Genomic DNA, 57671 nt, shown 5'->3' with positions numbered 1-57671 from the left:
CGTTGGGCCCCGCGCCGCCTGACCCTCATCGTCACCGGCCTGCTCGGACTGTCCCTGGCCCTCAGCGCGGCCTCCGTGACGGCTTTCCCTTCAGGGGGCTTCTACCTTCTGCCGACCCGGGCCTGGGAGCTTCTGATCGGCACGGTCTTGGCCCTCGGCGTCATTCCGGCAATTCGAAACCCGTTCGTCCGTAATCTCGTCGCCGCGACCGGGCTGGCGCTGATCGCCGGGTCGATGATGCTTTTCACCCAGACCACGCCCTTCCCCTGGATCGCCGCCCTCGCGCCCTGGCTGTGCGCAGCGCTCATCATTCATTCCGGTCAGGCCGGGACCTGGGTTTCACGTCTGCTCTCGCTGCGGCCGCTGGTCTTCATCGGCCTTATCTCCTGTTCGCTCTATCTGTGGCACTGGTCCATCATGGTGTTCCAGCGGTACGACGCGCTTTTGCTCGTCACCGCCGTAGCGGGCCTCGTCGTGCTCGCCCTCGTCCTGATCGGCACGCAAGGCCTTCCCGGCCGGTTTCCCGCCGGGGCGGTCAGGATGGCGATCGCCGGCGATGCGTCCAGCCTCGAGCGACAGTTGTCGGGCCAGCCTTTTGAAGCCGATCGCCTGTTCCAGATCGCGGCCCGCCAACACGGCTTCGGCTATGTTTCGCTAATCGATGCGCTGTGTTCGTCGCGTCGCTGCCAGGCGGTCGCCGGCGACGGAGCCCCGATGCTGTTTGACGGCGACCATGCGACGCCCGCTGGAGCCCGGGTCATCGCCGGTCGCATCTCCGACGGTCTTGTAGCCCAGTCGGGGGTCGCACCGCCCCCGACCGGTTCGCCAAAGCCCCGTTCGGAGCCCGCCCCCTTGAGCCGGATCAACGGTCCAGGCCCCGCCGGATGAGGACGACATCTTCTGACAATCGTGACGCCCCGATGCGGCGTCGGCGGGCGAGCCGCCGGCGTACGGCAAGTTCCACCGCCGCCCTCGGCCCAAAAATCCTCGCCGGGCTGACGCTCTTTCCTGCGGGGCTCTGCGTCTTCCATCTAACCGCCGGCGCCAACTCCGTTGCGGCCGCCCTGTGGCTCACCCTGGCGATGGCCCTGGCCCTGTCGGCGACCCTTCTCGCGCTCTGGCACGGCGCCGCGGGGGCGGACGCGCCCTCGCCCAGAACCCATCCGCTGATTACCGGAGCCTTTGCGACAACCCTGATGATCGCCGGAGCCGGCCTGATCCTTCCCGGCGGACGCTCCGGCGAAATTCTCGGCGACGCCGTGTCGCATTCGCTGTCCGTCGATCAAACCGCCACCCTGGTGGAGATCGTCAAACTCGCAGGCCTCGCCTGCGCGTTCCTGATCGGCTGCCTACAGGGCGGCGCCGTGAAACGGGCCTTGGCGACAAGCCAGGCGGTCGTCTTCAGCGGTGCGGTCTTCGCCCTGATCGGTGTTTTCAACTACCTCTCGGGCGAACAGGTCCGCACGGGCAACCGGCTTGCGGCGGGATTCATGAGCGCCAATAGTGCGGCGACACTGTTCGGGATGCTTCTCGTCATCGCCGTCGCCCTGCTGGTTCAACAAGGCGGCTCGTGGCGTTCGCTTGACCGACACCGCTTGCGCCCGAACTTTTTCCTGCTGACCGCAAGCATCGCCGTCCTCGGTGCAAGCCTGCTTCTCACGGCCTCGCGGATGGGTTTTGTCGCCACCGGCGTCGCCTTGGCCGTGATGGCCTGGCAGTGGGCACGGTCACGAAAAGCGCCGCTTCCAGCCCGATCCGCCCTCTGGATCGGGACGGCGGCCCTCACCTGTCTTGCGCTGCTCGCGGGTGCCGACGTCCTGTGGGAGCGGTTCGGACACATCGACGACGACGCCGTCAATCGCGGCGTGATCTTCGTCAGCCATTGGCGGGCGTTCCTCGCCTCGCCGGCGTTCGGCTACGGCCTGGGCTCGTTTCCCTTGATCAACAATGTGGTGATGACCCCGGAGACCTACTCCGCGCTCTGGTCAATTCGTGCAGCTCACAACGTCTACATCCAGTGGCTTGAGGAGGCCGGCGTCGTCGGCGCCGCGCCTATGTTCGTCTGTATCGGCGCCTGCCTTTGGACGGCCGTGAAATCGGCGCGCCAGCGTTCGCCCGAGCGTCTTTTCCTGGATGGGCTGATCGCCGCCGACATCGTCGTTCTTCTCCACGGACTCACCGACTATTCCCTTCAGGTCCCGTCGATCGCCGCGACCTGGGCGTTCCTTCTGGGGTTGCAGGTGGCGCTTGTCCGCCGGCCGGCATCGGACCGGGCCGCGGCTCGCGGGGGTGCGATCTCGCGCTTCGGCCGCAGGACCGTGACGCGACTGCGGAAGATTGGTTTGCAGCGCACTATGGAAGCGCTAGCAATTCGAGCTCAGGTCGATAAAGATTCGGCGGCGAGAGCGACCGTCTGTGGCGTTCAGAGGGACAGATTGACTGTGCAATCGATGAACGTGTGTCATTGCGCCCGAAATCCACAGGTCGAACCGCCCGTCAGAACCCGTAAGACGTCTTCGGCGCAGGTCCGCCGACGTCGCGAGGTGTCGACGAGCCAATCGGGCTCTCTCCCCGGCGCGCCCGGCCTCTTCCCACAGGCTCGCGACCCAGGTCCGGACGTATGAACGGTCGCCGGAGGCTCCTGGTCGGCGGCGTGCCGACCACCCGCATCACCCGCGCAGAGCTGGCGGGCATGATGGTTGAGGACTGCCTCCAGGCGCGCGCCGGGGTTCTCACCCAGCCTCTGATAATCATTTCCTCGAACGGCGCAGTCATCGCCGACTTCCACGCCAATCGGGCGTTTCGCGAAATGGTCCTGGAAGCCGACGTCATCGACGCCGACGGTATGCCCCTGGTGATGGCGACGCGTCTGTTGTGCCGTGAGCCGCTCAGCGAGCGGGTGGCGACGACGGATTTCATCCTCGACGCCTCCGCCGCAGCGGCGCGCGAAGGCTTGCGGTTCTTCTTCCTTGGCGCCAAGCCGGGCGTGGCCCAGACGGCCGCCGACCACCTCCTGGACCAGTATCCGGGTTTGCAGATCGTCGGCATCCGGCACGGCTATTTCGACCGCGAGGATGAAGCGGCGATCTGCGAAGAGATCCTCGCCGCCCGCGCCGACGTCGTCTGGATCGGCCTGGGCAGTCCCATCCAGGAATCCTTCGCCCTGCGAAACCGCGCGCGGCTGTCGGGCGTCGCCTGGCTTCGCACCTGCGGCGGCATGTTCGATCATTATTCGGGTAAGTTCCACCGCGCGCCCCTGTGGATGCAGCGCAACGGCCTGGAGTGGCTGTACCGGACCTTCAACGAGCCCCTCCGCCTGGGCCGTCGCTACCTCGGCACCAATCTTCCAGCCCTGTTCTACCTTGCGACCCAGACGTCAGACGCCCCGCGCCCGAAACGGGCCTCCCGGGCTGATGCGGATGTCCGGGGCCGCAGATAGCGGCTATGGTCCGGGAACGCGTCGCGGGTGAGGAAGGGTCAGGTTTGGGGCTGAACAGGATAGACACGGGCCTCGCCGCGACCGGACCGGCCGCGCAGCGCCCGGCGACCGCACGACCGCGCAAGATCTGGTTTCTGGTCACCCACTCCAACGCCGGGGGCGCCCAGGAAGTCGCCGCCAACCTGGCCGAGAGCTTCCAGGCGCGCGGCCATGAGGTTCGCCTGGTCGCCTTGTTTCCATCGGCAGGCGCGGTGCGCGCCGTTTCAGCGGAGACGCCCTGGTCCTACGTCGCACTGCGCAGACCCGGCTCCCCCTTCGGGCTGATCGGCCTTTTGCGGAGCCTCACGCGGCTCTTGTCGGACGGCGCGCCCGACGTGGTGTTCACCGCCCTGCCCGCCGCAAACGTGCTCACGCCGATCGCGGTCCGGCTCGCCGGCCTGTCGACCCAAGTGGTGACGACGCACCATTCGCCGGCCGAGACCCACAGTCCGCTGCTGAACCTTCTCGATGGTTTCACCGGTTCGCTGAAGGCGGTCACCGCCGTGGTCAGCGTGTCGCACACGGTCGGGCGATCGCACGACGGCAAACCGGCCGCCTATCTGGCCAAACGCCACACCATCACTAATGCGCTTCCGCCGCAAATCGAGCAGACGGCCGCGCGGCTCCGCGCAGGGCGGGGCAAGGACGGGGCCGGCCGGCGTCTGGTGGTCGCCACAGGCCGTCTGGCGGCGCAAAAAAACTATCCGACGCTGATCCGCGCCCTGTCGCATCTTCCCGCTACGCGCCTGCACATCATCGGCGACGGACCAGATGAGGGGGACCTCAAGGCGCTCGCCCGCACGCTCGGCGTTTCGGCGCGCGTCGACTTCCTGGGATTTCGACCGCGGCCCGAAGCGCTCGCCCTGCTGGCCCAAGGCGACGTCTTCGCCCAGCCCAGCCTGTACGAAGGTCACAGTCTCGGCCTCGTCGAAGCCGCCAGACTCGGCCTCCCCCTGGTGGTCTCGGACGCGCCGGTGCAAATCGAGGGGGTCACCGCGCCGGACGGGGAGGTTTGCGGTCTCGTCGTCGGGGTCCACGATGATGTCGCCCTCGCCGGCGCAATCGCCCGTCTCCTGGACGATCCTGACGTCTACCGGGACTACGTCGCCCGGGCGACGCGACTAGGCGAGACGACGGGCTGGGACACGATGCTTGCGGCCTATGAACGGCTGGCGCTCTGATGGGCTCAGCAGGAACGCCGAAGCTGACCGGCGGCCCGTTCCTTCGCGCCCGCGTGTCACCCGCGATGGCGGGACAATGATGCCGGCCTTGGCCTTGCCACGCCCGGTCCAGACGACCGGACAGCGGTCCGCCCGCTTGTGCGGCCTGGCGCTTGTCGTTCTGATGCTGCTCGTTTTCGTGGGGCTGAGTCCCCTCACGGCGCAGAAGGCCGTCAACTCGACCGGCGACGGAAATCTTCTCCGACAGGGCCTCTACATCCTGGTCTTCGGGTTCGTTCTGCTGGCCTCCCAGGCGCTGCAGTACCCGCAGCGCCTCCTGGCGCCGACGCTTTCGATCTGGCTGGTGCTGGCCTGGAGCTGCCTCAGCCTGAGCTGGTCGCTCGAACCGTCCATCGCGACACGGCGGCTACTGCTGACCTCGATCATCATCTGGACCGTGTTCGCGACCGTCGAGCGCGCCGGGTTCGAGCGCAGCATGAGAGCGTTCCAGATCACGCTGATCGGCGTCCTAGCGCTGAACTACGCCCTCGTCATCGCCTCCCCCGCGACCGCCATCCACCAGATCGCCGATGTGGTCGATCCCGGCCTTGTCGGCGACTGGCGCGGCGTGCTTCCCCAAAAGAATTTCGCCGGCGCCCTGTGCGCCCTCACCGTGATTTCGCTGGCGTTCTACGGCGGCTGGATCAACGTCGCCCTGCGCTGGGGCCTCATCCTGGCGGCCGCCTATTTCCTGTTTCGCTCGGGATCCAAGACCTCGCTGTCAGTTCTGGGCGTGGCTGTCGTCGTCGGCGGCGCCTACCTGGGCTACAATCCTAGATACCGGTCGCTGTTGATCCCTTTGGTGATCGGTCTGCTGAGCCTGCTGGTGCTGATCGGCCAGTTCTACTGGGGCGATCTGGTGCGATCGCTCACGACCGGCGAGGCCTTGACCGGACGCGCCGAAATCTGGTCCGTCGTCCTGCGCTACGCCGAGGATCACTGGCTGCGCGGCGCCGGGTTCGGCTCCTTCTGGAACATCGGCAGTGCGAGTCCCATTTTCACCTACACCCACGGCTGGGTCTCTGGACTGGGCAACGGCCACAACGGCTACCTTGATCTGCTCATCACCATCGGGGCGCCGGGACTGATCCTGGCCGTTATCGCGATGATTCTCGATCCTCTGGTCCGGCTTTTCGCCAGCCGCACTGTCATGATTCAACGCGGGTCGGTCATGATCGCCATGCTGGTGTTCTGCGCGGGCCACAATTTCAGCGAAAGCAGCCTTTTCGACCGGGACATGATCATGCAGCTAGTGTTCGTTTTCACAGTCGCCATGACCGTTTTGGCCACGCGCAAGCCCCTCCCCCCCGGACGGACAGAGCCGTTTTACTGGGCCTGGACGGCGCCCGGGCCCGCCGGTTCGCAATCGCCCGCCCCCGACACCCGCCATCGTCCCGGAATGAACGCCCAATGACCCTCGCCGACTCCAGAGAGCCCAGACAGGCGAGGCGTTTCCTCATTCCTGCGGTCATCTGCATTTTTGTGCTGGTGACGCTCGTCCTGGTGGCGCCGATCATGACCGCAGACGGCCCGGCCGGGGGCGGGGGCAATACGGCACGCCAGCTGGCCTATGCCCTCCTCTTCCTGAGCACGATCTGGATCGTGGGGGGATTCAAGAATCCGAGAAAGCTGCTGGCTCCTCCGCTGAGCATGATCCTGGCGGTCCTGTGGTGCTGGCTCAGCGTCACCTGGGCCATCGAGCCGTCGATCTCGATGAGGCGGCTGATCCTCACCACCCTGGTTTTCTGGACCATCTATCTACTGGTCGAGGAATGCGGCTACGCTCGCACGATAAAAGCCATCATGATCTGCCTGGCGGCCCTGCTGATCGTGAATTTCCTCGCCGTGGCGGTTTCGCCGCACACCGCGATCCACCAGCCGGGCGACGGGATGGACGATGGCCTGATCGGCGACTGGAAGGGCGTGCTGCCGCAGAAAAACTTCACCGGCGCAGTCTGCGCCCTGACGATTTTGATATTCGGATTTGGCCGCCAGAAGTTAAACCTTTTCTTGAGGATCGGCGTCATCGTCGCGTCGGCCGTCTTCCTGTTCAAGACCGAGTCGAAGACATCGATGGGTATGTTGCTGCTGGCCGCCGCCGTCGGTGGCGTCTATCTCGTCTTCAATCCTCGCCTGCGCTTCATCATGATCCCCGTGGTCGCCGCCGCCGGGGTCGCGGGCATGATTTATTCGATCACAGCCTGGGACGAGATGCTCGGGCCGTTCGCGCGCCGAGACGGCCTGACCGGCCGCGTCCAGATCTGGCCCTACCTCATCTCCTACGCCCAGGACCATCCGTTCGGCTCCGGCTACGGCTCCTTCTGGAACATCGGAGAAACCAGTCCGATCTTCGCCTATTCCAAAAACTGGGTGGCCGGGCTCAGCGCCGGCCACAACGGTTATCTCGACGTCCTGGTCCAGGTGGGCTGGGTCGGGCTTGTTCTGGTGGTCCTGGCGACCATTCTGATCCCCTTGTGGAAACTGCTCTCCAACGCCCAGGTCAGCCGACCCACCGGAGCGCTGCTGATTGCGCTTCTCACGTTCTGCATGGGTCACAACATCACCGAGACCAGCCTGTTCGAGCGGGACGTCATCGTCGGGGTGTTCCTGATCCTCGCCGCGGCCCTGACCAATGTCGTCACACGCAAGCCGGCGGCGCCGCGCAGCGGGTCGTCGGGGGCCGGGCGGCGTTCCCGGACGGCGAAATCAGCCCTCCCGGACGGCGAACGCCTGCAGGCTCCCGGCACGGGCCATGGGTGAGGACGGCCTGGCGGCCGACCTTCGCTCCGACGACAGCCTGCCCCGAAAAATGCTTCGCTACGCCCTAGCCGGGGTCGGCCCTATAGGCGTGGCCGGCGCCCAGTTCCTGATGTCCGTGCAGCTTCTGCACAGCCTGCCCCCGCTTGCCTTCGGCGCATTCTCCTTCCTTCTCGTGGCGAGCCAGTTCAGCACGGGCATATGGACCGCCCTGTTTTTCGCCCCGATGCCGATCCTGCTGTCGACAGCGGACACGGACCTGCGCGCGGCGCGTCAGCGCAGCCTCATGGCGGCGAATCTGGCGGGGGCGCTCGCCGCCGGCCCGGTGTTCGCCGCGGTCGCCTTTGTCTTCGACGTGCCGTGGCCCGCGGCCCTGGCCTTCGGCGCCTTCGGCGCCGCCAACCTGATGCGCTGGTTCGGTCGGGCATACGCCTACGCCTACGCCGCTGGCGCGGCCTGGCGCACCATGGCGTCGGACGTCCTGTTCGCCTTGGCGCTGCTCGCGGGGGTAGCGATCGCCCTGCTTCAGCCGTCCGTTTCTCTGGTCACGCCCTACTCGGCCCTGCTCGCGGCCGCGGTCCTCGGTCTCGCGCCCTTCGGCGGCGCCTTTCTGAGACGCCAGTTTCTCGAGATCGCCCCAAGGGACCTGCGGGGCTATGGCACGATCTGGCTCGGCCACGCCCGCTGGTCCTTGAGCGGCGTGCTCACGACCGAGGCGACCGGCAACGCCCACGCCTATATCGTGACCCTGCTGCGGGGCGCCAACGCCTTCGCCCCCCTGGCCGCAAGCGCTCTTCTGATGCGCCCCGTGAGCGTGGCCTCCAACGCGCTCACGGATTTTGAGCGGCCGCAGCTGGCGCGGCTGCTGGCCGCCGGACGTTTTCAAGAGGCCGACCGCGCCATTCTGTTCTTCCGGCTGATGCTGCTCATGGCCTGGGTCGGCACGGTCGGGCTGGCCGCCCTGCTGATGCGGTTTGCGCCGCAGGCGCTCTTTCCTCCTCAGTATGACCGTCCTCAATTGGCGCTGGGCGCCTGGTTGTGGCTGGCCGTCGCCTTCGTGCGGCTTCTGCGCACGCCCGAAAGCGTGCTGCTGCAGGCGAGCGGCCAGTTCCGGGCCCTCGCCCACGCCAGCCTGATTTCCTGCGGCGTGTCCGTCGCCGCCGTGACGGTGTTGCTTGTGACCGCAGGACCGGTCTGGTCGATCGTCGGCGTGCTGGCGGGCGAGATCGTCTTCGCTGTCTGGACCCGCCGCCAGAAGACGCAATGGATGGCGACCCAGCTGGCTCTGGGCTCTGGCCACAGCCTTCCGCCGCCCGCCCCGCGCTAGCCTTGTCAGGCCCCCGGAGGCGTTCCGACTTGGGGCTTTGGACCGTGGAGCGGCGCCAGGGCGGCGGTCATCGGCGTTTCGATAAGGCGATGAACGGTGAGGCCGACGCCGACGCCAGAGGCTGCGGCTACCACGGCGGGCCAGAGCGCAGGCAGGTTCAACCCTTCCGGAACGAATTTCCTGACGAGAACGTAGGTCAGACCGACGGCGAACATGTGGAACAGGTAGATGGCGTAACTGGCGTCTCCGAGGTAGGCCAGAACGGGCGGCGCCGCGCGCGTCCAGGCCTCGGGCGCCCGGGACAGGCAAAGGACAATGAGCGCGCATGTCCCCACCAGCCAGAACTCCGTCATCAGCCGGGTCTCGACGGCGACGTACATCACCGCCATCGCGCCCAGCGAGACCGCCGAGACGCCCAGTCCCGCCATGGCGAGGGGGACCGGAAGGGAGGGCGCGTCGGGACGGGCCAACACGGCGATCCAGACGCCCGCGACAAAGGCGATCATCACGATACGCGTATAGAACTGCGCCGGCGCCCATGGAAAGTCGAACACCAGACCGAGGCCGACCAAGGCGCCGAAAACGACCGTCAGAGCGACGGCCCGGCTCCAGGCCCCAAATGCGGCGAGACAGGCGAAGACGACATAGAAAAATATCTCGTAGTTCAGTGTCCAGCCGAGCTTGAGGAAGGGCGTGATTTGGCCTGACGATCCGGGTTCGTACATCGGCACGAACAACAGCGACGACACGATGTGCCGAAGGTCGATCACCGTGTCCTTGAAAGCCCACGGGATAGCCAGGGCCGCCAGCGCTGCGACGGCCGTGGCGACGTAGTAGAGGGGCGCCACCCGAAGAAGGCGGCGGCGCATGAACCGGACCGGATCGAACCCGCCCTGGCCGGTAGTGACCACCATGATGTAGCCGCTTATGACGAAGAACAGGGTCACGCCGAACCGTCCCCCCAGATGGGCCGCGCCGTGCGCCGCCGGAGAGGGATGAACAATCGCGTGCGTGACCACCACCATGACGGCCGCGATGGCCCGGGCCCATTGAAGGCCGATCAACTTCTTCATTCACGACCGGGGCGCGTGGAGCCCAGATAGGCGCGCAGCCTGTCGGTGAACGCCGGTGAGGCATGGGCGGTGATTCCGCTCGGTCGGCTCAGGTTCCTGAACTGCGACAACCGGTCGGTCAACGCGCCGACATCGGCGGCGACATGGACGCCCGGCGTGTCGGCGAAGCGGCGCGCGGTCGCGGCCTGGTGGCCGTTGCGATGTTCGCCACGGCCGAAATCCCGCGGCATCACGATAATGGGTTTGCCGTATTCCATCGCCGTCAGGATCGACCCCATGCCCGCGTGGCTGATGTGAAGGTCGGCGCGCTTCTGTAAATCCAGAAATGCGCCCTGATCGAGGAAGGCGAAGGCCTTGAGCGTATGCGGTCGATAGGTCGACGGGCCGATCTGGGCGATCACCTCGATCCTGGGATGGACGAGGGCCCAGTCGTCCACCGCCCGGACCAGACGATCAAAGGGCAGTTGGGTGCCGACCGACAGCAGGATCAAAGGACGGCACCGAAATAGTCTATTCCCTTGGCCGCATCGGCGAGATGCGCCCACTGGGTCAGTCGCAGATCGGCTTTGCCCTCCACCAACCGGGCGGAAAGCGAGACCTTCTCGGAGTTGGCGACGCTGTCGATCCAGACCGTGCGCGCGCCCAGAAGAATCTTGCCCAGCCACAAGGCGACGACGCCCGGCGCCGCCCCCGTCGTGACGATGATGTCCGGACGGAATCTGATCAGGACGACCATCATCTGCGCCATCATGGGCGGCAGGCGCCACGGACTGCTTTGGGACGCGTCCCAGACGACGGCCACCGCGCGCCGGCCCATCGGGGCCCTGCCCCCGGCAACCGTGGTCACGAATTTGACGTCCATGCCCTCGAAGGCCGGGACCAGCCTGGCCAGCTGCACCCAGTGTCCGCCGGCGGACGCCACAAGCAAGACGCGATCCGCCATCCCGTCCTTTCCAGTCGCCGCAGGGCGACGCTCCGTGAGGCCGGACCCTGCCGGACTGTGAAGATCATGGTTCATATCTGCCTATGTGTTGCTCACCAAGGCTATAGCGTGCGTGTGTTGAGAATGGATTTCGATGCCAAACGCGATTATTTTCCCGCCAGTCCGAAACATTCGGACGTCCGCCGGAACAGATAGGGCGAAGGCGTGCAATCCGAGGGTTGCCCATAGCGCCAACCGGAGCCCTTGAATCCCAGGTAGACCCGCCCGAAGACGTCCTTGTCGGCGTCCATGGACACCACCTGATCCAGGGTCCCGACGGGAAATTGTCCGATCCGGGTCCAGCTCCTGGCGTCATCAACGGATCTCCAGACGCCGTAGACCCCTTGCAGGCGTCCCGCGATATAGAGGGCCGGATAGGCCGCTCCCGGCGCCGCCTTGCCGAACGCCACGTCCTGGACCCCCGAGACGCCCGTCAAGACGGTCCAGTTCCGCCCGCCGTCCACGCTGCGCCGCAGACCGGTATCGACGCCGACGCCGTCCAGGCCCGTGGTGAAAAACAAATGACCGGCCTGACCCGGAACCGCGCGCAGCTTGGCGCTCCCGCGACTGTGGGGGGCGATTTCGCCCGTCCAGGCCCGGGTCCAGGTCGCTGCGCCGTCGCGCGTGACCCACAGACCGGCCAGGGCCGCGTTGGCCCCATCCCCCGAGTGATAAAGGTAGAACACCCCCGGGAGAACCCGGTCGGCGGCCACGGTTCTCCGGTTATCGTAGTAGTGGGCGTAGGAGCCTGTGAACGGCAGAACCTCTCCCGTCAGCGCCACCCGCGTCCAGCTCGCCCCGCGGTCGCGGGTGAAAAAGGGCGAACGGTTGTTAGCCGGCACCCAGACGATGTTGTTGACGTCGTTGGCCGAGACGGCGATCGCGCCATAGGACATGCGCCAGGGATCAGAAGCCTCGGTGCCGGGCGGTTGGGGAAGCCGCGCGAATTTCGACCAGGTTCTCCCGGCGTCGGTGCTGAAGCCCGCCAGCACCGAATCGCCGTCCTGCGCGCAGCATTTCAGCGTGTCGGAGGCGTTGGTGACGAGAAAGGACGGGTCGATCGCGCTCCAGTCGACCTGCTGGACGGCGATGAGCACCCGGGGTCGGGGGCCGTATCCGGTCGAGTATCGCCGCAGATCCTCCCTGCGGTGGACGCCGAAGTCCCAGGCGGCGAACAGCGGGGCCTGGCCGGGCGGCGCGACGACGTCATTGGCGACCAGTTCTTCGATGCCGCGGACCTGACTCGTCCAGACGGCCGTCCCACCAGCGTCCCCGACATCGGCGAAATACACGCCGCTGCCGGCGGCGTTCCAGAGCCGGTTCGGCACGACAGGATCGAACACGACGGCGCCGGTGGGGAAGTAGGCCTTGTCCACGACCTTGAGCCAGCCAGGCTCGTTGTCTCCGACGACCGCGCGGCTGGTCACGCGGGACCAATGCGCTCCCGCATCTGCGCTGTGGTAGCCGCGCCCCCCCTCGTCGAAGACATAGACTTCGCCGCTTACGGGATTGATGGCGACCGTCCCGAATCGCCTCGGCCGTATGCCGGGGTTCTGCGTCAGGTCGCTCCACTGACCCCCGGAGAACCGCCAGACCTTCTGGCCCTCCTCGTCGACGCCATAGAAGGCGCCGTTGGCGGAGAACGCGCCCTGGCGCAAGCGCAAGGGGCCCGCGGCCCGACCCCCGCCCGGGTCAGAGAACGACCGGCCCGCATCCAAAGACACCAACATTCGCGATCCCGAGGCCATCGCCCAGACCTGGCCGCCGTCCGGGGTGAACCAGACGATGATCCCGGGCGCCGCGCGGGCCGGCGGCGCGCCGGCCTTGCCGTGGGGGTTCGGGACGGAGGCGACCCGGGACCACCGCGTCCCGCCGTCGTCCGAACGCCAGAGCCCGTCGCCGGGGGTGCCGTAAATCACCAGATCGGGATTGTCGGGGTGCACGGCGACGTGGGGGCCGGAATGACGGAAGGGACTGTTGGCGTCGACCTCGCTGTGCGGCATGGCCGTCTTCACGAAACGGGCGCCGCCATCCTCGGACCGGAACAGGTCTCCGGCCATGGCGAGATAGATCCGGCGCGGGTCGGACGGCGCGACGACGACCTCGTAGACGCCCGTGTTCAAACGCATGGGCTCCCGATCGGCGAGCGGCATGCTGGCGGTGGTGACCAGATCGACCCAGCGGTCTTGGCGGGCGTCCCAGAGGTAGGCGCCGTAGACATCCGAACGGGCGACGCGCGTCGCGCCGGACAAGTCCACGCTGTACCCGGTCACGAACCCCCCGCCCCCGATGGCCACGGGCCGCCATTCGTAGGCGCCGGCGTCCCAAGCGCCGACCGCCGCCGCCCGGTCGGGCACCTTGGCCTCGCCCGCAGGATCCAGACCAATGGCGATGGCGGCACCGACCCCGGCCGACAGGACCGCAGCGCCCAAGCCAAAGGCGACGGCGCCGGACCTGAGCCGTCGCGACGTTAAAGCGGTCGAGCCTGATTGCCCATTATGCTGCGGCGCGGTATGAGATCGGTTAGCCATGATGCTCTTGATACGATCGGCTATTTCAGAACAGGAACTGTTTTCTAATGGTTCTTGGTCAAGCATCCGGCATGACATATGCAACAACACTTCCGAGGTGGGCCGTGCCCGCTGAAAATGACACACGCTGATCCTGCGACCGCCTGTTTCCGACGTGACGCCTTCCCCGCCTTGAGTTTTGCAATCCCGGCCCCGGCCAACGCCCTGATGACGGTTCAATGACAAATACCATCGACACCCAGACCGCAATCGACACCCGGTCCGGCGGCGGCGGCGAGCCGCTCGACATCCAGCGCCTGTTCTCGGTCTTCCGCCGGCGAATGAAGCTTTTCGCCGCCGTTGCGATCGTGGTCGCCCTCTGCGTGATGGTCGTCATGCTGCGTCAAACGCCGGCCTACACAGCCAGCGCTAGCGTCCAGATCAATACGCGCACGGCGCGGGTGGTCGAGTCCCAAGCGGTTCTGTCAAACCTGAACGCCGATACGAGCGTGGTGGACACCGAAGTCGAGGCGCTCAAGTCACCCGAACTCGTCGCCACCGTGGTCGACGCCCTCCATCTTGAACAGGATCCCGAGTTCAACGCCCGCCTGGCTCCGCCTGGAACGGTCCAGACCTTGAAACGGCTGGTGGGTCTCGGTCACGCCGACCCCGTTCCCAGCACGCCAGCCGAACGCGAAGCGGAGCGGCAGGCGGTCATCGATGCGGTCGGTATGGGGCTGAAGGTGCGGCGCGTCGGCCTGACCTATTCCATGAATATCAGCTTCACCTCCCAGAAGCCGGTGAACGCCGCGCGGATCGCCAACGCCTTCGCCGACCATTATCTTTCCGGCCAGCTCCAGCAGAAATTCGACGCAACACGGCAGGCCAACACCTTCCTGAACACCCGCCTCGAAGAACTTCGGCGTCAGGTGCAGGACGCGGACGCGGCGGTGTCGAACTATCGGGTCGCCAACAATCTTCTGAGCTCGCAAGGCACGACCCTGACGGAACAGGAAATTTCCGCCTACAACCAGCAGCTTGCGACAGTCAAGGCGCAGGAGGCCGAGGAACGGGCCCGTCTTCGCACTGCGCGGTCGCAACTGGCGGCGGGGTCCAACGGCGACGACGTCGGCGAGGCGCTCGACTCGACGGTGATCCAGCAGCTTCGGGCCCAGCGGGCCGGCATCAGCGGTCGTGTCGCCGAAATGACCAGCCGGTACGGCCCCCGCCACCCCGATATCATCCGGGCGCAGAGGGAGCTTTCAGACATCGACGGCCAGATTCAGGCCGAGATTCGCCGCATTGTCTCCAATCTGGAAGCGCGCGTGCAGGTCGCCAACGAGCGCACCGCCTCGGTCGCCGCGAGCCTGGGCAGCGCCCGGGGCACCCTGGCGGTTAACAGCACGGCGTCGGTCCGGCTGAAGGAGCTGGAAGGCAACGCCGAGTCCGTTCGGACGATCTATCAAAGTTATCTGGACCGGTTCAAGGAAACCGGCGCCCAGGAAGGCGCCGAACAGGCCGACGCCCGGATCGTCGCCCGCGCGTCCATTCCGACCGAGCCTAGCTCGCCCAATGTCATGCTCAACGTCGCCATCAGCCTCGTGTTGGGCATGGCCGCCGGCCTCGCCGCCGTCATCCTGGCGGAAATGATGGACGCCGGTCTGGCGACCTCGGAAGAGGTCGAACGCAAGCTGGGGCTGCCCGCGATCGGCTCGATCCCCCTGATGACCTCGGTAGCGGAAGGTTCCGACAAGAACGCCAACCCGATCGACTTCGTGCTGATGAAACCCCTGTCGGGCTTCGCCGAGGCGTTTCGATCGCTGCGGACGTCGATCACCTACTCGGTCAGCGGACAGGCCGGCAAAGTCGTGGTTCTGACCTCAGCCCTTCCGGCCGAAGGCAAAACCACGACGTCGATCGGCCTGGCCCGGGTTGCGGCCCAAGCTGGCAGTCGAGTCGTCCTGCTGGACTGCGACCTGCGTCGCCGGTCGGTCACGCGCGCGCTCGGCATCGCCGTCGACGACGGCCTGATCGAGCTTCTCCACGGTTCGACAACGCTTGAGCAGGCCTTGACCCTAGACCAGGCGTCCGGCTGCTATGTTCTGCCGCTAACCCATACGACCTCTTCGACGGAGGATATCTTCGGCTCCCCGGCCATGGACCAGCTGCTCAAACAGCTGCGGACCTCGTTTGACCTCGTTTTGCTCGACACCGCTCCCGTTCTGGCCCTGGCGGACACCCGGATCCTGGCGAACAAGGCCGACATGGTGGTGCTGCTCGCGCGGTGGCGCAAAACGCCGGCGCGGGCGATCAACAATGCCGTCAAGATGCTGCAGCAGTCCGGCGCCCACATCGCCGGGGTGGCGCTGACCCAGGTCGATATGAACGCCCAGTCCAAACACGGCTACGGCGACGCCGGCTACTACTACGAGGACTACAAGAAATATTACGCCACCTGATCCGGCTCCGATCCGTCCTCAGCGGCGGATCGGTCACCTGCGCGCGAGCGGGCCGCGTGTCCGCCGCAGTGGAACAGTGGTTGCCCGTCGCAGGTCCGGGCTGGTCCCTTCTCGCCTTGCTGCACTGCACACAAGTCGGTAATCATGGCGCGTCAGAGGGGTCTTGATATGGTTGGCGTAACACTGTTGCGGCCGAAGAGATTCGGCGACGCCCGGGGCTGGTTCACGGAAACCTATTCCGAAACAGCCGCCGCCGCCGCCGGGATCACGGATCGCTTCGTGCAGGATAACCAGTCCTTCTCGGCGTTCGAGGGCACGCTCCGCGGCATCCACTACCAGAAGCCTCCCCACGCCCAGGCCAAGCTGGTGCGCTGTGTTCGCGGGTCGATCATGGACTACGCCGTCGACCTGAGACGGGGGTCGCCGACCTACGGCCGACATGTCGCGGCCAAATTGACCGCCGAAAGCGGGGAGCAGCTTTACGTCCCAGTCGGCTTCGGCCACGCCTTCGTCACCCTTGGGCCCGATGTCGAGGTGGCCTATAAGGTGACCGATGTCTATGCTCCGGACTGTGACGGCGGGATCCTGTGGTCTTGCCCGACGATCGCCATTGACTGGCCCCTGCCTGCTTCCGGACCGGTCCTGTCGGACAAGGACAACCGTCTGCCCACCCTCGCCCAGTTCGACAGCCCGTTCGACTACGACGGCCGGCCGCTTGAGCCCTTCCCCGCGCTGTGAGGAAAACCAGCATGCGAATTCTTGTCACCGGCGGCGCCGGATTCATCGGCTCGGCCCTTGTTCGTCGCCTGATCGAACACACCGACCACGAAGTCCTGGTCTTCGACAAGCTGACCTACGCTGGCGTGCTGAGCTCGCTCGAACCGGTGGCCGCCAGCAATCGCTACAGCTTCGTCCAGGCCGACATCTGCGACGCCGATGCGGTTTCCAAAGCCTTGCATGCGTTCAAGCCCGACGTCGTCGCCCACCTCGCCGCCGAGAGCCATGTCGACCGTTCGATCGACGGGCCGGGCGAGTTCATCCAGACCAATATGGTGGGCACCTTCGTCATGCTGAACCAGACCCTCGGCTATTGGCGTGATCTGCCGGACGCCGACAAGGCCGCCTTCCGGTTCCACCATATCTCGACCGACGAGGTCTTCGGCTCCCTGGGCGAGGACGGCTTCTTCAGCGAGACAACCCCCTACGATCCGCGCTCGCCCTATTCGGCGTCCAAGGCCGGGTCGGACCATCTGGTTCGCGCCTGGGGCCACACCTACGGCCTGCCTGTTCTGGTGACCAACTGCTCCAACAACTACGGCCCCTATCATTTCCCCGAGAAACTGATCCCGCTGATTATCATCCGGGCGCTGAACGGCGAGCCCCTGCCGGTCTACGGCGACGGCTCCAATGTGCGTGACTGGCTGTTCGTCGACGACCACGCCCGCGCCCTGCAGGCGGTGTTCGAGACCGGCGCGCCCGGCGAGACCTACAACGTCGGCGGCAACGCCGAGAAACAGAACATCGAGGTGGTCACGACCATCTGCGCGATCCTGGATCGCCTGCGGCCCAAGGCCAACGGCCAGTACGCCGACCAGATCACCTATGTGACCGACCGTCCTGGCCACGATCAGCGCTACGCCATCGACGCATCGAAGATTCGCGCCGATCTGGACTGGACCCCGTCCGTGACCTTCGAACAGGGCATTGAACAGACTGTGGCCTGGTATCTGGGCAACCAGTCCTGGTGGCAGGACATCCTCGACGCTCGGTATTCGACCCAACGTCTGGGTGTCGCTGCGAATGGCTGACCCGGTCCACATTCTGATCACCGGCGGCGCCGGCCAAGTGGGGCGTGAGCTTCTGGCCGCCGCCTGGCCCGAAGGCGTGGTCCTCCACGCGCCGGCGCGAGCCGAGTTGGACCTGAGCGACCCCGCCTCGGTTAGGGCCGTCTTCGCCGCCCGGCCCTTCGCGGCCGTGATCAACTCCGGCGCGCACACCGCTGTCGACAAGGCCGAGACTGAGGTCGCCGCCGCCTTCGCCGCCAACGCCATGGGCCCCGCAGTCCTGGCCGACGCCACGCGCGAGGCGGGAATCCCCCTGATCCAGGTCTCGACCGACTATGTGTTCGACGGCTCCAAGGACGGGTTCTACCTCGAGACCGATCCGGTCGGGCCGCTGGGCGTCTACGGCGCCTCCAAGCTCGCCGGCGAACTGGCGGTGCGCAGCGGCAATCCCCGTTCGGTCGTGTTGCGCACGGCCTGGGTGTTGAGCATCCATCGCGCCAACTTCCTCAAGACCATGCTGCGGCTTGCGGTCGACCGACCTGCGCTGCGGGTCGTTGAGGATCAGGTCGGCTGTCCGACCTCGGCGCACGATATCGCCGACGTGCTCAAAACCCTTACCGTGGCGATGATCGCGAACGCCGACGCCCCTAGCGGCGTCTATCACTTCGTCAACGCCGGCGAGACGAGCTGGGCCGGGCTCGCGCGCGAGGTATTCGCGCTGAGCGCCGCAGTCGGCGGGCCATCGGCTTCGGTCGAGGGCATCGCCTCATGCGAATACCCGACCCCGGCGCGACGCCCGTCCAACTCGCGTTTGTCGACCGACAAACTGACGCGCGATTACAAGATTGCGCCCCGCCCCTGGCAGGCCGCGGTCGCCGAGATCGTCGCCGACCTACACGCCGAAAGGGCATCCGCATGAAGGGCATCATCCTGGCCGGAGGATCGGGCACGCGCCTGCATCCCATGACCCTGGTCACGTCCAAACAGCTGATGCCGGTCTACGACAAGCCGATGATCTACTATCCGCTGTCGACCCTGATGCTGGCCGGCATCCGCGAAGTGCTGATCATCTCGACGCCGCGCGACGTTCCCAGCTTCCAGGCCCTGCTGGGCGACGGTTCGCAGTGGGGGATGGAGATCCAGTACGCCGTCCAGCCCAGCCCCGACGGACTGGCCCAGGCCTACATCATTGGCGCGGAGTTCGTCGGCGGCAGCCCCTCGGCCCTGATCCTGGGCGACAACATCTACTACGGCCACGGCATCATCGACCTGTTCACCAGCGCCATGACGCGGACGCAAGGCGCCACCGTCTTCGCCTATCACGTGGCCGACCCCGAACGGTACGGCGTGGTCGAGTTCGACAAGTCAATGCGAGCACTGTCGATCGAGGAGAAGCCGGCCGATCCCAAGTCCAACTGGGCGGTGACGGGCCTTTATTTCTACGACAGCAGCGTGGTCGACATCGCCCGCGATCTGAAGCCCTCCCCGCGCGGCGAGCTCGAGATCACCGACGTCAACCGGATCTATCTGGAACAGGGCACTCTATCGGTTGAGATCATGGGCCGCGGCTACGCTTGGCTGGACACTGGAACACCTGACAGTCTGATCGAGGCCGCCGAGTTCGTGCGCGTACTCGAGAAGCGCCAGGGCTTCAAGATCGCCTGTCCCGAGGAGGTGGCTTTCAACAAGGGATTTATCGACGCCGACCAGCTCGAGGCGCTAGCCGCAAAGCTCGGCAAGTCGGACTATGGAAAATATCTACGCAACAGCGTCCTGGCCCAAGCAAGGACCGATTGATGTCTGCAGAGCGCTCGCTCTACATCCTTGGCACGCGCGGCGTGCCGGCGGCGCACGGCGGGTTCGAAACCTTCGCCCAGCGCTTCGCCCTGCACATGCGCGACAAGGGCTGGGCCGTCACCGTTTACTGTCAGGCCGACTCAGGTCCGGCGGGTGCGACGATCGACGACTGGCAGGGCATCCGGCGGGTCACGTTCGTGGCGGACGCTGGCGCCACCGGGACGATGAAATTCGACTGGGCCTGCACGATGCACGCCATGAAGGAACGAGGCGTGATGCTCGTTCTCGGCTACAACACCGCCCTGTTCAGCGCCCTGCTTCGCCTGACGGGCAATCCCCTTCTGATGAACATGGACGGCATCGAGTGGAAGCGCGCCAAATGGCCGTGGCACGGGCGCATCTGGCTCTATTTCAACGAGTGGATCGGAGCCCTGACCTCCAACACCTTGATAGCCGATCACCCGGAAATCGCTCGGCATCTGAAGCGTCGCCGGCGCGCCGCAGACATCGTGATGATACCCTACGGCGCCGATCTGATCACCGCGGCTCCGACCGAGCCGGTCGTGGCGCGTGGCCTCGAGCCCGGTCGGTACGTGATCTCGATTGGACGGATCGAGCCCGAAAACAACATCCTGCCGATGATCGAAGCCTTTGCCAGCAAGCCGCGCGATCTCAGCTTCATCTGCCTGGGCAAGCTGGAGCCCGGCAAGAATGCCTACCATGACGCGGTAATCGCCGCCGGCGCGGGTCGGGTAATCTTTCCCGGCGCCATCTACGACCCATCCGTGGTTCAGGCCCTGCGGTTCCACGCCGCCGCCTATTGCCACGGTCACAGCGTCGGCGGCACCAATCCCTCGCTCGTCGAGGCGATGGGCGCCGGTAACGCCATCATCGCCCACGACAATCCCTATAATCGATGGGTCGCGGGCGACGGGCAGTGGTACTTTGCCGACGAGACGATGTGTGGCGCCGCCTTCGACGAGGTGGATAAGGGCGGACAACCGCTGATGCTGGCTCGCCAGGCCATTTTGCGTAGATATGAAGAAAACTTCCTCTGGCCGGAAATTCTGGCGGAATACGAAACGGCCTGCGCATCGGCAGCGGACGCTATGCAATGACCCGCGCTCCACCTGTCGTGAACGTCCTCCACGTAACTAACGCCTATCCCTATCCGGAAGTGCCGGAATACGGAATCTTCGTCAAAGAACAGATCGAATCCGTCGCCGCCGCCGGCGTTGCCACCAATCTGGTCTTCATCAACGGCCGTCTTGAGGGCAAGAGCGCTTATCTGAAGGCGATCAAGGCGATCCGCGCCAAAGCGCGCCACGCCGATGTCATCCACTGCCACCACCTGTATTCAGGGCTGGCGACCTATCTGGCCTTTACGGGCAAGCCGATTGTTCTGTCGTTCCTGAATGACTGGCTACACGAGATGGACGGCGTCAACAGCACAGTCGCCAGGAAGGCTCTGTGCAATCTTGGCGTGATCCTCGCTCAGCGCGTTATCTTCAAAAGTCCCATCCCGCCGCAGTTCGTCGGCAACGACAAGTTCGTCAATCTGCCCAACGGTGCGGACGCTAAGCGTTTTTATATCACCGACCAAGCCCCGGCCCGCGTACGTTTGGGACTGGATGATGACGCCTTCTATCTGCTGTTCGTGAGCTCAAAGGACCAATACCGGACGCAGAAACGTTATGACCGTTTCAGGGCCTGTATCGACCGCCTGCAGGCGGCCCACCCGGAGCGCGACGTCCGCGAGCTGATCCTGGTCAACCAACCTCGCGAACGGGTGCTGGACTTCTTCAACGCCGCCGACGTCCACCTGATGACATCCGATTTCGAAGGCTCTCCGAACTCGGTCAAGGAGGCCCTCTGTTGCGGGATTCCCGTCGTGACCACCGATGTGGGCAATGTGCGCGACATGCTGGACGGCGTGCCGTACGCCTTTGTCTCGAACGCCACGGAGGAAGCGGAGCTGGTAGGGCTGGTCGAACGATTGTTCGAAACCCCTGTGGACCGCCCCGCCATCCGGGATGGCTTCCTAAGCAAGGGCATCAGTAAGGAAGTGGTCTTGGCGCGCTTGATCGATATCTACAAAGCGCTGTCCGCGAGAAAAGCATGATCTCGCCAAAGGGGCGCAAATTGTCATTTATAGATATCCTGAAAGCGGATCTGAGGGCGAACCTGAAGCCTCAAAGTCTTGTTGGGTTTCTCAACGGGTTTGTGTTTTCCCCCGGCTTTCGGGTAGTTTTCTTCTATCGTTGCAGTGTCAACCTTGAGAAAGCAGGTCGCATAAGTCACGTCTTGGGCAAGATGATTTGGCGCCTGAATGTTGCGCAAAGCGGTTGCTACCTTTCACCACTTTCCGTGATCAAAGAAGGTCTGTTTTTGCCTCATCCAACGGGAGTAGTCGTTGGCGAAGGCGTGGTGATCGGTTCAGATGTTACGATTTATCAGCACGTTACGCTGGGCCGTTCGCATCGAGACACCCCTTCCTACCCAAAAGTGGGGAATGGAGCGGTCATCTATGCAGGCGCGGTTATCGTAGGCGACATAAGGATCGGTGATGAAGCGGTGATTGGCGCAAATGCCGTCGTGCGGACAAACGTGCCGGAACATGCGCGCGCTGTCGGCAATCCCGCCAGAATTTTGAGCTGAAACGGTCGGTTTATTGACCGTGCGCCGTGAGTTTTCCCCGCCGACCGGCCAGAGACTTTATTTGTTCGTTCAGTCGGCCGGTCACCGGCTTTTCAAATAAAATGTAAACAATAGCTGCGGCGCCAACCGACGCTAATACGCCGGTAGCGCTGCTGACGGCAAACCAACCTGCCCCGGTCTGAGACGGCGGCAGCAGGCGATTCATGACCTCCGGCACGATTGGACCGATCATCGGATGGACGAGGTACAAAGAATAGGACGCGGCGCCAAGGAACAGCACCGGCGTAGGGACGAATTTCCCAAGCCGATCTTCGAGACCCGCCGACGACCAGATGATCAGCGCGCTCAGGATGCCCACTGCCAGGCTTGCCCTGCCCGTATCGACGCCGACTCCTTCCAAGAACCGGGTGACGCCGCCTTGCGGCGCAAAAAGAAGGATCAAGCTGAGAAGCAAGACGCAGATCATAACGGTCGGATCGGCTTTCCGACCAGAAATAACAATTTTAGCGACAACCATGCCAAACACGAAATCCAGCACGATGCCATCGGCAAGAAAGTATGCCAGCACCGGCCACTGATCAGTTTTGAATAGGGAAGCAATCGCAAAACTAAGCATGACTAGAGTTGATACAATAAATGGGTCGCGTCGTATCAAAAGTGCGATCGAGAACACAATATAGAACAACATCTCGTAGACGAGCGTCCAACCTACACCAAGAAGTGGCTTTATTTCTCCATCTAGATTTAAGCTCGGTATGAATAAGTAAGACTTTAATATATATGGAATATCAAGCTCGGCGTGAAGAACATAGTTCGCTGCAACGATAAGGGCGACAACCTTAACCGTGGTTATAACCCAATAGAGCGGCGCTATTCGCGCCATGCGCCTTAAAATGAAGGTCAGCCATTCGTTGTTTTTACTGGATCGTCTCTGGGTGGAGATGATCATTACAAAGCCGCTGATTACAAAAAACAACGCAACGCCCCTCGATCCCTCCGAGTATATGTTAAAATCGTTGTTCAAACGCTCCGATGTATAAAAAGTGCAATGGCAAGCAACGACAGTTATGGCCGCGATCATTCTTTGAAGCTGAATGATGTTGAATTTTGATGGAGAGGAAGCAGTGGCGCTGACGCTCAAAACAATCTCCTTAGCCGAGTTTACAAAAACTACTCGCTCAGGCGCTTTTGTTAGACTTTTAATATGGGTAGAATGTCCTCAAATTGTGTTCCCCCGGTATCAAATCCAGAACTGCTCAAGACGTTAATCCGTCCGTTCCTGCTGATTGTCCAGGTGGCGAATGCGGCGTTTTCTGGCGATGAAAGTGCGTGCGCTATAGCCAAATCCTAGGGCGGCCGCAAATAGAAGCAACTCGTTAGTGAATGGTGCTGACGCGGAAGATATAATCAGTATGGCGACAACTATAGAAAGGGAAAGTCTCCTATAATAGACTGTGGATGAGTTGTGAGAGAATTTGGGCGAGTTCAGCCTCCGGACTAGGACGGCCATGAACGTGACGTAGGCTGCAAAACCAATCCATCCGGCCTCGCCGATGATTTTGGGCCAGAACACGTCCTGAAGAAAATTACTGTATTCGGGACTTCCGCCGTACAATTTGTATATGTTGTACCTGTAATAGACGTCGCTGTAACCGTACTGGTAGGACGGAGCGCTTCCAAATGTGCCGCCGCCAGACCCAAGGGGGAAATTCTCATTGGCTATAGCTGGAGCGACCTCCGTCATTGCGCCGCGTACCGTAGGGATCGCACTTTCACCGACAAACATTCCAGCGTGCCCGAGAATCGCGTCGCCGATGTTGGTGCTGTAGAGAACGACCGCGGCCCCTCCCACGATGCACAGGGCGAGAACCGCTTTCCCCAGACGACCGCCATGGGCGCTGCCTGCGATGATCACCACGCCGATTAGGAAGGCGGCGATCTCCTTCACCGACAAGGTTATGAGCAGGGTGGCGCCAAAGGCGAGCGCCAGCCAAAGGAATAGTTGTTGCCGACGTTCCTGGAACAAGGTGAATGCGCCAAGGCCCGCGAGACAATAGAGCCATGCAGCTTCGGTGTGGTGGTGTAGCAACGCGCGCGGTTGCGGGAAGCCGCCCTTGATGGTCAGGTGCGCGCCGTAAATGTCGGAGCCCCGAGCCAAATCGAGAAATACGAAGGGCAGATTGATCACGGCGAAGACGGCTAGGGTGTAGACGGCGACCCGAATGATCTTTTCGGGTTCGGGGCTTCGGGCAATCAAAAAAGCCAGTGCAAAAGTGAAGATCGCAATCTTTGCGTCGAGCACGGCAGCGACAAGCGCGGCGCGCGGTTGAGGCACGCCGCCATACTGGCTCAGATAGCCCCCGAGGATCAACACGATCAAATAGACGAGGAAGAGAAGGCCAGGGATACGACCGGGCCGCGACACGGCGAACATCAAGGCCAAAGGCAGAATGGCGAGAGCAGTAAGCTCGTCCAGCAGCGTAGACTTGTATGACGTTTGAACCAAAAGAGCGATGTAATGCGCCGCGATATAACCAGCACACAGGATCTGTGCAACTGTCTGCCAGCGAATCGAGAGGCCGGACGGACGCGGGCCCTGTGTCCCGACGTGTCGATCAATCTGCGGGAGATGTTGGTTGTTCGTCGCTGTCATCATCGGTTCTCGGGTCTAAGGGGGCGCCGCAACACACTGGAAGCCAGCGACCGACTTATCGTTTGGAGCCCGCAACCATCCAACAGAAACAGAACCATAAGATAGGAGCCTCCACAAAGGGCCGTTTTTAGCGCTAGGCCCACCAAGGACGACTCTGTTGGCACAAGAGAGACAGCCATCATGACCAAACACCCTGCCACGATGGCAGCGAGATCGCGCAAGGGCCAGACTGGCCGGATGGCTCTGATCAACAGGACGCTCGAAACCACCAAGGCTGCGGCCGCGCTGGCCACATAGATGCCGACCACACCTACGAGGTTGATTTTAAATGCCGTAGTCGCGACCAGAGTCGTTACACCCAGCACTCCGATATTGATCAATGCGCCAGTGAGAACCAATTTGGATCGGCCATGAGCGTAGAAAAAGGGATCTACGACGTAAATTCGCACGCAAATCAGAAATGAAGCTAAGGTCAGCGGCATGACCCAAGCCAGATACTCGATCCGAAATGTCGATGGCACCAAGACGGCCGCCATTTGCTCCTGAACGGCGACAAAGCCTATGAAGGCTGGTGCCAACACCCCGAACGCTGCGGAGATGTGGATGCGTCCTTGGGCAACAAAACTCTCATGCGTCTCGAATTCTACAGCCCTGTTCAACTTCTGAACCAGAATAAGTGACGCCACCATGCCAATGGCCGAGAGCCCTTTTTGTGAGAGGTCGAGCGCCAGCAGAAAGCCACCGACCGACGCCTTTCCCACGCTGACCACGGCGGCGGACCGGACGATGTTCGGAGCCAAAATCGCCACGATGGACGCCGCCGCGCCGGTCAAACCGAAGGCGAGCAGGAACTTTAGTTGATCCGGGGCTATCCGGCCAAAGGGATTGCCCCAAGGCTGTCGTAAGCTGGTGACCACGGTCGCAGCGGCATAAGATCCGGCAAGGGCCAGAGTGGCCAAGATCCCGTCGCGTGTCACCAGGGCCACAGCCGCGAACATGGCCAGGCTGAGGATCGCGCGGCTGAGCAAGGAGACCGTGAATCGGCTATCGTCGCCAGCAGCGCGGGCGAAGGCCTGTCGCGCATCGAATACGCCCTGGGCCGCTGCATAGAGGGCGATGATCGCTCCCAGTTTGAACGGCGTCGAGGCTGCAGGCAGGCACAGGATCAGCGCGCCCCCCGTCGCCAGCACCATGACGGCGACGGCGTAGAAGACGACCAATGTCCGCCGCCGCCGATCGGCTAGATCATTGTCGCGGCCGTAGGCGTATCGGAGGCCGGCCTGACGGCTCCATTCGAATAGAAGGGTCGCCGCCAGCTGTCCGTAGCCGAACAGCAGGCTGAACTCGACATATTCCGAACTCGGCAGGAAGTGGGGAGCCAGCAGGCTGAGGATCAGGCCGGCGGCAGTGGCCAGCAACGCCGCCGCAGGCATGGCGATCTTGATCAGCCGCCCGCCGCGCCGCTGGCCGGCCGTCCCGACCTCGGTCATTTCCCGTGGGACTCGCGCCACGACGCCACGAACGGGTTTATGAAGTATTTTGTTTCTAAATCGCATCAAACATCGCGGCGTCCGCTTCCAAAGGGTTCGTGGAATCCGAAATCATGTTCGGATGAACACGCGGTGTCAGATCTCAGTCTCGATTTATAGGAGAACTATATCGCATAGCTGAATAAGGCCGGGTTTTGCGTAAGCATTTCACCCGCATCGATCACGACTCCAGGCTCGCGTCCTCATGATCAATCTGGATCGTATTGGAAACTGCCCACGCCAACGCGATAAGCGGCGTGTCCGTGATCGTCCGTGTGGCCGTGCTGCCCCCGCGTCGAACCCGGTCACGCTGCGAATCTCCGACGCCCACCCGAGCTCCACTCTCGAAGAGTTACCGTCCGCGCACCACAGCGCCTGACCCTCGCGTCCCTGGGCGGTTCTGATCGGCACGCGGAATACAGGCCCAGCCCGGTCCAAGGCGCCGATCGCCCCGCCCGCCAGCAGCCCGGACAGGTAGGTGAGCGCCGCACCGGGAGGCAAAACCTTGTTATTGCTGTTGAAGTCTAGGAGTCTTATGGCGCTGAACTTCTTGTCCGCCGCGTAGAAATATTGCCGCTGCAGAGCCTGGGCTTGGCACTGGTCCATGACGCGAAACGGCTCGAAAACATTGCTGCCCGATCGCCAGTCCACGAACCCCCCTGCTCTCGGAGCCCCCGGAACTCCCCCCCAGCCAAATTCCGTCGACCACATCGGGAGGTGTCCGAACCCTTCCGCGACAATGATCTCGCGCAAGCCCCGGACGAGTTCATAGATGGCCTCAGGCTGCCGGGGCATGACGTAGGTGTGCACGGAGACCACGTCGATCGATCGAGGATTCGCCTTGAACAGCACGCGAAGATAGGCCCGGAGATAGCTCCCCCGATCACCAAAGGATTGAGGACAGGCGCTCAGAACCTTGACCCCCGGCCGAACAGAGCGCGCTGCGGCTGATTGGGCTAATGTGAGATCAACGAGATCTTGAATACTGCCCGTGTAGAAATGTCTGTTCTCGGGCTCGTTCCAGCATTCGACCGCGGTGATTTGCGGGTATCGCTCAAGCAGCGCGGTCACGAAGTTCGCGGCGTCCGCGATAATACGGGGCGGGGCCGGTCGGGTCCATCCCGAGGTCTCCATCTCCCCCGACGCCCAGTTCGGCGTTTGGCCAAGGCAGTAGATGATGTCGTCATAACCGACGGTCCAAATCCGCATTTCGGCATTGAGACGAGACCAGTCATACCGCCCCCTCGACGACTCAATTCGCCACCAGGGCACGCCGCAGTCCCAGATGCGAAGAGACCGGCAGCCGAAGGTGTGACGCGGCGTGTTCAAGGGCGTCGTACCGTCCTGATCCCACCCCGTGACACCGACCAGATGCATGCCGAATGCATGCGGATCGATCCCCTTATCCGGCGTCGCGTCCGCTTCCTGGGCACCGCCGGAGCGCCCGGATTGCTGCGGCAGAAAGAGCCCCGCCGCCGCTGATCCCGAAGCAATGGCAAACGCCGCCAATCCAGTGGCTCTCCGGGACATGTGTATCAAGGAACGACCCTTAAACGCTGGTTTTTGAATATTATACTTTCGAAACGGCAAGCCGGTCGTCGTCTATACGCGTGGCGCGATCTCGGTCCTCACCACCGGTAAGTATTATCAGTGCCTAATGGAGTTTCTACCCGGTCTTTTCGTTCTCGTCTTGCTCGATCGCACGAATGATTTTTGACGAACGGCAGACGACGGTCGATCGAACCTAAGGCCGTAGCGGCGTTGCATCATGACCGTGCAGGGATTAAGCCTTCCTGGCCGCCGCCTCACTTTTGGATGTGAACGCTGGCGGTCAGGCTCATGCCTTCCTCTCATAACGTACTCTATTTTCCGGAATCACCTGATGACCGTCATCGTCACCGGCGCCGCCGGCTTTATCGGCATGCACGTGGCCGAACGCCTTCTTCAGCGAGGCGAAACCGTCATCGGCGTGGATGTGTTCAACGCCTATTATGACCCCGCGCTGAAGGCGGCCCGGGCCGAGCGGCTGGCCTCCTATCCCGCCTTCCGCATGGAGCGGGCCGACATCGCCGACGAAAAGGCCATGCTGAATCTGGTCAAGGCGACGGGCTCCGAACGCGTCGTCCACTTGGCCGCCCAAGCCGGGGTGCGCTATTCGATCGAACATCCGTTCGCCTATGAGCATTCAAACCTCAAGGGCCACCTGTCGATCCTGGAGGCCTGTCGCCACGCCGGGGTCGAGCATCTCGTCTATGCCTCGTCGAGTTCGGTCTATGGCGACCGGCCGCTGGACGGTCAGGGCTTTCGCGAGGACGATCCGACCGTCTCGCCGGTGTCGCTCTACGCGGCGACCAAGCGATCGTGCGAACTGCTGAGCCAGAGCTATGCCGCGCTGTACGGCTTTCCCCAGTCCGGTCTGCGCTTCTTCACCGTCTATGGACCGATGGGCCGGCCGGACATGGCCTATTTCGGGTTCACCGGGAAGATCATGCGCGGCGAGCCGATCGAGGTCTACGGCGAAGGCCGCATGGCGCGCGACTTCACCTACATCGACGACATCGTTGATGGGGTCGTCGGGGTGCTCGACAACCCTCCGGCCCACGGCGCCCACGAAGTCTTCAACATCGGCGACTCCAAGCCCGTGGGTCTGATGGAGATGATCCGGATTCTCGAGACGGCGCTCGGTCGCGAGGCGGTCAAGATCATGCGGCCCATGCAGCCCGGCGACGTCACCGCCACCTATGCCGACGTCTCCAAACTTCGCGCCCTGACGGGATACGACCCCAAGGTAGCGCTGGACGACGGCCTGCCGCGCTTCGTCGACTGGTGGAGAAGCTGGAACGGCCTCAATTAATTACTCAGTTCTCGGGATAGGGAAGATGAGTTCCAGCTGAGCCTTATAGGTGGTTCGGCAACGGGTCAGGATGATCGTGAGACCAAAAGGCGCCGCCATTTACGATCAGGTTATCAGATAACCAGGCGGGACCGATGTAGAATTGGGTTTTGCCTTGCGTGCCCATCCTCCAGATAGACGTCGCGCAGATCCGAAAGTCTGCATCTTGGCAGCAAATTGATCTGGTCGAAGTCGAGGGCGCGGAACACGTCTTATTTGGTGACGAAAACGACAGCGTCGGTGCCCTCAAGCGTCAAGAGCAGGCGTTAATCGTTGACGTCGATCCAACAAGTTGCTCTAGGCCAGACTCGATGATCAAATCCCGCCCTTTAAAAGACGCTCGATCTTTGACGAACCCTTGTCGATACGGGTGGCGGCGTGGCCAAAATCCGCAAACTGGCTCGTGAAACAGCCTGACGTATCCAGTTCTGGTCATCGCAACGGGCATTTTTGACGTTGGAACCGGCGTCATTGACTAGCGTCATCATCTGACTCCCCGCTCACTTGTTGGGGCCAACAATTCTTAGGCGTTGCTCTCGATACGCTCCTAAGAGACAGCTGTTTGTACTATCAATCCGTTCTCGTTCGACATTGAGCAGTCTGGAAACCGGGATCGATGAATGCCTAAGAAAATTCTGTGGCCCACGGTTTGGGCCGCGCTGGCGCTTGCCGTGGCGACGGCCGTTGGGCTGCTGTATCCGCTTGCGACGGGGCCCGGACGTCCGGCAGCCCGGCCAGCTGCGGGTTTGGCGCAGGCCAGGTTGCCCCTGCCCCGCCTTGCGCCTGAAAGCTTTACGTTATCCCCAGAGGACGTACAGCCCTTGACACCCGAGGAGGCGCGGATGGCGAATGCTGCGATGCCGCCGTCGAAGCTGCCCATTCAGCCCGCGCGGCCGTTCATCGCTCCGGTCGCTGACGTCGAATCCTATGGCCGCGCGCTCGATTGCATGACCGCTGCGGTCTACTACGAAGCGGGATCGGAAACGCCACAAGGCCAGGCGGCTGTCGCTCAGGTCGTCCTGAACCGCATGCGACACCCGGCCTATCCAAAGACGGTTTGTGGTGTGGTGTTCCAAGGGTCGGAGCAGACGACGGGCTGCCAATTCACCTTCACATGCGACGGCTCTTTGGCGCGAACGCCGTCGGCGTTGGGCTGGACCCGGGCCCGGGCCGTCGCCGGTGCGGCCTTGAACGGCGGCGTCGCCACGGGTGTCGGGATGGCGACTCACTATCATGCGGATTTCGTCGTGCCCTACTGGGCTCCACGCCTCGTGAAGATCGGGCAGATCGGAGCCCACATCTTCTATCGCTGGCCGGGCGCCTGGGGCCTGTCGTCCGCCTTTAGTGGCAGGTACGCCTTGATCGAACCGGTAGAGAGCCGGATTGCGGCGCTGAGCAGCTTCGCGCTCCGGGCCGTCGATCTCGAATCCACTTTTGTCTTGCCTGACTTGCCGCCACTGGATTCCGTCGCGCCCGTGCCTGCCGCCGCGCCCCGGGTCGTGCTACAGACCAGCGCAAAAGCTATCGAAATCGACATCAGCCCGGCCGCGCCTCAGGTCCGGGCGGCCGCTGTCACGCCCCGCGCTCCCCAAGCGCTGGCGGATCCGCTCTCCGCCACCCCAGCCACCCCGGCGCGATCCCGACGCATCCCGGCGCCGCAGAACTAATTCGCCTCCTCACGCAAACAAGCGCCGCTGCACGATGCAGTACACAAGGCGTATCCGACAAGGACCCACCAGCCTTTACCGGGTTTCGCGGAGCCTGTAACGCAGAGCTATGGGATGGCTAAACTCCGTACAATGCATGCGAGGCGTCGCCGCTCTGGCGGTGGTCGTCTATCACGCCTTCATTTTCGTGCATGGCGATGTAACCACCGACCAGTGGCCGATACTCGGCATGGGCGGTGTCGACCTGTTCTTCGTCATCAGCGGCTTTGTGATGTGGGTGGCGTCCCGGGCCCCCGGCCAAACTCCGATCGCCTTCTGGAAGCGACGGATCGCCCGGATCGTGCCGCTCTACTATGTCCTGCTGAGCGTCTTCGCCCTGTTGCTGGCGTCGCGGGGCCAGTTCGTTTCGGTTTGGGAATTCATTCAGACCTTGCTGTTCATCCCCTACACCAATAGCCTGACAGGTGAACCCGGACCCTTCTTGCAGGTCGGGTGGTCGCTCAACTACGAAATGCTGTTCTATCTCATCTTCGGAGCGGCCCTGCTGCTTCCACGCTCCTGGAGGCTGCTAGCCGTCGCGGCGGCGCTGGTCGGCCTGATCGGCCTCAAGGTCCTGCATGCCACAGGACCGATCATGGTCGCCCTGACCAGCGTCAAATGGCTGGAGTTCGTCGCCGGCATGCTGCTCGGCCTGTTGGCCGAGCGGGGACTGCCGCGATCGAGCGTGGGCGGGCTGGCGCTGATGACCGCAGGGTTGGCGATGCTGGTCTTGGTGCACCTTATGGCTCCGGGCTTGCCCCCGACCCTCATTTTCGGCCCGCCTGCCGTTCTGATCGTGCTGGGCGCCCTGTTGGCTGAACCCGTCTGGCGCCTCACCGCCGTCGCGCCCCTCGGCAGGCTCGGCGACATCTCCTATTCGCTCTACCTGTCTCATCCCATCTTCATGGAACTGGCCAAGGCTCCGCTGCAGGGCGCTCCCCCGCTCCTCCGCGTGGCCCTGTTCATAGGCGGGGCTATACTGACGGGGATCCTCGTCTATGCCGCGATAGAGAAACCGACGGCGGACTTCTTTAGCCGACGCCGCGCGGCGCAACGCGCGGTCGTGGTGGCCTGACGCTCAGGCGGCCTTGCCGCCGAGTTGGGCTTCGAAATAGCGAATGGTCTCGGTCAGACCCTCGCGCAGCTGTACCTTGGGCTGCCAATCGTCCAGCAAAGCGCGCGCCTGGGAAATGTCGGGCAGCCGTTGTTTCGGATCATCCTGCGGCAGGGGTTCAAACCGGATCTTCGATTTCGATCCGGTGATCGCCAGCACCTCGCTCGCCAGCTCGATCATGGTCATTTCCACCGGATTGCCCAGGTTCAGCGGCCCTGTGACTTCGTCACCCGTGTTCATGAACTTGTAGAATCCGCCGATCAGATCGTCGACATAGCAAAACGAACGTGTCTGGCTGCCATCGCCGAAAATGGTGATGTCGTGTCCCTGCAAAGCCTGAACGATGAAGTTGGAGACCACCCGCCCGTCGTCGGCCCGCATCCGGGGACCGTATGTGTTGAAGATCCGCGCGACCTTGATGCGCAGGCGGTGCTGTCGGTGGTAATCGAAAAACAGGGTCTCGGCACAGCGCTTGCCCTCGTCATAGCAAGAGCGCGGGCCGATGGGATTGACGTGACCCCAATAATCCTCGGTTTGGGGATGCACGCTCGGGTCGCCATACACCTCGGATGTCGACGACTGGAAGACCTTGATCTTGAGGCGCTTGGCCAGTCCCAACATGTTGATCGCCCCGATCACGCTGGTCTTGGTCGTCTGAACCGGATCATGCTGATAGTGCACTGGCGAGGCCGGACAGGCGAGATTGTAGATTTCGTCTACCTCGACAAACAGCGGAAACGTCACGTCGTGGCGGAGCAGTTCGAACCGCGGATGAGACAACAGATGGGCGACGTTGGTCCGCGATCCGGTGAAGAAGTTGTCGACGCAGAGGACCTCGTGTCCCTCCCTGATCAACAGGTCGCAGAGATGAGACCCCAGAAAACCGGCGCCGCCGGTGACCAGTACGCGTTTTCCGGAGGAGGGCTGGTTCAAGGCGTGCATCATTCGGGTCCGGATCGGGAGACGTCGAGCGCCGTCATAGGACAGAGGGATTGACAAGCCGATAATGAAGCTGGGCTCGTCAAGCTTAGGCGGACCTGGGTTGGGCCTGCATGAGCGCTCTCAGCTGGCGCCGGAAGCTCTCCGGAGCAAGGCGGAAGAAGCCAAAGGCGAAGAGCTGTCGAGGGGTCGGGGCACCGTAGGTCCAGGCCGCCCGAAGCAGGGGCCGGAAGGCTTCGTTGGCGCCGTTGCTGGCCGCCATCTGGGCGACGACGGTCAGACAGAAGCCGCTAAAGGCTTTTCGGCTCAAGACCTCGCGCATGCCCATGGCCCACTCAATAGAGTTCCGCCAAGTATAGGTCCGGCTCAGGGAGGCGCGCTTTTCCGGCACGTAATAGGTCACCAGAGGCTCGCGTACGGTGATCAGCCGATAGCCGTGCTGCTTGACCGCACGAATCACAAGCTCCCACTCCTCGTGTTGTTTGGTGTCGGTGAAACGGGCTAGGGCAAACAGGCTGCGTGGCATCATCAGGGAAGAGGTTTGAAGGAAGCTCTCGCCGCCGCGCGTCCAGCTGTGGCGCCCAAACAGCCATTCATCGACGGGCATATCCTCGGCGTAGGGAAGGCTGGGACGCACGAAGGTTCCGTAGGAGCTGACGGCGTCCGAAAGGGTCATGATGATCGCCGGCCCTTCCGGCGCGGCGGCCAGCTGCGCGGCCAGCTTGGTTGGCATCCAGTCGTCGTCGTCATCGAGGAAGGCGACCCAGTCGGCGGTTGCAGCGTCCGCTCCCGTATCGCGCGCCTGGCCGGCGCCGCGCTTGCCCTCATGGCTGATGACCCGCAGCCGCTCGTCGTCGATGGCTGCGAGCGCCGCGCAGGTCGCGGGATCGTCACCGTCAATGACGACGATCACCTCAACCTCGACTCCCACTTGGCCCAAGGCGCCGCGCACCGCCCGGCTGACCAGCTCAGGACGCCCAAAGGTGGGGATGACAACACTCACCTGCGGCATTGATTTCTCCGGCGCATCCTAAGATCGATCGATGGCGGATCGCTGGCCCGGGGTCAATCGACACAATCGAGATGTGTTCTCGCTGTCCCCGTCATCTTTCGTAATCCACGAGCGGTTAAGGAAAGCCGACAACGTTGCGATACCTTTTCGGTATCAAGCCACCGATTTCAGTAAAACCCGTATCGGCATCCGGCGACGTTGTCAGGTTAACGCCCCCGATCGAGAAGCACCCGTCTGGCTCAACCTGCCGGGCTAGGGATCGGCCCGGACATCTCTTTCTGGCCGAGCCATCGAGGAGCTTCGCAGCCGCGCGACAAACATACTCAGAGACATAGTCTGTTTCCATGCTCATCGAAAGCCACAGCTTGCGACGGCGGAAAACTAAAGGAGCCTCCTGCTTAGAGGCTGACCCGAAATGAAGTTGGGTGATTTCAGGCCCTTGTGATTCTGTTGGAGGTGCGAGTGATCAACGGAAAACGACATGTGGACTGAGATCACCTGGGGCAAGCGTGCTTGAAAGGGCCTGCGGTATTCAAGCGATCTGACGGACCAGGAATGGGCGGTTCTGGAGCCGCTGATCCCGGCGCGGTCTCGCCTGGGTCGTCCGGCGAAATGGTCGTTGCGGACGATCACCAACGCGCTGCTCTATGTTTTGCGCGGCGGTCTGCCGTGGCGGATGCTGCCGGGGGACTTCCCGCCGGTGACGACGGTTCAGCGCTATTTCTACGCCTGGCGCGACAAGGGGCTCTGGCAGACCCTCGATCATCTGTTGCTGATGGATTGCCGCGAGACGGTGGGACGCCAGGCCTCGCCCAGCGCCGGGGTGGTCGACAGCCAGAGCGTCAAGACCACCGAAAGCGGCGGGCCTGTTGGGGGAGCCTGTCCTCGGCCAGCCGGAGGCTGGACCGGGGGGACGCGGGCAAGAAGATCAAGGGCCGCAAGCGTCACATCCTCACCGACACCGGCGGCTTGCTCGTCACGGCCCTGGTCCACACAGCCGATATCCGGGACCGTGACGGCGCGCCTGACGTCCTGACCTCGATCCGCGCCAGCTTCCCCTGGCTGCGCCACGTCTTCGCCGACGGCGGCTAGGCTGGCGACAAGCTGCGACACGCCATGGTCGGACGCGGCGACTGGGAGATCGAGATCATCAAGCGATCCGACACCGCCAAACGCACCTTCGTGCTGCTGCCCGCCGCTGGTTGGTGGAGCGCACCTTCGCCTGGCTCGGCCGAAACCGACGCCTGGCTCGGCCGAAACCGACGCCTGGCCAAGGATTTCGAGGCCACTCTCGCAAGCTCAACCGCATGGCTCTTCATGGCTTCGGTCCAACTCATGACCCGAAGGCTCGCAACACTCTGATCACAATCAGAAACATTATGAGTCAGACTCTCAGACCTTTCGACGCTCGAGCTTTCACGCAATGTCGTGATCTCAAATCATGCAGAGATCTGGCATCCGAGATGCCTGGCTCCAACGTCACGCTTGATTCCGAGGCGTATTCGGATGCCGGGTTGGCCGCCGCAGCCTGGACGAATAGCAGCGTTTGCGAAAGACAGAGTGCTGCCTCTTTCGACCAAATGACTTGGCCCTCATTCCTGGCCTCGATCTACGCATTGCAGCGCAACATGCGACTGGCTAGACAGAGGCCATCCAAGGGGAACACCATCATGCGCGTTACGATGATCGGGACAGGCTACGTGGGCCTTGTGAGCGGCGCTTGCTTTGCGGACTTCGGGCACGTGGTGACCTGTGTCGACAAGGATCCGTCCAAGATCGAGCGGCTGGAACGGGGCGAAATACCGATCTTCGAGCCCGGTCTGGACGATCTCGTCGCCAAGAACGTCAAGGCGGGACGCCTGTCGTTTACCTTGGACGGGGCTGAAGCGATCCGAGACGCCGAAGTCGTCTTTATCGCCGTGGGCACCCCCACGCGACGCGGCGACGGCCACGCTGACCTGTCCTACGTCTATGCCGCCGCCGAGGAGATCGCCAGCCTGATCGACGGCTTTACGGTCGTGGTCACCAAATCCACCGTGCCGGTCGGCACGGGTGACGAAGTCGAGGCGATCATGAGGCGGGTGCGGCCCGATGGCGAGTTCGCCGTCGTCTCCAACCCGGAGTTCCTGCGTGAAGGCGCGGCGATCGAAGACTTCAAGCGTCCGGACCGTGTCGTCATCGGCACCGAAGACCCCAGAGCCCGCGCGGTCATGGGCGAACTGTACCGGCCGCTGAGCCTCAGCGACTTTCCGGTCGTCTACACGGCTCGCCGCACGTCCGAACTGATCAAATACGCCGGCAACGCCTTCCTCGCCATGAAGATCACCTTCATCAACGAGATGGCCGACCTGTGCGAGAAGGTCGGTGCGGACGTCCAGCAGGTCGCCAAGGGCATCGGACTGGACGGTCGGATCGGCTCGAAATTCCTGCATGCCGGCCCGGGTTACGGCGGCTCCTGCTTCCCGAAGGACACGATCGCTCTGGTCCGCACAGCCCAGCAGTACGGCGCGCCGGTACGGCTGATCGAGACCACCGTCGAGGTCAACGACGCGCGCAAGAAGGTCATGGCCAAGCGCGTCGAGGCCGTGATCGGCGACTTGGCTGGCAAGACCATCGGCATCCTGGGGCTGACGTTCAAGCCCAACACCGACGACATGCGCGACAGCCCCAGCCTAGATATCATCCCGGCGCTTCAGGCCATGGGCGCCAAGGTCAAGGCCTTCGACCCCGAGGGCATGAGGGAAGCCGCTCACCTGTTCACCGACCTCGAACTCGTCGATGGTCCCTATGAGGTCGCACAGGGCGCCGACGCCCTCGTGCTGCTGACCGAATGGGACCAGTTCCGCGCGCTCGATTTGGCGCAGATCAAAAACCGGATGAACCAACCGGTGTTGATCGACCTCCGCAACATCTACAAACCCGCCGAGGCCCGCGCTGCAGGCTTTCTCTACTCCAGCATCGGTCGCGCGTGACGACTTAGCAGCTCGCGCGAGCTTTAGATTGACTACGACAACGTCTCCCCAGCGCGCGTCCTGAAGAAAAGTGCGGGGCGGGTTCTCCTAACTCCTAGAGCAACTGAGCCTATCGCAGCCTCTAGTTCGGTCGCGCGGTTGCCTTCCCAAAACGCCCGCATCACTTGACCGGGGCGGCGGCCCGTTTGTAACGATTGACAGGGCGAGTTGATGGATTATGGCCATCATCTGAAGGCAAGATCTGCCCAGCCTCAGGATCGCGGATTTTGCCGGATTGTATCGAGAGCGCTCGCAGCGATTGGCCTCCCCTATAGGCTCCAATTCCGTCAGACTCCGGGCTGTGAAAACCGCTCTCGAACATCTTCCGGAAAAGCAGCAGGCCGAGCTCGCGCGTGTTCGGTCGATCCTGCTCGCGGAGTTCGAAGTGGCCAAGGCCGGCAGAGGCGGCGGCGCCCAGCCGTGGCGGCGAGACGGCCATGTCCAGAAGATCATGGTCGGGCGTCGCGAAGGGACGTCGAGGCGTGAGAACCTCGAATGAGCCAAAGCGACCCAGGCGGCGCGATGCGCGGTTTTCCTGTGCGTTGCGGCCCGTGCCCCCTCTTGCCCGCCTCGACCCGTTCTCGGAACCCGGAGCCATCGCCCGGGCGGCCTTTCATCGGAGGCGAAACCTTGGCCTCAGACGGCCGACACGCGAGCCCATCCCCGGCACCCTCGAACGGGGGTGAGCTGGAAGCGATAATCAACACCCATGGCGCGTGGCTACTGCGATCGCTTCGTCGGCGTTACGGGCCGATCTCGCCGAATATCTGGCGCAGGAAACCTATCTGCGCCTCCTGCGCCAGGTCGAGCCTGTGCAGATCCTGAAACCCAAGGCGTTCCTGCTGCAGGTCGCCCGCAACCTTTTCCTGACAGGCAACCGGCAGATCCTGCGACGGGCAGAACTGGACATCTTCAATCTTGGAACCCAGCCCGGAGCGGAAGCCGCAGGCCAGGTCGAGACGCTCGTCCTGAAGAACATCGTCCTCGGGATGCCGCAGAAAGCTTCGGGACGTCTTCGTGCTCAGCCGCTTTAGCGGCCTGAGCAACGATGCGATCGCCGATCATCTGGGCATCCGGCCCAGACCGTCGAAGCGCGCATGGCCGAGGCCCTGGCCCATTGCGCAGCGCAGCTCCGCACCCCACGCGACGCCACTTCGGTCGCCACGCGTCGGGAAAGGCAGGCTTTGACGCCGGTTCCGGGCCCCTGCCCCGCCACCTCGGCCCCGGCCCCCAACTGGTCTGAACGCCGTAACTGCGCGCCCCGGGATCGGGAACGCCAACGAGCCGCCTGGGGCTGACCGGAGCGGCGAGAAGAGCCCAGCCCTTTACAATGACGGTGGGAAGCTCACGACGCCCAGGCGCGAGCTTCAACCGCATGATGATCGGCCTCGCGACAGACCTCGGCCCGACGCGGGTTCGCCTCAGTAGGCGTTGACGCGCTTCCAAAGCATCGGGAAGGTGCGCAGGATCAGCAGCAGATCGCTGCGGAAGGACCAACTGGCGGCATAGTGGACGTCGGCCTCTATCCGGCGGGCCATACAGTCAAGATCGTGGATTTCTCCGCGCAGCCCCTGGACCTGGGCGAAGCCGGTCAGACCGGGGCGAACAGCGAACCGATCGACGTATTTCGGCAGCAGCGCGCCGTAGTGGGTGTCGTGGGCCAGCGCGTGGGGACGTGGCCCCACCACCGACATGTCTCCGAGCAAGATGTTGAACAGTTGCGGCAACTCATCAAGGCTGGTTTCCCTAAGGAAGCCGCCGACGCGGGTGACGCGTTTGTCGTTCTTGCTGGCGTGTTTGATGACGTCGCCGTCCTCGGTCACCGTCATGGTTCGGAATTTCATGATCCGGAACACCTTGCCGCCCTGGCCCGTGCGGCGCTGGAGGAACAGCACCGGACCGGGCGACTCGAAAGCGATGGCGATGGCGATAGCGAACAGAGCCGGAGCCAGAACGATCAGCGCCGCCAGGGCGCAACCCATGTCGAACAGGCGCTTGAGGACAATCGAGCACCAGTTGCTGCGGGCTGTATCCCGCAACTCTGGACGCTTGACCGCAGGCCCGGCGAAGAGCCGCAAATATTCCGCTCCGCTGTCAAACATGCGTCATGTCTCGTCTCAGATGAAGGTCTACTTCTTGGTTACCAGAAATTTAAGCCTAATCCAAGAGCGCTCGGCAAGGGGACTCTCTTCGGGAGGGAAAAACCAACATAATCCGTGCGATGTCGGGCGCGGAGAGACGCCTTGGGATCCGGCCTCGCGCGGCAGCGCACCGGTTCCAGGACGCTCGGGGGCGAGTGACCGCCGAGCGGCAGTGGACCGCCCGGCCATGGCGGCGCGGGCCTTGGCGGCGCCGAAGCGGTCGACGCGACACGCGGGGCGCGACACGGTCGACGCGACACGGGGGGCGCGCTTCCAAAGCCTGGGTCTGACGCTGCGGCTGTCGTACGACGCGCCGATCAGGGCCGGATCATCGGGGCGCAAAGCGATATCGCGGATGGATCCGCGCCGGCGTCGCCCCCGGGCGGCGCCTGCGGTCGTCGGGCCGTTGGATGGCTGGGCCGGCTGTGCGCATGCGTCGCCAGCCTGCACGCCGGCCGGCTCCTTTCGTCGCCAGTCTGAGCCTAGCGTCAGTTTGCGCCCATCGCCGAGGTCGAGCGCTTTGAAGGTTCGGCTGAGCGGATCGAAGGCGGCGATGATATGGTAGAAAGAACTGGCGGGCGCGGGCTCGTCGAGAAAGGTCCCGTTCGGGAACCGCTTGTCACGCCACAGGCCGTCGTCGGTCAGGTATAGCCGTAAGGCGCGCAGGGCGGTCGCAGCGTCCTCCAGATAAAGGTGCCGCTCTCCGCCGGCCGAAATCTTGGCCAGGATCAGCGATGACTTCAGCCATTCGGTCTGTGGCCAGAGACGGGCGCGCGGACTGCGGATGGTCATGTCGTCGTTCATTGCGTCGAGTGCGACGGGCGGGCGCGGGCCGATGCCCTTGCGGCCATTGGCGTAGAGAGCCCGGGCAGCCGCAAGGGCACGATCGTCTTGGCGCAATAGGCCGTAGCGGGCGAGCAACCAGGCCCATTCGAACTGGCGGCCGGGTTCGAACAACGTCCCGTCCTCGCCGGCGGCGGGGGTCCAGTCGTCGTTGAAGAATTCGCGCAGGAATCCGCCTTTCGGGGTCGATGAAGACGTCCATGGCCAGACCGGCGATCCGGTCGGCCGTCGCGCCCCAGACTGGATCGTCGTTCAAGGCTTCCCAAGCCAGCCTGGCCTCGAACAGATGCATGTGCGCGTTCGACTGGAAAGGGTGTTCGCTGGCCTCGCGCATGGCGCCATTCGGCAGGGCGGCGGCCAACAGTTGTTTGCGCAGCTTGACGGCGTCGTTCTCCAGTTTGGCGTCATCTATGTCCGCCTGTCTGGCGGCGGCCAGCGCGAACAAAACGAAGGCCTGATCCTAGAGCATGGCCGTTTCGTCAATCGGCGCCCAGTTGGAGCCGAGCGAAACGCGCGTCGCCCCGTCTGGCCTCAGATAGGCGGCGCGCAAACGGTCGAGCGCGGCGGCGATGATCTTTCTCCACGGCCCCTTCCAGCCCAAGGCTCCGGCCTGGGCGTAGACGAAGATCTGGCGCGTCTGGACCCGGGCGCGCCGCGAGCCGGCGGTGGCCTGTCCGTCCGGCGTTAAGGACTCGTTGAAGCCACCGTCCTCGCCGAAGCCGAGGGTCGACCAGACGGGCAGCGCGCGAAACTTGAGCCAGTCCGCGAAACGTCGGGCGCTCGCGTCCAGGGTTTCCGAGGCGGATTTTTGGAAATCCAGGTGTTGCGGCGAGATCGTGTACATCCGCTCCACCAGCCGTTTTACCTCTTGCGAGCGCGAAAGGCCGCAGACCAGAACGGCGTCGTCCTCGACGATAATGGCCAGGTCGCTGACCCCCAGGGCGGCGATCAGCTTGCCATCGGGCGCCCGAGCCAGGATACGTTCGGCGTCTTCGAAGATGTGCACGCCGACGCCGCCCCCGCCACTGGCGGCGATCGCGTCCCCGGCTCCGAAGTCCGACCAGGCGAAATCGACCTCGAGCACCGACGCCCGTTTCGTCGGTTCCATCACGGCATAGTCGATCGAAATCTTCGGCACGCTGCGGAAGCCCTCACCGAGGATTTGCAAGCTGCTCATGTCAGACGCCGGCGCGACCGCGGATTTCGCCGCTGCCAGAACGGTCGGCGCATGCGCGGCGAGTTCCTCGATCAAAGTCTTGGCCGAAACGATGAAATTGCCGCTGTTCCAGAGATAGCCGGCTTCGATGAAGGCGCGAGCGGCGTCCGGTTGGGGTTTCTCATGGAAGGAGACGACAGCGGTCAAGCCGATCCCTTCCGGCTTGATGTACCCATAGGTGGAAGACGGCTCGGTCGGCTTCACGCCGAGCGTCACGATGCGACCTTGGGCGGCGGCGTTCGCGGCTTCGGTCACAGCTTTCCGGAATGCAGCCGGGTAGGGCACATAGTGATCGGATGCGACGAAAACGATGATCCCATCGGGATCGCGTTGCTGGACCCATAGAGCTGCGGCGGCCATGGCAGCCGCAGATTGACGCGCTTCTGGTTCCAGCAAAAGTCGCGCATCGACGGCGAGTTCTGAAAGCTGGGTCTCGATCGCGTCCTGGTGTGAGACGCCTGCGATGATCACGATCTTGCCGTCGTCCCCGGCCAGGGCCGCGATGCGGGTCACCCGTCGCGCTGAAGCCACGCAGGGCGGATCGTCTTGCAAAGAGCTGCACTGTGGTGAAGTCCGCACACGTCTTTGGGCGGAGATGGTCCTGGGGTCGATTACCGTCGCTGCAGGTCAGGCGCGATATGGCTCCTATCGCCGGTGCTTGAGGCTTCCCACCCACAAAAGTGTTTAGGTTCGACTCCGAAACGCGGATTTTTCCCATCCCCCTGCCGCTCTTCCCATCCAGCTTCCCATCCAGAAGACAAAAACTCGGAGAAACGCGATGAAAGGCGCTGCACGACAAAATGCTTGGCAGCGGTCTGTAAGAGTGGAACTTTCTTGGCCTGTTGGAAAAATCCTGCAAACGCCTGAAATCTCCGGCAGGCTAATACCCGCGGAGCCAGCTCTGGCTTTAGAGCGAAATCCGGCCTAACAGCCGGATTTTTGGCATCTGCGCTAGCGTCCGCTTCCACCGACCGATTAGGGTTAAAAGTCGGACGAAATCCGCCGCCGCAGGGAACGGCGAACGATATTTGGCAGCACGCTGCGGCACAAATTCGAGATTTCTCACACTTCAGACTCCGTGAAGCTGTGAAGCTGTGAAGGTCGCTTTAACTCAGGGCTAGGAGCGGACATTGGCGTCGCTCCAGACTCCGGACGTTCGTCGACGGTGCCAGTGGCGAGACCCGACCCCATCCAAGAACTTCAGAAGCCCTGCTGCCACATACGACCTTGGCTTGCAGTGAACGTCATGTTTCATCTGCAGCACCGCTGGATAGCGCTGGAAAAGCCGAAAGAGCCTGGACTTGCGTTGCATCGTGTTGGTCGCAGTCGCCCTTATGGGCGTCGCCCTGTCTTCGGCCGCTGATGCAACCGTTCAGCCAGCCCGGCAGAAAGCCGCCCCTTTCACGCCCAACACGACCTTCATCACGACCAGCGACGGCGTGCGACTGGAGGTGCTCGACGATGGCGGCCAGGGTCCGCCCATCCTGCTGGTCTCCGGCGGCGGCATGACCGCCCACGCCTTCGATCAATTCGCGCCGCGCCTAGTGCATTTCCCGACCTGACTGCGTAGGGCCGTGAGCTCTAATCTTCTGTTTTGACGCATTTTTCTTCACGCGAATCGAAACCACTTCGCTCGAAAAATGCTCTAGCCGCTCATCACCGGGTCTTCGCCTTCACCCGGCGAGCGCTCGGTCAGTCGGACACGCCGCCCCTGGATCCCGGCAGCTAGCCGCTGGCCCGCCCGACTCGTGACGTCGTCGAGGTCCTAGATGGGCTAAGGATTCAGAAGGCGGCGCTGGCCGGCTGGTCGTTCGGCGGCGCGGAGATCGGCGGCGTCGCTCGGCACTTTCCGGACAGGGTCTCAGCCCTGGCATATCCGACGCGGCCTGCGCCTATGCATTCTACGCGCAGGGCAACGCCACGCCCGACGCCTCCAACATCGAGATCGACCTCGCGGATCTGCGCGACAAGCTGCAGGCGGCGCGGTTCGGGACCAAGGAGGACGCCGCCCGCATCTACGACGAAGTTCTGACCAAGGATCTGGCTGACCTGGCGACGGACGTCCAGGCTGCGGCCGAGCGGCGTCGGCGGCTGTCGAAAGGATTGGCAGCCGCCCCGCCCGCGCCGCTTTCGAAGCCAATGACTCGCCACAACATGGAGAAATTCCCCGCCATCACCGGAATTCCAATCCTCGCCGTCTTCTCCATACCCGGTGCCGCGCCCGCCCCGATACCCGCCGAGCTCGCCGAGCTCGCCGACGAGGCGTCGCAACTGAAGTGGCTCCGCGAGCAGATCGCTCGCTATCGCGCCGCGCATCCGGCCGCTCGCGTCCTGAAGATGGACCGCGCCGACCACGACGTCTTCAATTCCCATCCCTAGATCATCGTGCGGGAAATCGAGGGGCTATTGAACCGGTCCAACGCTTCTCAATAGCAGCGCATCGAAGGCCGTTCGCCACTCGACCTCTCCGATCCTGAGGTCAGATGGCTGGCTGGGCGGCGCCATAACCGGACCCAAGCACCGCGCCAGAAACATGACATGGAGCCGACGCCTCAAAGGCGATGAACGACCTCTTGCGGATCTAAGTTCTAGTTGTGACGCCAGACTTTCACGGCAGAGATCAGCAAGATCGAACTAAGCGCCGGGAGCAGGACTGCTGATGGAATGATGCCCAATAGCATCCCGCCAATGAATGCGCCGACGATCGAACCCATCGCCATGACGACCACGAAACGGCCGTACCGACCGATGACCGCGAAGCTGCTGTCGCGGCCGTAGCGCGTGAAGCCCACGATCATGGTGGGCAGGCTGACCGCCAGAGACAGGCTACCGGCGAGTTTGATGTCCAGCCCAAACACAAGCACCAAGGTCGGTATCAGCAACTCTCCGCCGCCAACACCCAGAAGGGCGGCGACGACGCCAATGCCAAAGCCCGCGACGACCCCAGCCCCCATTTGGATCCAACCGGTCACGATGGGATGGCCGACCGATTTGGTGTCATGGGCCAGGAGCAATACCAACGCGATCCCGACAAGCATTGCCGCGATTACGCGGTAGAGAGTGTGGGACCGCAATTTTGTCGCCCACCCCGCGCCGAGCCAAGCCCCGGCCAGACTTCCGGCCAAGAGGTTCGCGACGATGGTCCAATGGTCCGCGACGATCGCCACCGGAATAATTCGCGTTCTAAATAGGAGCGCTGAGGTCACGACCACCAGACTAAGGGCCTTGTTCAGCACAACGGCCTCCAGAGGGCCAAAGCGGAAAAGGCCGATCAGAAGCGGCAGGCGAAACTCTGCCCCACCCAGTCCGATAAGCCCGCCCAACGCACCGACACCGGCGCCGGTCCCGAAACCCATCAGGCTATTGGGCTTTCGTGTGCTGTCGTGATCGTGAACGTCTATCATTGCCCCACGATCATCGCGAATCCACGGCGCAGCAACCGATGTCGGCCCACCGCCCTCTCAATCTGTCGCTGTGTCCGCTTTCCCGCGCCGATCGCCGCGGGTGAAGCGGTCCAAGTGGCGCCATGAGCGGACATTGGGACCAGCCACACTTCTCGACCTTCAGACGTCGCCTCCAATGCCCGCGACAGTTGTGCAGGCGTCTCCGGTAGCGCTCATCTCCGGCGCGGCATCAAGGTGTATGACGCAGTCCGTCAGGTTCGCTCACGGCCGACGACGGCAGCCTGGCAAGCGCCAAAACTGATCCTTGATCCAGCACCCTTACAGCCAGGGCTGATGCGACGCTCGACCGATCGCGAACGGCTGACGGTTTTTTTTCGCCCCCCCCAGACCCCCTCGAGACGACGTGCATTTCGCAAGGCGCCGGTCTGCCAAATCCCCTACAATACGAGCATTCGCCTCAGCCGTGCAAATTGATAGGCGTGGGTATGGGGAAATCGACTCTTCAGATTGAACGCTTAAGGTTGGTCGAGGTCGTATGCGACAAAACGAGCCAATATTCGGGCAACTCAAACAGGAACGAATAAATTTTTTACCCGTTGCTTATTTTACAGATTGACGCGAGAAATCCGTTCATTCCCCGTTAATGCGGGAAAACACAAAAGTCTTTTTGTCGGTACATTAGAAGTCATTTGATATTTGCAGTCGGGATTTCTCAATTCCATGCTGAATGAACCGAGCTTTTGCCTTCCAACGTGCGTGCTCTCCGCTGCGTGAGGGCCGGGCGCCCTGACATCGCGGCGGCACTACGAGGCGTCTATGTTGCGGTCGAGTCTTATCATGTTCGCGCTGTTAACGACGGGCCAGGGCGCCCAGGCCGAACAACCCCCAGCGCCGGGGCAATTGCAGCAAATTCCGCCTGCTTCCGTTCCCCAGAGGCCCGCCCCGGCCATCCGCATCGAACGGCCGGAACCGTCGGAGAACGCCGCTCCCGAAGGCGCACGGATCCGTGTGGACACGCTGCGCGTCACGGGCGCGACCCTGTTCACCGAAGCGCAGTTGGTGGCGGAGGCGGGCTTGATCCCCGGACGCTATCTTACCCTTCCCGAACTTCGCAATGGGGCCGCCCGGATCACGCGCTTCTACAGCGCTCATGGCTATGCGCTGGCCCAGGCCTATCTCCCGGCGCAGGACGTCGTGGCGGGGACCGTGACCATCGCCGTGGTCGAAGGCCACTACGGGTCGATCACCCTGCGCAATCAGTCCGGCGTGGCCGACGCCGTAGCCGGGAAGGTGCTGAAGGGCCTCAACCGCGGCGACCCGGTCGCGATCGCGCCGCTCGATCGCCGTCTATTGCTACTTTCCGACATCCCCGGCGTCGTCGTTCATTCGACGCTGTCTCCGGGCGCCGAGGTGGGCTCTTCGGATCTCACCGTTGACCTAACCAGGGCGCCCCGAATTTACGGCAGCCTCGAAGCCGACAACGCCGGCAATCGCTACACCGGCGCCTACCGGTTCGGCGGCTCGGTCAATGTCGCCAATCTGACCGGCATGGGCGACCTAATCAGCCTGCGCCTGCTCGCCTCCACCGAGGGCCTGGCCTACGGGCACGCCGCCTGGCAGGCCCCGCTTGGCGACGCCACCGTCGGCGTGGGCTTTACCCACATGCAGTACGATCTGGGGCACGAATTCTCGGCGCTTCACGCCAGCGGCACGAGCGACATCGCCGGCCTGTTCGCCAGCTACCCGCTGATCCGCTCGCGCGCCGCGAACCTCTACGTTCTGGGCGGTCTCGAGGCCAAGTTCCTCACCGACGAGATCGGCCTGCTATCGCAGGTCTCCGACAAGACCATCCACGCGGCGACGATCGGTCTGCGCGGGGATTCTCGCGACGGGTTCGGCGGCGGCGGCTGGAACTCAGCCTCTCTGTCCTGGACCTCGGGCCGCCTGAACATCGAAAGTCCGCTCGAGCGCGCCGCCGACGCGGCGAGCGCCCGTTCCCAGGGCGGTTTCAACAAGCTGCAGTTCGCCGTCTCCCGGCTTCAGACGGTGCGTGGACCGTTGTCGGTCTACGGCGCGGTGCGCGGGCAGATGGCCACCGACAATCTCGACATCTCCGAAAAGATGGAACTGGGCGGCGCCTATGGCGTGCGCGCCTATCCGGAGGGCGAGGCCTACGGTGACCAAGGCTATGTCGCGACATTGGAAGCCCGCTGGACACTTGACGCATGGACGCGGCCCATTCCGGGCCAGTTCCAGCTGATCGCATTCGTGGACGCCAGTGAGGTCGACTACGCCAAGGACCCCTGGTTTCCCGGCCCCAACCGGGCCAGGCGCAGCGGTGGCGGCCTTGGCGTCAATTGGTTTGGCCCGGACAACCTCAGCGTCCGCGTCGCTTACGCCCGCCGCTTCAACGACCAGATTTCGACGTCGGAGCCTGACAAAAAAGGCCGCGTCTGGGTCCAGATCGTCAAGCTGTTCTGATGACCACCATGGCCGTCTCGCCCCTAGCGCATCTTCTGAAAAAGAACGTTCCGATGAACAGTTTCCATCACACGATCGCCGACGCCGGGCTGGATGCGGGACGTCGATCCGACAGCATCGGCCGCCGAGGCGCCCTCGCCGCCTCCAGCTGCTTGGCCGGGATCGCAGCCTCCGCCCTGATCGGCTTGAGCGGCGTGATGGCCCTGGCGACAGCGGCCCAGGCTCAGACCCTGCCGACGGGCGGAGCGGTCACTGCGGGCGGCGCGACCATCACCACAGCTCCTGGCGCGATGACCATCAACCAGTCGACCCAGAACGCCGCGATCAATTGGCAGAGCTTCTCGATCGGCCAGGGCGGCAGCGTGGTCTTCATCCAGCCCAACAGCGGTTCGGTGGCTCTGAATCGCGTGGTGGGCCCGAACGCGTCGGCGATCTTGGGCAGCCTGACCTCCAATGGCCAAGTGTTCCTGATCAACCCCAACGGCGTACTGTTCGGACAAGGGGCTCAGGTCAATGTCGGCGGGCTGGTCGCTTCCACCCTGGCAATGACCGACAGCGATTTCATGGCCGGCAACTACCGGTTTTCTGGGAGCGGTGGGGTCGTCCGCAACCAGGGGAATATCATCGCGACAGGCGGAAATGTCGCGCTGCTGGGCGGCCAGGTCAGCAATGAGGGGCTGATCCGGGCCAATCTCGGGACGACCGCCCTGGCGTCGGGCGAGGCCATCACCCTCGACGTCGCCGGCGACGGGCTGCTCAATGTCGTCGTCGACAAGGGCGCGGCTAACGCGCTGATCCAGAACAGCGGCATGCTTCAGGCCGACGGCGGTCGGGTGGTGATAACCGCACAGGGGGCGGGCGACCTGCTCCGCACGGTGGTCAACAACACCGGCGTCATCCAGGCGCGGACGATCGGTCAGCGTAACGGAACCATCCAACTGCTCGGCGACATGACGAGCGGAACGCTGAACGTGGACGGAACCCTTGACGCCAGCGCGCCGGGCGGCGGCGGCGGCGGGTCCATCAAGACCTCCGCCGCGATCGTCAACATCGCCCCCACGGCGCAGATCACCGCGGCCGCCCCCACGGGGGTCGCCGGGATTTGGCAGATCGAGTCGGCCGACTTCACGATCGGCGCTGGTGGCAATATTTCCGGCGCCACCCTGTCGGCCCGACTCGTGACCACCAATGTCACGATCAGCACGCGGGCGGCCGTCAGTGCGTCGAGTACGGGGGACATACTGGTCAATGACGCGATCGCCTGGACCGCGTCATCCACCCCGACCACCCTGACGCTGAACAGCCGCCGCGACGTCAACATCAACGCCGCGATCAGCGCCACCAAGGGCAACTTCGTCGCCTGTTGCGGGCGCGACGTGAGCGTCAAAGGCGCCATCACCACGGTGAACGGCAGCGTCCTGCTGAACGCCGGCCAGAACGTCACCGTGTTTCACACGATCACCACCACCGACGGCAACATCGCGCTGTGCGCCGGGCATGACGTCCATATCGACGGCGCCGTCACCCTGACCCGCGGCAGCACCATTCCCGCCCAGAGCCTGGGCCTGCCGGTCGGCCTGACGCTCATCGCGGGCGCCGGCGGGACGGGCCCGGGCGTGGGCGCCGGCACGATCATCTTCAGCCCGCTGGCGCCCCGCGTCACGGTCACGGCCACCCCGGTGACGATCAATTACAACCCCGTTGCCTACGCGACGCCTTCGGCCTTCGCGACCCGCTTCACCCTGACCGAGGGCGCCGCGCTGACGCAGCGGATGCTGCTGTTCCCGGACGGAAGCCGAGTGTTCAACGGTGGGACGGCCACGACCCTCTCAGGCTTCAGGACCACGGCGGTTTCGGGGCTGCCCACCGGCGTCACCCTGGTGACGGGTCCCGGCGCGAGCGCCACCTTCGACTCGGCCACTGTGGGCGATGACATCGGGATCACCTACAGCGGCTACAGCCTGGCCGGAGCCAACGCCAGCCAATACGCCCTGGCCGACTTCTGTTGCGTGTCGAACCAGAGAACACAGGGAACGATCTCCGCAGCGCCGGTCACGACGCCACCGGTCACCCCGCCCGTGACACCGCCGGTGGTCCCGCCCATCGTCCCTCCGGTGACGCCACCCGTGACCCCTCCGGTCACGCCGCCCGTAACGCCGCCGGTGGTCCCTCCGGTGACGACACCGCCGGTGACGCCGCCAGTGACGACGCCGCCTGTTACCCCGCCCGTGACGCCGCCCGTGACGCCGCCCGCGGCGACGCCGGCCGTCTTTTATCCGCTCGTCACGCCCACCCCGATCTCGGCGACATCGTCCGATCTGGCCTTCAATGTCGTGGGGGGGGGCGTGCGGATGCCGCCATACGAGATGGCCCGCGTCCCGCCATCGGTGGAGGAGGTTGTTCGGCCGATGGAAAGAGCCGCGCCGGTCGCGCCGGCCGCGCCGCGTCCCATGCAGGTGCCGGTCTATCCCCGAAAACAGGATCGCAACTGACCATGCGATGGTTAGCGCTTGAGGCCGGCCGCCGGCCGCCCGTACCGGGACGATGGATGGCGGCGGCGGGACTGGTCCTGGGGCTGGCCTTCGGTCGGCCGGGCATGACCGCCGAACCCTCCCTCGCAGAAGGCGCCCCTGGCGCCGCCGGGGAAGCGCCCACGTCGTCAGCTGCGAGTGAGGTTGCTACCTGGGTGCACGAGACGGCCGACAATCAGGGGCTGCCCTTTCTGATCATCGACAAGGTCGGTGCGCAGGTTTTGGCCTTTGACCCCCAGGGCCGGCTATTGGGGACAACGCCCGCCCTGATGGGCCTGACGCACGGCGATATCTCGTCCCCCGGCATAGGCCATCGCCCCCTGTCGGCCATTACGCCGGACGAACGCATCACTCCGGCCGGTCGGTTCGTGGCTTCGATCGGCGAGAACCTCGGCGGCAAGAGTATTCTGTGGATCGACTATGACGCCGCCCTGTCCCTGCATCCGGTCATCACGACCCGCGCGGCCGATCGGCGACTGGAGCGCCTCGCCACCGCCGCGCCCGATGACAACCGGATTTCTTATGGGTGCGTGAACGTGCCCACCAGGTTCTATGGCGATATCGTCCAACCGATGTTCAAGGGCACGATGGGCGTAGTCTATATCCTGCCGGAATCTCGATCCCTCGCGCAGGTGTTTTTCGCGCATCCGAGGGTCGCCACGTCGGCGTCAGACGCCCCGGCGAATAGCCCCGGCCTTGAAGCTTTCTAAAACCACGCACCGCGTTTAGCCCTCGACCTGCACGCCGCCAATTAAACGGTGAGTTTGGCGTAGGCGATGACTCCTCACCGCCAAGCACACAACGCGCCTGAGAGTCATGACCGGGGTCTTGGGCCGCGTCAGAAACACGACCTCCAGACCCGCGCTCCGCAGGCAATTATCGAGCCTAGCACCTGGAATCACAGATCGCTGACACGTTGGTCCTTGAGGTGTCTCTGGGAGACCTTGGTCTTGGTCCAGACGAAGGGTTTGGGGTTGGCGCTATAGGCTTCGATGAAGTGATCCATGTCCTCGCGGAGTTTTCGAACCGAGGTGAAGGAAGCCTTGAAAAGCGACTTTTTCTGCAGGATGGGCAACCAGATCTCGACTTTATTGAGCCATGAGGCGCTGGTGGGCGTGAAGTGAAAGGTCACCTTGGGGTGAGCTTCGAGCCAGACGTGGTTGTTCTTGTGGGTGTTGAGATTATCGAGGATGACGTGGAGTTCCTGGTCGGGATAGGCGGCCACGACTCCGTCCATGAACTCGAGAAACTCCAGACGCCGCCTGCGCTTGGTGTGGGCGCGGTGACCTTGCCGGAAGCCACATCGAAGGCGGCGAAAAGGGTGGATGTGCCGTGGCGCTTGTCGTCGTGGCTATGGCCGCTGAGCGCCCGGCCGTTGGGCAGTTTTCGATAGCCCTGCGCCCGCTCCAGGGCCTGGATCGACGGCTTCTCGTCGACACAGATCACCACCGCATTTTCGGGCGGCGCCATCTAGAGCCCGACCACGTCCGCGGCCTTGGCCACGAAATCCGGATCGCGGCTCCCGCACCAGGATTTGCTGGCCACCAGATCGAGCTTTTGCGCGCGCAGCACCCGCCAGACGTGCTGGGCATGCACATCCCCCAACGCGGCGGCGATCCTTGGGAACCATCCCCAACGCTGAATCAGGAATCAGACACTCATGGAAGCCGGTACTGGGCGTCGACAATCGCAATAAGGAGGACTAAAGCGTTTCGTATGCGGCAACTGCTCGCCTTCCTGGCCGTTTTGGCCCTGCTGATCAGCCCGGTGGCTGCCGCTGCTGCGCAGGTCGAGTGCGCCAAGAGCGGGCCCGAGGCGATGATGGACATGTCCATGCCGATGGCCAAGTCCACCGACGGCGCCAAGGCAAGCCACGATCCTTGCTGCGACGAGCACCAGAACGCTCCGCACGACGGCAAGGCCTGCGCCCAGATCTGCGCCGCCCTGTGCGCGACGACCGCCACTCCTCCCACTTCGGAAATCAAGCTCCCGGCCGTCGTGCCGATGCGCCTAACGGCGGCCCCCGACAAGCCGTTGCGCACGTACGCGCCGCCGGGCGACGAACGACCTCCCAAACAGATCGCCTGAGCTTGGCCCGCGTCTAACGCGGGGCCATCCCGTGCTGTGTCGTCGAGGCTGCGCCCTCTTGCGCTTGCCTAACGTCATCCAGCGGATTCGAGCGCCGCCTCGCGCGGTCGCCAACTCTCGCGATCGGAAACCCTATGCGCATCACCATCACCATCGCCGCGACGCTGCTGGCCAGCGCCGTCCATGCCGCGCCCCTCACTTACCGCCAAAGTCTCGATGCTGCGGCCGCCAACGCGCCAGCTCTGCGCGCCGCCGCCCTGCAGGTCGAGGCGGCCAAGGCTTCGGCCAAGGCCGCTGGCGCCTTGCCCGACCCCAGGCTGGCGCTGGGTCTCGACAATTTCCCGGTCTCGGGCCCGCTGGCCGGTCGGCTCGGCGCCGACGAGATGACCATGGGCCGGGTCGGCTACAGCCAGGACATGCCCAGCGCCGCCAAGCGCCAGGCCCGCATCGGCCGGGCCCAAGCCGACATCGTCGCGGCCGGGGCTGAGGGCGCGGTCGAAGCCCGGCAGGTTCGCGTCGCCGCCGCCTTGGCCTGGATCGAACTGCTCTACGCCCAGCGCAAGCTGGCCGCGCTGGATGGCGTGGCAGCCCAGCTAGGCCCGCTGTGGAGCGCCGCGCCTTCCGGCGTCGCCTCCGGACGCTCGAGACCCGCCCAGGCGCTGGAGGCGGCGCAAATGCGCGCCGGCCTGGAGGATCGCCGCAGCGAGGCGGTCTCTAAGCTGGGACGGGCTCGCGCGATGCTGACGCGCTGGACCGGTGACGCCGATCCCCAGGCGATCGGCGAGGCGCTCGACCTGGACCTGGCCCCCGCCAATCTCAGGGTAGCGATCGACCGCAATCCCACCGTGCTGGCGCGAGACGCCACCACCCGCCAGGCCCAGGCCGACCTCGCCCTGGCCAAGGCCGACAAGCGCCCCGACTGGAGTTGGGAGGTCGCCTATCAGCGCCGCGACCCGATGTTCGGCGACATGGTTTCGGCGGGGGTCAGCGTCAGCCTGCCGCTGTGGGGCAAGAGCCGCCAGGACCCGATGATCGCCGCGCGCGCCGCCAGCGCTGGCCGCGCCGAGGCCCAGCGCGAGGACACCCGCCGGACGCTGGCGGCCCAGCTCGAAGCCGATCTCGCCGACCACGTCATGCACCACGAGCAATGGCTGCGGGCTCGCGACACCCTGCTGCCGCTCGCCAAGCAGCGCGCCGACCTGGAGACCGCCGGCTACGGGGCCGGCACGGCCGCCCTGCCCGACGTGTTGGCCGCCTTCGCCGGCCTGGCCGACGCCCAACTCACCACTCTGGACCGCGAGGCAGCCGTCGCCATCGACGCCGCCCGCCTATCCCTGACCTATGGAAGCGACGAATGAACCCGTCACACTCGATGAAGGTCCTGCTCGGGGCCGGCGCGGCCTTGGTCGTTCTGGCCGGCGCCGGCGGCTACGGCCTGGCCCGGCTGACCGCCAAGCCAGCGATGTCGGACGCCACGGCCGATAGTCGCAAGGTTCTCTACTGGTACGACCCGATGGTCCCAGCCCAGCATTTCGACAAGCCGGGCAAGTCGCCGTTCATGGACATGCAGCTGGTCGCCAAATATGCCGGAGAAGGCGATGCGACCGGGCCTTCGGCCGGAGTCCGCATCGATCCGGCCACCGCCCAGAATCTCGGCGTCCGCACCGTGGAGACCCGCCAAGGCGTCCTGCTCGGCGGTCTGACCGCCACCGGCGTCATCGACTTCAACCAGCGTGACGTGGCCGTGGTCCAGGCGCGCTCCGGCGGCTTCGTGCAGAGGGTCTATGGCCGGGCTCCTGGCGATGTGATCGGGGCCGGCGCGCCGCTGGCCGACCTGCTGGTTCCCGACTGGGGCGGGGCCCAGGCCGAATATCTGGCGGTCAGACGCACCGGTGACGCCGCCCTGATCGCCGCCGCCCGCCAGCGCCTGCGACTGCTGGGCATGCCCGAAGGCACGATCGCCGCCGTCGATCGCGACGGCCGGGCCCGCGCGATCATCACGATCAGCGCGCCGCTGGGCGGGGTGATCACCAGGCTCGACGTTCGGGCCGGGATGACCGTGGCCATGGGCCAGGGACTGGCCGAGATCAACGGCCTGTCGCGGGTCTGGGTCACCGCCGCCGTGCCTGAGGCGCAGGGCGGCCAACTGCGCCAAGGTCAATCGGTCGGCGTTGCCCTGGCGGCCTATCCCGGCGAGATGCTGCGGGGAACGGTGCAGGCCATTCTGCCCCAGGCCCAGGGCGAGACCCGCACGCTCCAGGCCCGCATTGAGTTGCCCAACCCCGGCGGCAAGCTGCGCCCAGGCATGTTCGCCACCGTCTCGTTTGATACCGACGCGCGCCCGGCCCTGCTGCTGCCGTCCGAGGCGGTGATCCGCACCGGCTCGCGCGCCATCGTCATGCTGGCCGGCGACAACGGCCGCTACCAGGCCGTCGAGGTCAAGATCGGCCGCGAGTCGGGTGGCCAGAGCCAGATCCTGGCGGGCCTGAGCGCCGGTCAGAAGGTGGTGGCTTCTGGTCAGTTCCTGATCGACTCCGAGGCCAGCCTGGCGGGCCTGCAAGCTAGGCCGCTGGCGGCGGACGCCGCCATGGCGCCGATGACCTCGGCTGCGGCAAAGCCCGCCTTGGCCGAAGCGACGGGGCGCATCGAGCAGGTGACCAAGGACAGCATCACCCTCTCCCACGGCCCGATCCCGGCCATCGGCTGGCCGGCCATGACCATGGCCTTTCGCGCCGACCCGATTCTGCTGCGGGGTTTCAAGACTGGCGACCAGGTCAGCTTCGCCTTCGACCAGCCGCCAGCGAGCCCGACGGTGCGACGCATCGCCAAGCTCGGAGGCGGCGCATGATCGCCGCCCTGATCCGCTGGTCGGTCGCCAATCGCTTCTTCGTGCTGCTGGGCGCCCTGGCCCTGATCGTGGCCGGCGGCCTGGCCGTGCGCTCGACCTCGATCGACGCCTTGCCCGACCTTTCCGACACCCAGGTGATCATCCGCACCAGCTATCCGGGCCAGGCCCCGCAACTGGTCGAGAACCAGGTCACCTATCCGCTGGCCACCACCATGCTGTCGGTGCCCGGGGCCAAGACGGTGCGCGGCTATTCGTTCTTCGGCGACAGCTTTGTCTATGTGATCTTCGACGACAAAACCGACCTCTACTGGGCTCGCTCGCGGGTCCTGGAATATCTCAACCAGGTCCAGGCCCGCCTACCCGAAGGCGCTCGCCCGGCCCTGGGTCCCGACGCAACAGGGGTCGGCTGGGTCTATGAGTACGCTCTGGTCGATCGCACCGGCGGTCACGACCTCAGCCAACTGCGATCCCTGCAGGACTGGTTTCTGCGCTACGAGTTGAAAACCCTGCCGGGCGTGGCGGAGGTCTCGGCGATCGGCGGCATGGTTCGGCAATATCAGGTCGTCCTCGATCCGGTGAAGCTGGCTGGCTACGGCGTTACCCACAGCCAAGTCGTCACCGCCCTGAAAGGCGCCAACGCCGAAACCGGCGGCTCCGTCCTGGAACTGGGCGAGGCCGAATACATGGTCCGTGCCACCGGCTATCTGAAGACCCCCGAGGACTTCCAGGCCGTTCCGCTGAAGACGGCGGCCGGCGGGATCCCGGTACGGCTTGGCGATGTGGCGACCATCCAGGTCGGTCCGGAGATGCGGCGCGGCATCGCCGAACTGAACGGCCAGGGCGAGGTGGCCGGCGGGGTGGTGATCCTCCGCTCGGGCGAAAACGCCCGCACCACCATCGCGGCGGTGAAGACCAAGCTGGCCGAGCTGAAAAAGAGCCTGCCGCGAGGCGTCGAGGTGGTCACGACCTATGACCGCTCGGGCCTGATCGACCGGGCCGTCCATAACCTGACCGGCAAACTGCTGGAGGAGTTCCTGGTCGTCGCCCTGGTCTGCGCCCTGTTCCTGGGCCACCTGCGTTCGGCCTTGGTGGCGATCATCTCGCTGCCGCTGGGGGTGCTGGCCGCCTTCCTGGTCATGAAGAGCCAGGGCGTCGACGCCAACATCATGTCGCTGGGCGGCATCGCCATCGCCATCGGGGCGATGGTCGACGCCGCCGTGGTGATGATCGAGAACGCCCACAAGAAGCTTGAACGCTGGGTCCACGACCACCCCGGCGAGACCCTGGTCGGCGAGGCGCGCTGGAAGGTGATCACCGAAGCCGCCGTCGAGGTCGGACCGGCGCTGTTCTTCAGCCTGTTGATCATCACCCTGTCGTTCATCCCGGTGTTTACCCTGCAGGCCCAGGAGGGGCGGCTGTTCCGTCCCCTGGCCTTCACCAAGACCTACGCCATGGCGGCGGCGGCCATCCTGTCGGTGACCCTGATCCCGGTGCTGATGGGCTACCTGATCCGTGGGCGTATTCCCGACGAGGCCTCCAATCCGATCAACCGCGTCCTGACGGCGGCCTACCGGCCTGCCTTGGACTGGGTGATGGGGCGGCCCAGAACGACCCTGGTCATCGCCCTGCTGGCCTTCGCCACCACGGCCTGGCCGCTGGCCCATCTGGGGGCCGAGTTCATGCCCAATATGGACGAGGGCGACCTGCTTTATATGCCATCAGCCCTGCCAGGGCTGTCGGCGGCCAAGGCCGGACAGCTCCTCCAGCAGACCGACCGGATGATCAAGACCGTGCCGGAGGTCGACAGCGTGTTCGGCAAGGCCGGCCGCGCCGAGAGCGCCACCGACCCGGCCCCGCTGGAGATGTTCGAGACCACGATCCGCTTCAAGCCGCGCGACCAGTGGCGGCCGGGCATGACGCCCGACAAGCTGGTTGCCGAGCTCGACGCGCGGGTGAAGGTCCCGGGTCTGACCAATGTCTGGGTGCCGCCGATCCGCAACCGCATCGACATGCTGGCCACCGGTATCAAGAGCCCGATCGGCGTCAAGGTCTCTGGAGCCAACCTGGCCGAACTCGACCGCATCGCCCGCGAGGTGGAGGGCGTCGCAAAGGGTATGCCGGGCGTCAGCTCGGCCCTGGCCGAACGGCTGACCGGCGGCCGCTATGTCGATGTCCGCATTGACCGGGCCGCGGCCGCGCGGTTCGGGCTCAACATCGACGACGTCCAGTCGATCGTCTCCGGGGCGATCGGCGGCGAGACCATCGGCCAGACGGTCGAGGGCCTGGCCCGCTATCCGATCAGCGTCCGCTATCCGCGCGAACTGCGCGGCAGCCTGGAGGGCCTGCGGACCCTGGCGATCCTGACGCCGGGCGGCGCGCAGATCACCCTGGGTACGGTGGCCCAGGTCGAGATCGCCGACGGACCGCCGATGCTCAAGAGCGAGAACGGCCGACCGACCACCTGGGTCTATGTCGATGTCCGAGGTCGGGATTTAGCCTCGGTGGTTGGCGACCTGCGTCAAGCCGTCGACCGACACGTCAAGCTGTCGCCCGGCGTCAGCCTCTCCTATTCGGGTCAGTTCGAATATCTGCAGCGAGCGGCCGACCGGCTGAAGATCGTCGTGCCGGCCACCCTGCTGATCATCTTCGTCCTGCTCTATGTAATCTTCCGCCGGTTTGACGAGGCGGGCCTGATCATGGCCACCCTGCCCTTCGCCCTGACCGGGGGGATCTGGACGCTCTATCTGGCTGGTTTCCACCAGTCGGTGGCTACGGGGGTCGGTTTCATCGCCTTGGCCGGGGTCTCGGCCGAGTTTGGGGTGGTGATGCTGATCTATCTCAAGCACGCCATGGACGACTTGGGCCCCGACCCCACAATGGATCAGGTCGAGGCCGCCGTGCGCGAAGGCGCCCTGCTGCGCGTGCGGCCCAAGGCCATGACCGTGGCGGTGATCCTGGCCGGCCTGGCCCCCATCCTCTGGGGCCATGGAGCGGGCTCTGAAGTGATGAGCCGCATCGCCGCCCCAATGATCGGCGGCATGCTCACCGCCCCCCTGCTGTCGATGTTCGTCGTGCCCGCTGGCTATCTGCTGCTGCGCCGCCGGCAAGCCCGAACCTCCCCTTCCACTTCCACTTCCACTTCCACTTCCACCTCAGCCTAAGGAGATTTGCTGATGAAGACCCTGTCCCTCACCCTCGCCGCCCTGCTGGCGACGAC

44 protein-coding genes and 3 pseudogenes (2 of these 47 only partly in view) are annotated in these 57671 nt (G+C 64.3%); 31 read left to right on the top strand and 16 right to left on the bottom strand.

The window, feature by feature from the left end:
• The 7 genes from ACP696_RS01100 to ACP696_RS01070 form a co-directional block, all read left to right on the top strand.
• Positions 1-888, top strand: partial view of an acyltransferase family protein gene (locus ACP696_RS01100; RefSeq protein ID WP_426011834.1) — the 3' portion only. Its footprint begins 468 nt before the window's first position; 888 of the gene's 1356 nt are visible here — the last part of the coding sequence; the start codon falls outside the window, past its left edge; it ends in the stop codon at positions 886-888.
• Between the two features lie 32 nt (positions 889-920).
• Positions 921-2624: an O-antigen ligase family protein gene (locus ACP696_RS01095; protein WP_426011634.1), complete on the top strand. Its 1704-nt coding sequence runs from the start codon at positions 921-923 to the stop codon at positions 2622-2624.
• Positions 2621-3439 carry a WecB/TagA/CpsF family glycosyltransferase gene (locus ACP696_RS01090; RefSeq protein ID WP_426011635.1) on the top strand — a complete coding sequence of 273 codons (819 nt, stop codon included), beginning with the start codon at positions 2621-2623 and terminating at the stop codon, positions 3437-3439. The genes ACP696_RS01095 and ACP696_RS01090 overlap by 4 nt, the downstream gene beginning before the upstream one ends.
• Before the next feature lie 5 nt (positions 3440-3444).
• A complete protein-coding gene (locus ACP696_RS01085) occupies positions 3445-4659 on the top strand; it encodes a glycosyltransferase (protein WP_426011636.1) in 1215 nt (404 codons plus the stop codon).
• A gap of 76 nt (positions 4660-4735) precedes the next feature.
• Entirely contained in the window at positions 4736-6112 is a 1377-nt protein-coding gene (locus ACP696_RS01080) for an O-antigen ligase family protein (protein ID WP_426011637.1), read from the top strand.
• Complete coding sequence (locus ACP696_RS01075; RefSeq protein WP_426011638.1) at positions 6109-7458, top strand: O-antigen ligase family protein; 1350 nt, start codon at positions 6109-6111, stop codon at positions 7456-7458. Before ACP696_RS01080 ends, ACP696_RS01075 begins: the two co-directional genes overlap by 4 nt.
• On the top strand, positions 7451-8782 hold the full coding sequence (locus ACP696_RS01070; protein WP_426011639.1) for a hypothetical protein: 1332 nt from the start codon (positions 7451-7453) through the stop codon (positions 8780-8782). Before ACP696_RS01075 ends, ACP696_RS01070 begins: the two co-directional genes overlap by 8 nt.
• 5 nt (positions 8783-8787) lie before the next feature.
• On the opposite strand, the gene ACP696_RS01065 is transcribed toward ACP696_RS01070, so the two are convergent.
• The 4 genes from ACP696_RS01065 to ACP696_RS01050 form a co-directional block, all read right to left on the bottom strand.
• Positions 8788-9855: an acyltransferase family protein gene (locus ACP696_RS01065; RefSeq protein WP_426011640.1), complete on the bottom strand. Its 1068-nt coding sequence runs from the start codon at positions 9853-9855 to the stop codon at positions 8788-8790.
• Positions 9852-10346, bottom strand: a complete 495-nt coding sequence (locus ACP696_RS01060) for a glycosyltransferase (protein WP_426011641.1) — start codon at positions 10344-10346, stop codon at positions 9852-9854. The genes ACP696_RS01065 and ACP696_RS01060 overlap by 4 nt, the downstream gene beginning before the upstream one ends.
• A complete protein-coding gene (locus ACP696_RS01055) occupies positions 10343-10798 on the bottom strand; it encodes a glucuronosyltransferase (protein ID WP_426011642.1) in 456 nt (151 codons plus the stop codon). The genes ACP696_RS01060 and ACP696_RS01055 overlap by 4 nt, the downstream gene beginning before the upstream one ends.
• Positions 10799-10944: 146 nt before the next feature.
• Positions 10945-13434 (bottom strand): hypothetical protein, encoded by a 2490-nt coding sequence (locus ACP696_RS01050; RefSeq protein WP_426043376.1) that lies wholly within the window; start codon positions 13432-13434, stop codon positions 10945-10947.
• Positions 13435-13586: 152 nt separating this feature from the next.
• Here ACP696_RS01050 and ACP696_RS01045 point away from each other — a divergent pair, with 152 nt between their 5' ends.
• From ACP696_RS01045 to ACP696_RS01010, 8 genes are all read left to right on the top strand, one after another.
• Positions 13587-15806 (top strand): GumC family protein, encoded by a 2220-nt coding sequence (locus tag ACP696_RS01045; RefSeq protein WP_426011644.1) that lies wholly within the window; start codon positions 13587-13589, stop codon positions 15804-15806.
• Between the two features lie 168 nt (positions 15807-15974).
• Positions 15975-16544 carry a dTDP-4-dehydrorhamnose 3,5-epimerase gene (gene rfbC / locus ACP696_RS01040; RefSeq protein WP_426011645.1) on the top strand — a complete coding sequence of 190 codons (570 nt, stop codon included), beginning with the start codon at positions 15975-15977 and terminating at the stop codon, positions 16542-16544.
• A gap of 11 nt (positions 16545-16555) precedes the next feature.
• Entirely contained in the window at positions 16556-17614 is a 1059-nt protein-coding gene (rfbB, locus tag ACP696_RS01035; protein ID WP_426011646.1) for a dTDP-glucose 4,6-dehydratase, read from the top strand.
• On the top strand, positions 17607-18509 hold the full coding sequence (rfbD, locus tag ACP696_RS01030; protein WP_426011647.1) for a dTDP-4-dehydrorhamnose reductase: 903 nt from the start codon (positions 17607-17609) through the stop codon (positions 18507-18509). Before rfbB ends, rfbD begins: the two co-directional genes overlap by 8 nt.
• Entirely contained in the window at positions 18506-19387 is an 882-nt protein-coding gene (gene rfbA, locus ACP696_RS01025) for a glucose-1-phosphate thymidylyltransferase RfbA (RefSeq protein ID WP_426011648.1), read from the top strand. Before rfbD ends, rfbA begins: the two co-directional genes overlap by 4 nt.
• The gene (locus ACP696_RS01020) at positions 19387-20505 is read left to right on the top strand and encodes a DUF1972 domain-containing protein (RefSeq protein ID WP_426011649.1); all 1119 of its coding nucleotides are present in this window, start codon (positions 19387-19389) and stop codon (positions 20503-20505) included. The genes rfbA and ACP696_RS01020 overlap by 1 nt, the downstream gene beginning before the upstream one ends.
• Positions 20502-21509, top strand: a complete 1008-nt coding sequence (locus ACP696_RS01015; RefSeq protein WP_426011650.1) for a glycosyltransferase — start codon at positions 20502-20504, stop codon at positions 21507-21509. The genes ACP696_RS01020 and ACP696_RS01015 overlap by 4 nt, the downstream gene beginning before the upstream one ends.
• On the top strand, positions 21506-22045 hold the full coding sequence (locus ACP696_RS01010; protein WP_426011651.1) for a serine O-acetyltransferase: 540 nt from the start codon (positions 21506-21508) through the stop codon (positions 22043-22045). The genes ACP696_RS01015 and ACP696_RS01010 overlap by 4 nt, the downstream gene beginning before the upstream one ends.
• A 10-nt stretch (positions 22046-22055) precedes the next feature.
• On the opposite strand, the gene ACP696_RS01005 is transcribed toward ACP696_RS01010, so the two are convergent.
• The 4 genes from ACP696_RS01005 to ACP696_RS00990 all read right to left on the bottom strand — a co-directional run bounded on the left by ACP696_RS01005 (position 22056) and on the right by ACP696_RS00990 (position 27736).
• Positions 22056-23186 carry an acyltransferase family protein gene (locus ACP696_RS01005; protein ID WP_426011652.1) on the bottom strand — a complete coding sequence of 377 codons (1131 nt, stop codon included), beginning with the start codon at positions 23184-23186 and terminating at the stop codon, positions 22056-22058.
• Positions 23187-23309: 123 nt separating this feature from the next.
• Positions 23310-24701 carry a hypothetical protein gene (locus ACP696_RS01000; protein WP_426011653.1) on the bottom strand — a complete coding sequence of 464 codons (1392 nt, stop codon included), beginning with the start codon at positions 24699-24701 and terminating at the stop codon, positions 23310-23312.
• Positions 24698-26188, bottom strand: a complete 1491-nt coding sequence (locus ACP696_RS00995; RefSeq protein WP_426011654.1) for a hypothetical protein — start codon at positions 26186-26188, stop codon at positions 24698-24700. Before ACP696_RS00995 ends, ACP696_RS01000 begins: the two co-directional genes overlap by 4 nt.
• 207 nt (positions 26189-26395) lie before the next feature.
• On the bottom strand, positions 26396-27736 hold the full coding sequence (locus ACP696_RS00990) for a hypothetical protein (RefSeq protein WP_426011655.1): 1341 nt from the start codon (positions 27734-27736) through the stop codon (positions 26396-26398).
• Between the two features lie 373 nt (positions 27737-28109).
• Between ACP696_RS00990 and ACP696_RS00985 the strand changes: the two genes are divergently transcribed.
• From ACP696_RS00985 to ACP696_RS00975, 3 genes are all read left to right on the top strand, one after another.
• Positions 28110-29081, top strand: a complete 972-nt coding sequence (locus ACP696_RS00985) for an NAD-dependent epimerase/dehydratase family protein (protein WP_426043375.1) — start codon at positions 28110-28112, stop codon at positions 29079-29081.
• 881 nt (positions 29082-29962) lie between these two features.
• Entirely contained in the window at positions 29963-30787 is an 825-nt protein-coding gene (locus ACP696_RS00980) for a cell wall hydrolase (protein WP_426011657.1), read from the top strand.
• 136 nt (positions 30788-30923) lie between these two features.
• Positions 30924-31901 carry an acyltransferase family protein gene (locus tag ACP696_RS00975; RefSeq protein WP_426043374.1) on the top strand — a complete coding sequence of 326 codons (978 nt, stop codon included), beginning with the start codon at positions 30924-30926 and terminating at the stop codon, positions 31899-31901.
• 3 nt (positions 31902-31904) lie between these two features.
• On the opposite strand, the gene ACP696_RS00970 is transcribed toward ACP696_RS00975, so the two are convergent.
• A complete protein-coding gene (locus tag ACP696_RS00970) occupies positions 31905-32873 on the bottom strand; it encodes a UDP-glucuronic acid decarboxylase family protein (RefSeq protein ID WP_426043373.1) in 969 nt (322 codons plus the stop codon).
• Positions 32874-32967: 94 nt separating this feature from the next.
• Positions 32968-33891, bottom strand: coding sequence for a glycosyltransferase family 2 protein (locus tag ACP696_RS00965; protein ID WP_426043372.1), 924 nt, complete (start codon positions 33889-33891; stop codon positions 32968-32970).
• Positions 33892-34414: 523 nt separating this feature from the next.
• Here ACP696_RS00965 and ACP696_RS00960 point away from each other — a divergent pair.
• The 4 genes and pseudogenes from ACP696_RS00960 to ACP696_RS00945 all read left to right on the top strand — a co-directional run bounded on the left by ACP696_RS00960 (position 34415) and on the right by ACP696_RS00945 (position 37936).
• Positions 34415-35253: pseudogene (locus tag ACP696_RS00960) on the top strand (IS5 family transposase).
• Between the two features lie 308 nt (positions 35254-35561).
• The gene (locus tag ACP696_RS00955) at positions 35562-36863 is read left to right on the top strand and encodes a UDP-glucose dehydrogenase family protein (RefSeq protein ID WP_426043371.1); all 1302 of its coding nucleotides are present in this window, start codon (positions 35562-35564) and stop codon (positions 36861-36863) included.
• A 340-nt stretch (positions 36864-37203) separates the two neighbouring features.
• Positions 37204-37401, top strand: a complete 198-nt coding sequence (locus ACP696_RS00950) for a hypothetical protein (RefSeq protein ID WP_426043370.1) — start codon at positions 37204-37206, stop codon at positions 37399-37401.
• Between the two features lie 217 nt (positions 37402-37618).
• Entirely contained in the window at positions 37619-37936 is a 318-nt protein-coding gene (locus ACP696_RS00945) for a hypothetical protein (RefSeq protein WP_426011663.1), read from the top strand.
• A 387-nt stretch (positions 37937-38323) separates the two neighbouring features.
• On the opposite strand, the gene ACP696_RS00940 is transcribed toward ACP696_RS00945, so the two are convergent.
• The 3 genes and pseudogenes from ACP696_RS00940 to ACP696_RS00930 form a co-directional block, all read right to left on the bottom strand.
• Positions 38324-39004, bottom strand: coding sequence for a sugar transferase (locus ACP696_RS00940; protein WP_426011664.1), 681 nt, complete (start codon positions 39002-39004; stop codon positions 38324-38326).
• A gap of 27 nt (positions 39005-39031) precedes the next feature.
• A complete protein-coding gene (locus ACP696_RS00935) occupies positions 39032-40054 on the bottom strand; it encodes an AGE family epimerase/isomerase (RefSeq protein WP_426043422.1) in 1023 nt (340 codons plus the stop codon).
• A 73-nt stretch (positions 40055-40127) separates the two neighbouring features.
• Positions 40128-41573: pseudogene (locus tag ACP696_RS00930) on the bottom strand (sugar phosphate nucleotidyltransferase); the annotation flags it as partial.
• Positions 41574-42403: 830 nt separating this feature from the next.
• Here ACP696_RS00930 and ACP696_RS00925 point away from each other — a divergent pair.
• On the top strand, positions 42404-42664 hold the full coding sequence (locus ACP696_RS00925; RefSeq protein WP_426011665.1) for an alpha/beta fold hydrolase: 261 nt from the start codon (positions 42404-42406) through the stop codon (positions 42662-42664).
• A 220-nt stretch (positions 42665-42884) separates the two neighbouring features.
• Here the strand turns inward: ACP696_RS00925 and ACP696_RS00920 are convergent, their stop codons facing one another.
• Both ACP696_RS00920 and ACP696_RS00915 read right to left on the bottom strand, forming a co-directional pair.
• Positions 42885-43475, bottom strand: coding sequence for a hypothetical protein (locus ACP696_RS00920; RefSeq protein ID WP_426011666.1), 591 nt, complete (start codon positions 43473-43475; stop codon positions 42885-42887).
• Positions 43476-43690: 215 nt separating this feature from the next.
• Positions 43691-44506, bottom strand: coding sequence for a sulfite exporter TauE/SafE family protein (locus ACP696_RS00915; protein ID WP_426011667.1), 816 nt, complete (start codon positions 44504-44506; stop codon positions 43691-43693).
• A gap of 837 nt (positions 44507-45343) precedes the next feature.
• Between ACP696_RS00915 and ACP696_RS00910 the strand changes: the two genes are divergently transcribed.
• The 3 genes from ACP696_RS00910 (at position 45344) to ACP696_RS00900 (ending at position 50228) form a co-directional block, all read left to right on the top strand.
• The gene (locus ACP696_RS00910; RefSeq protein WP_426011668.1) at positions 45344-46987 is read left to right on the top strand and encodes a ShlB/FhaC/HecB family hemolysin secretion/activation protein; all 1644 of its coding nucleotides are present in this window, start codon (positions 45344-45346) and stop codon (positions 46985-46987) included.
• Between the two features lie 53 nt (positions 46988-47040).
• Positions 47041-49479 carry a filamentous hemagglutinin N-terminal domain-containing protein gene (locus ACP696_RS00905; protein ID WP_426011669.1) on the top strand — a complete coding sequence of 813 codons (2439 nt, stop codon included), beginning with the start codon at positions 47041-47043 and terminating at the stop codon, positions 49477-49479.
• A 104-nt stretch (positions 49480-49583) separates the two neighbouring features.
• A complete protein-coding gene (locus ACP696_RS00900; protein ID WP_426043369.1) occupies positions 49584-50228 on the top strand; it encodes a L,D-transpeptidase in 645 nt (214 codons plus the stop codon).
• A 188-nt stretch (positions 50229-50416) separates the two neighbouring features.
• On the opposite strand, the pseudogene ACP696_RS00895 reads toward ACP696_RS00900, so the two are convergent.
• Positions 50417-51141, bottom strand: a pseudogene (locus tag ACP696_RS00895) (IS630 family transposase); the annotation flags it as partial.
• Positions 51142-51234: 93 nt separating this feature from the next.
• On the opposite strand from ACP696_RS00895, the gene ACP696_RS00890 reads away from it, so the two are divergent.
• From ACP696_RS00890 to ACP696_RS00870, 5 genes are all read left to right on the top strand, one after another.
• Positions 51235-51606, top strand: a complete 372-nt coding sequence (locus tag ACP696_RS00890) for a hypothetical protein (protein ID WP_426029997.1) — start codon at positions 51235-51237, stop codon at positions 51604-51606.
• Positions 51607-51740: 134 nt separating this feature from the next.
• Positions 51741-52964, top strand: coding sequence for a TolC family protein (locus tag ACP696_RS00885; RefSeq protein WP_426043368.1), 1224 nt, complete (start codon positions 51741-51743; stop codon positions 52962-52964).
• Positions 52961-54454 (top strand): efflux RND transporter periplasmic adaptor subunit, encoded by a 1494-nt coding sequence (locus ACP696_RS00880; RefSeq protein WP_426043367.1) that lies wholly within the window; start codon positions 52961-52963, stop codon positions 54452-54454. Before ACP696_RS00885 ends, ACP696_RS00880 begins: the two co-directional genes overlap by 4 nt.
• On the top strand, positions 54451-57615 hold the full coding sequence (locus tag ACP696_RS00875) for an efflux RND transporter permease subunit (RefSeq protein ID WP_426043366.1): 3165 nt from the start codon (positions 54451-54453) through the stop codon (positions 57613-57615). The genes ACP696_RS00880 and ACP696_RS00875 overlap by 4 nt, the downstream gene beginning before the upstream one ends.
• A 12-nt stretch (positions 57616-57627) precedes the next feature.
• Positions 57628-57671, top strand: the beginning of a protein-coding gene (locus tag ACP696_RS00870; RefSeq protein WP_426011675.1) for a copper-binding protein. The gene runs 346 nt beyond the window's last position; the window shows 44 of its 390 coding nt (coding positions 1-44); the start codon lies at positions 57628-57630; its stop codon lies beyond the right edge, outside the window.

It is taken from the genome of Caulobacter sp. DWR3-1-2 (assembly GCF_049896225.1).
Lineage (GTDB): Bacteria > Pseudomonadota > Alphaproteobacteria > Caulobacterales > Caulobacteraceae > Caulobacter.
This window is presented reverse-complemented; position numbering and strand designations above follow the sequence as displayed.

Excerpts from the sequence above, each read along its gene's own strand:
- ACP696_RS01095 (WP_426011634.1), top strand. The coding sequence starts at position 921 with ATGCGGCGTCGGCGGGCGAGCCGCCGGCGTACGGCAAGTTCCACCGCC.
- ACP696_RS01090 (WP_426011635.1), top strand. The coding sequence starts at position 2,621 with ATGAACGGTCGCCGGAGGCTCCTGGTCGGCGGCGTGCCGACCACCCGC.
- ACP696_RS01085 (WP_426011636.1), top strand. The coding sequence starts at position 3,445 with ATGGTCCGGGAACGCGTCGCGGGTGAGGAAGGGTCAGGTTTGGGGCTG.
- ACP696_RS01080 (WP_426011637.1), top strand. The coding sequence starts at position 4,736 with ATGATGCCGGCCTTGGCCTTGCCACGCCCGGTCCAGACGACCGGACAG.
- ACP696_RS01075 (WP_426011638.1), top strand. The coding sequence starts at position 6,109 with ATGACCCTCGCCGACTCCAGAGAGCCCAGACAGGCGAGGCGTTTCCTC.
- ACP696_RS01070 (WP_426011639.1), top strand. The coding sequence starts at position 7,451 with ATGGGTGAGGACGGCCTGGCGGCCGACCTTCGCTCCGACGACAGCCTG.
- ACP696_RS01065 (WP_426011640.1), bottom strand. The coding sequence starts at position 9,855 with ATGAAGAAGTTGATCGGCCTTCAATGGGCCCGGGCCATCGCGGCCGTC.
- ACP696_RS01055 (WP_426011642.1), bottom strand. The coding sequence starts at position 10,798 with ATGGCGGATCGCGTCTTGCTTGTGGCGTCCGCCGGCGGACACTGGGTG.
- ACP696_RS01050 (WP_426043376.1), bottom strand. The coding sequence starts at position 13,434 with ATGCTTGACCAAGAACCATTAGAAAACAGTTCCTGTTCTGAAATAGCC.
- ACP696_RS01045 (WP_426011644.1), top strand. The coding sequence starts at position 13,587 with ATGACAAATACCATCGACACCCAGACCGCAATCGACACCCGGTCCGGC.
- rfbC (WP_426011645.1), top strand. The coding sequence starts at position 15,975 with ATGGTTGGCGTAACACTGTTGCGGCCGAAGAGATTCGGCGACGCCCGG.
- rfbB (WP_426011646.1), top strand. The coding sequence starts at position 16,556 with ATGCGAATTCTTGTCACCGGCGGCGCCGGATTCATCGGCTCGGCCCTT.
- rfbD (WP_426011647.1), top strand. The coding sequence starts at position 17,607 with ATGGCTGACCCGGTCCACATTCTGATCACCGGCGGCGCCGGCCAAGTG.
- rfbA (WP_426011648.1), top strand. The coding sequence starts at position 18,506 with ATGAAGGGCATCATCCTGGCCGGAGGATCGGGCACGCGCCTGCATCCC.
- ACP696_RS01020 (WP_426011649.1), top strand. The coding sequence starts at position 19,387 with ATGTCTGCAGAGCGCTCGCTCTACATCCTTGGCACGCGCGGCGTGCCG.
- ACP696_RS01015 (WP_426011650.1), top strand. The coding sequence starts at position 20,502 with ATGACCCGCGCTCCACCTGTCGTGAACGTCCTCCACGTAACTAACGCC.
- ACP696_RS01010 (WP_426011651.1), top strand. The coding sequence starts at position 21,506 with ATGATCTCGCCAAAGGGGCGCAAATTGTCATTTATAGATATCCTGAAA.
- ACP696_RS01000 (WP_426011653.1), bottom strand. The coding sequence starts at position 24,701 with ATGATGACAGCGACGAACAACCAACATCTCCCGCAGATTGATCGACAC.
- ACP696_RS00995 (WP_426011654.1), bottom strand. The coding sequence starts at position 26,188 with ATGACCGAGGTCGGGACGGCCGGCCAGCGGCGCGGCGGGCGGCTGATC.
- ACP696_RS00985 (WP_426043375.1), top strand. The coding sequence starts at position 28,110 with ATGACCGTCATCGTCACCGGCGCCGCCGGCTTTATCGGCATGCACGTG.
- ACP696_RS00980 (WP_426011657.1), top strand. The coding sequence starts at position 29,963 with ATGGCGAATGCTGCGATGCCGCCGTCGAAGCTGCCCATTCAGCCCGCG.
- ACP696_RS00975 (WP_426043374.1), top strand. The coding sequence starts at position 30,924 with ATGCGAGGCGTCGCCGCTCTGGCGGTGGTCGTCTATCACGCCTTCATT.
- ACP696_RS00965 (WP_426043372.1), bottom strand. The coding sequence starts at position 33,891 with ATGCCGCAGGTGAGTGTTGTCATCCCCACCTTTGGGCGTCCTGAGCTG.
- ACP696_RS00955 (WP_426043371.1), top strand. The coding sequence starts at position 35,562 with ATGCGCGTTACGATGATCGGGACAGGCTACGTGGGCCTTGTGAGCGGC.
- ACP696_RS00940 (WP_426011664.1), bottom strand. The coding sequence starts at position 39,004 with ATGTTTGACAGCGGAGCGGAATATTTGCGGCTCTTCGCCGGGCCTGCG.
- ACP696_RS00920 (WP_426011666.1), bottom strand. The coding sequence starts at position 43,475 with ATGGGAATTGAAGACGTCGTGGTCGGCGCGGTCCATCTTCAGGACGCG.
- ACP696_RS00915 (WP_426011667.1), bottom strand. The coding sequence starts at position 44,506 with ATGATAGACGTTCACGATCACGACAGCACACGAAAGCCCAATAGCCTG.
- ACP696_RS00910 (WP_426011668.1), top strand. The coding sequence starts at position 45,344 with ATGTTCGCGCTGTTAACGACGGGCCAGGGCGCCCAGGCCGAACAACCC.
- ACP696_RS00905 (WP_426011669.1), top strand. The coding sequence starts at position 47,041 with ATGAACAGTTTCCATCACACGATCGCCGACGCCGGGCTGGATGCGGGA.
- ACP696_RS00900 (WP_426043369.1), top strand. The coding sequence starts at position 49,584 with ATGACCGCCGAACCCTCCCTCGCAGAAGGCGCCCCTGGCGCCGCCGGG.
- ACP696_RS00890 (WP_426029997.1), top strand. The coding sequence starts at position 51,235 with ATGCGGCAACTGCTCGCCTTCCTGGCCGTTTTGGCCCTGCTGATCAGC.
- ACP696_RS00885 (WP_426043368.1), top strand. The coding sequence starts at position 51,741 with ATGCGCATCACCATCACCATCGCCGCGACGCTGCTGGCCAGCGCCGTC.
- ACP696_RS00880 (WP_426043367.1), top strand. The coding sequence starts at position 52,961 with ATGAACCCGTCACACTCGATGAAGGTCCTGCTCGGGGCCGGCGCGGCC.
- ACP696_RS00875 (WP_426043366.1), top strand. The coding sequence starts at position 54,451 with ATGATCGCCGCCCTGATCCGCTGGTCGGTCGCCAATCGCTTCTTCGTG.